This is a genomic window from Pseudarthrobacter sp. NPDC058119 (assembly GCF_042884655.1).
GTDB lineage: Bacteria > Actinomycetota > Actinomycetes > Actinomycetales > Micrococcaceae > Arthrobacter.
On the sequence record NZ_JBHVTN010000004.1, the window covers coordinates 169,288 to 215,948 of the forward strand.

The 46,661-nt window shown below is 64.0% G+C and carries 46 protein-coding genes and 1 pseudogene (1 of these 47 running past the window's edge); 15 read left to right on the forward strand and 32 right to left on the reverse strand.

The features are described 5' to 3' along the window. Positions 1–470 carry the 3' portion of a glycosyltransferase family 4 protein gene (locus ACFVTD_RS10745; RefSeq protein ID WP_387562156.1) on the forward strand. 616 nt of this gene lie to the left of the window's left edge, so the window shows 470 of its 1,086 coding nt (coding positions 617–1,086); the start codon falls outside the window, past its left edge; its stop codon occupies positions 468–470. Between the two features lie 172 nt (positions 471–642). Here the strand turns inward: ACFVTD_RS10745 and ACFVTD_RS10750 are convergent, their stop codons facing one another. The 12 genes from ACFVTD_RS10750 to ACFVTD_RS10805 all read right to left on the reverse strand — a co-directional run bounded on the left by ACFVTD_RS10750 (position 643) and on the right by ACFVTD_RS10805 (position 16,387). Next, the gene (locus ACFVTD_RS10750; protein WP_387562159.1) at positions 643–1,386 is read right to left on the reverse strand and encodes a hypothetical protein; all 744 of its coding nucleotides are present in this window, start codon (positions 1,384–1,386) and stop codon (positions 643–645) included. 99 nt (positions 1,387–1,485) lie between these two features. Continuing rightward, entirely contained in the window at positions 1,486–2,241 is a 756-nt protein-coding gene (locus ACFVTD_RS10755; RefSeq protein ID WP_387562162.1) for a hypothetical protein, read from the reverse strand. Next, positions 2,231–3,229, reverse strand: coding sequence for an O-antigen ligase family protein (locus ACFVTD_RS10760; protein WP_387562165.1), 999 nt, complete (start codon positions 3,227–3,229; stop codon positions 2,231–2,233). Before ACFVTD_RS10760 ends, ACFVTD_RS10755 begins: the two co-directional genes overlap by 11 nt. Before the next feature lie 1,205 nt (positions 3,230–4,434). Beyond that, a complete protein-coding gene (locus tag ACFVTD_RS10765; protein WP_387562168.1) occupies positions 4,435–5,319 on the reverse strand; it encodes a glycosyltransferase in 885 nt (294 codons plus the stop codon). A gap of 104 nt (positions 5,320–5,423) precedes the next feature. Then, positions 5,424–6,827, reverse strand: a complete 1,404-nt coding sequence (locus ACFVTD_RS10770; protein ID WP_387562171.1) for an oligosaccharide flippase family protein — start codon at positions 6,825–6,827, stop codon at positions 5,424–5,426. Between the two features lie 47 nt (positions 6,828–6,874). Continuing rightward, positions 6,875–7,996, reverse strand: coding sequence for a DegT/DnrJ/EryC1/StrS family aminotransferase (locus tag ACFVTD_RS10775; protein ID WP_387562174.1), 1,122 nt, complete (start codon positions 7,994–7,996; stop codon positions 6,875–6,877). Beyond that, entirely contained in the window at positions 7,993–8,652 is a 660-nt protein-coding gene (locus tag ACFVTD_RS10780; protein WP_387562177.1) for an acetyltransferase, read from the reverse strand. Before ACFVTD_RS10780 ends, ACFVTD_RS10775 begins: the two co-directional genes overlap by 4 nt. Then, the gene (locus ACFVTD_RS10785) at positions 8,649–9,815 is read right to left on the reverse strand and encodes a DegT/DnrJ/EryC1/StrS family aminotransferase (protein WP_387562180.1); all 1,167 of its coding nucleotides are present in this window, start codon (positions 9,813–9,815) and stop codon (positions 8,649–8,651) included. Before ACFVTD_RS10785 ends, ACFVTD_RS10780 begins: the two co-directional genes overlap by 4 nt. Continuing rightward, the gene (locus ACFVTD_RS10790; protein ID WP_387562183.1) at positions 9,812–10,807 is read right to left on the reverse strand and encodes an NAD-dependent epimerase/dehydratase family protein; all 996 of its coding nucleotides are present in this window, start codon (positions 10,805–10,807) and stop codon (positions 9,812–9,814) included. The genes ACFVTD_RS10785 and ACFVTD_RS10790 overlap by 4 nt, the downstream gene beginning before the upstream one ends. Further along, the gene (locus tag ACFVTD_RS10795; protein WP_387562186.1) at positions 10,804–11,928 is read right to left on the reverse strand and encodes a Gfo/Idh/MocA family protein; all 1,125 of its coding nucleotides are present in this window, start codon (positions 11,926–11,928) and stop codon (positions 10,804–10,806) included. The genes ACFVTD_RS10790 and ACFVTD_RS10795 overlap by 4 nt, the downstream gene beginning before the upstream one ends. Before the next feature lie 27 nt (positions 11,929–11,955). Further along, entirely contained in the window at positions 11,956–13,551 is a 1,596-nt protein-coding gene (locus tag ACFVTD_RS10800) for a sugar transferase (RefSeq protein ID WP_387562189.1), read from the reverse strand. A gap of 151 nt (positions 13,552–13,702) precedes the next feature. After that, positions 13,703–16,387, reverse strand: a complete 2,685-nt coding sequence (locus ACFVTD_RS10805) for an AAA family ATPase (protein ID WP_387562192.1) — start codon at positions 16,385–16,387, stop codon at positions 13,703–13,705. A 579-nt stretch (positions 16,388–16,966) separates the two neighbouring features. Between ACFVTD_RS10805 and ACFVTD_RS10810 the strand changes: the two genes are divergently transcribed. Next, entirely contained in the window at positions 16,967–17,752 is a 786-nt protein-coding gene (locus tag ACFVTD_RS10810) for a glycosyltransferase family 2 protein (RefSeq protein WP_387562195.1), read from the forward strand. Continuing rightward, positions 17,745–18,743, forward strand: a complete 999-nt coding sequence (locus ACFVTD_RS10815) for a glycosyltransferase family 2 protein (RefSeq protein WP_387562198.1) — start codon at positions 17,745–17,747, stop codon at positions 18,741–18,743. Before ACFVTD_RS10810 ends, ACFVTD_RS10815 begins: the two co-directional genes overlap by 8 nt. Positions 18,744–18,890: 147 nt before the next feature. Here ACFVTD_RS10815 and ACFVTD_RS10820 read toward each other — a convergent pair whose 3' ends face one another. The 8 genes from ACFVTD_RS10820 to ACFVTD_RS10855 all read right to left on the reverse strand — a co-directional run bounded on the left by ACFVTD_RS10820 (position 18,891) and on the right by ACFVTD_RS10855 (position 26,584). After that, positions 18,891–19,952 (reverse strand): hypothetical protein, encoded by a 1,062-nt coding sequence (locus ACFVTD_RS10820; RefSeq protein ID WP_387562201.1) that lies wholly within the window; start codon positions 19,950–19,952, stop codon positions 18,891–18,893. Continuing rightward, positions 19,949–20,155 carry a hypothetical protein gene (locus ACFVTD_RS10825; protein WP_387562204.1) on the reverse strand — a complete coding sequence of 69 codons (207 nt, stop codon included), beginning with the start codon at positions 20,153–20,155 and terminating at the stop codon, positions 19,949–19,951. Before ACFVTD_RS10825 ends, ACFVTD_RS10820 begins: the two co-directional genes overlap by 4 nt. Beyond that, positions 20,152–20,493 (reverse strand): hypothetical protein, encoded by a 342-nt coding sequence (locus ACFVTD_RS10830; protein ID WP_387562207.1) that lies wholly within the window; start codon positions 20,491–20,493, stop codon positions 20,152–20,154. Before ACFVTD_RS10830 ends, ACFVTD_RS10825 begins: the two co-directional genes overlap by 4 nt. Then, positions 20,490–22,271, reverse strand: a complete 1,782-nt coding sequence (locus ACFVTD_RS10835; protein ID WP_387562210.1) for a glycosyltransferase — start codon at positions 22,269–22,271, stop codon at positions 20,490–20,492. Before ACFVTD_RS10835 ends, ACFVTD_RS10830 begins: the two co-directional genes overlap by 4 nt. Then, the gene (locus tag ACFVTD_RS10840; protein ID WP_387562213.1) at positions 22,268–23,557 is read right to left on the reverse strand and encodes a lipopolysaccharide biosynthesis protein; all 1,290 of its coding nucleotides are present in this window, start codon (positions 23,555–23,557) and stop codon (positions 22,268–22,270) included. The genes ACFVTD_RS10835 and ACFVTD_RS10840 overlap by 4 nt, the downstream gene beginning before the upstream one ends. After that, positions 23,547–24,365, reverse strand: a complete 819-nt coding sequence (locus ACFVTD_RS10845; RefSeq protein WP_387562216.1) for a glycosyltransferase — start codon at positions 24,363–24,365, stop codon at positions 23,547–23,549. Before ACFVTD_RS10845 ends, ACFVTD_RS10840 begins: the two co-directional genes overlap by 11 nt. A 13-nt stretch (positions 24,366–24,378) precedes the next feature. Then, positions 24,379–25,470 carry a hypothetical protein gene (locus ACFVTD_RS10850; RefSeq protein WP_387562219.1) on the reverse strand — a complete coding sequence of 364 codons (1,092 nt, stop codon included), beginning with the start codon at positions 25,468–25,470 and terminating at the stop codon, positions 24,379–24,381. 310 nt (positions 25,471–25,780) lie between these two features. Continuing rightward, the gene (locus tag ACFVTD_RS10855; protein ID WP_387562222.1) at positions 25,781–26,584 is read right to left on the reverse strand and encodes a family 16 glycosylhydrolase; all 804 of its coding nucleotides are present in this window, start codon (positions 26,582–26,584) and stop codon (positions 25,781–25,783) included. Positions 26,585–26,855: 271 nt separating this feature from the next. Here ACFVTD_RS10855 and rpsF point away from each other — a divergent pair, with 271 nt between their 5' ends. From rpsF to ACFVTD_RS10885, 6 genes are all read left to right on the forward strand, one after another. Further along, complete coding sequence (rpsF, locus tag ACFVTD_RS10860) at positions 26,856–27,161, forward strand: 30S ribosomal protein S6 (protein ID WP_015939036.1); 306 nt, start codon at positions 26,856–26,858, stop codon at positions 27,159–27,161. 74 nt (positions 27,162–27,235) lie between these two features. Continuing rightward, on the forward strand, positions 27,236–27,811 hold the full coding sequence (locus ACFVTD_RS10865) for a single-stranded DNA-binding protein (RefSeq protein ID WP_141158852.1): 576 nt from the start codon (positions 27,236–27,238) through the stop codon (positions 27,809–27,811). A 124-nt stretch (positions 27,812–27,935) separates the two neighbouring features. Further along, entirely contained in the window at positions 27,936–28,175 is a 240-nt protein-coding gene (gene rpsR, locus ACFVTD_RS10870; protein WP_003800144.1) for a 30S ribosomal protein S18, read from the forward strand. 17 nt (positions 28,176–28,192) lie between these two features. Beyond that, positions 28,193–28,645: a 50S ribosomal protein L9 gene (gene rplI / locus ACFVTD_RS10875; RefSeq protein WP_141158853.1), complete on the forward strand. Its 453-nt coding sequence runs from the start codon at positions 28,193–28,195 to the stop codon at positions 28,643–28,645. Positions 28,646–28,829: 184 nt separating this feature from the next. Further along, entirely contained in the window at positions 28,830–29,456 is a 627-nt protein-coding gene (locus ACFVTD_RS10880; RefSeq protein ID WP_387562226.1) for an FMN reductase, read from the forward strand. Positions 29,457–29,612: 156 nt separating this feature from the next. Further along, positions 29,613–31,868: an Ig-like domain-containing protein gene (locus tag ACFVTD_RS10885; RefSeq protein WP_387562229.1), complete on the forward strand. Its 2,256-nt coding sequence runs from the start codon at positions 29,613–29,615 to the stop codon at positions 31,866–31,868. A 67-nt stretch (positions 31,869–31,935) separates the two neighbouring features. Here the strand turns inward: ACFVTD_RS10885 and ACFVTD_RS10890 are convergent, their stop codons facing one another. Continuing rightward, a complete protein-coding gene (locus ACFVTD_RS10890) occupies positions 31,936–32,502 on the reverse strand; it encodes a hypothetical protein (protein ID WP_387562682.1) in 567 nt (188 codons plus the stop codon). A 2-nt stretch (positions 32,503–32,504) separates the two neighbouring features. Next, on the reverse strand, positions 32,505–32,822 hold the full coding sequence (locus ACFVTD_RS10895; protein WP_387562232.1) for a hypothetical protein: 318 nt from the start codon (positions 32,820–32,822) through the stop codon (positions 32,505–32,507). A gap of 646 nt (positions 32,823–33,468) precedes the next feature. Here ACFVTD_RS10895 and dnaB point away from each other — a divergent pair. After that, positions 33,469–34,851 (forward strand): replicative DNA helicase, encoded by a 1,383-nt coding sequence (dnaB, locus tag ACFVTD_RS10900; protein ID WP_331323972.1) that lies wholly within the window; start codon positions 33,469–33,471, stop codon positions 34,849–34,851. Here the strand turns inward: dnaB and ACFVTD_RS10905 are convergent. Both ACFVTD_RS10905 and ACFVTD_RS10910 read right to left on the reverse strand, forming a co-directional pair. Beyond that, on the reverse strand, positions 34,848–35,864 hold the full coding sequence (locus tag ACFVTD_RS10905) for an acyl-CoA thioesterase (RefSeq protein ID WP_387562235.1): 1,017 nt from the start codon (positions 35,862–35,864) through the stop codon (positions 34,848–34,850). The two genes, dnaB and ACFVTD_RS10905, sit on opposite strands and share 4 nt — an antisense overlap. 126 nt (positions 35,865–35,990) lie before the next feature. Next, on the reverse strand, positions 35,991–36,428 hold the full coding sequence (locus ACFVTD_RS10910; protein WP_387562238.1) for a DoxX family protein: 438 nt from the start codon (positions 36,426–36,428) through the stop codon (positions 35,991–35,993). Positions 36,429–36,537: 109 nt separating this feature from the next. Here ACFVTD_RS10910 and ACFVTD_RS10915 point away from each other — a divergent pair, with 109 nt between their 5' ends. The 3 genes from ACFVTD_RS10915 to ACFVTD_RS10925 all read left to right on the forward strand — a co-directional run bounded on the left by ACFVTD_RS10915 (position 36,538) and on the right by ACFVTD_RS10925 (position 39,006). Next, positions 36,538–37,890 (forward strand): MATE family efflux transporter, encoded by a 1,353-nt coding sequence (locus ACFVTD_RS10915; protein ID WP_387562241.1) that lies wholly within the window; start codon positions 36,538–36,540, stop codon positions 37,888–37,890. A 68-nt stretch (positions 37,891–37,958) separates the two neighbouring features. After that, a complete protein-coding gene (locus ACFVTD_RS10920) occupies positions 37,959–38,549 on the forward strand; it encodes a hypothetical protein (RefSeq protein ID WP_387562244.1) in 591 nt (196 codons plus the stop codon). A 100-nt stretch (positions 38,550–38,649) separates the two neighbouring features. Then, complete coding sequence (locus ACFVTD_RS10925) at positions 38,650–39,006, forward strand: hypothetical protein (RefSeq protein WP_387562247.1); 357 nt, start codon at positions 38,650–38,652, stop codon at positions 39,004–39,006. A 38-nt stretch (positions 39,007–39,044) separates the two neighbouring features. Here ACFVTD_RS10925 and ACFVTD_RS10930 read toward each other — a convergent pair whose 3' ends face one another. Then, entirely contained in the window at positions 39,045–39,590 is a 546-nt protein-coding gene (locus ACFVTD_RS10930) for a CGNR zinc finger domain-containing protein (RefSeq protein ID WP_387562250.1), read from the reverse strand. 71 nt (positions 39,591–39,661) lie between these two features. Here ACFVTD_RS10930 and ACFVTD_RS10935 point away from each other — a divergent pair, with 71 nt between their 5' ends. Next, positions 39,662–40,696, forward strand: coding sequence for a DMT family transporter (locus ACFVTD_RS10935; protein ID WP_387562252.1), 1,035 nt, complete (start codon positions 39,662–39,664; stop codon positions 40,694–40,696). Positions 40,697–40,796: 100 nt separating this feature from the next. Here ACFVTD_RS10935 and ACFVTD_RS10940 read toward each other — a convergent pair whose 3' ends face one another. Continuing rightward, positions 40,797–41,060, reverse strand: a complete 264-nt coding sequence (locus ACFVTD_RS10940; protein ID WP_110545130.1) for a WXG100 family type VII secretion target — start codon at positions 41,058–41,060, stop codon at positions 40,797–40,799. A gap of 211 nt (positions 41,061–41,271) precedes the next feature. Here ACFVTD_RS10940 and ACFVTD_RS10945 point away from each other — a divergent pair, with 211 nt between their 5' ends. Beyond that, positions 41,272–41,544: a DUF2277 domain-containing protein gene (locus ACFVTD_RS10945; RefSeq protein ID WP_387562255.1), complete on the forward strand. Its 273-nt coding sequence runs from the start codon at positions 41,272–41,274 to the stop codon at positions 41,542–41,544. 22 nt (positions 41,545–41,566) lie between these two features. On the opposite strand, the gene ACFVTD_RS10950 is transcribed toward ACFVTD_RS10945, so the two are convergent. The 6 genes and pseudogenes from ACFVTD_RS10950 to ACFVTD_RS10975 form a co-directional block, all read right to left on the reverse strand. Then, on the reverse strand, positions 41,567–43,852 hold the full coding sequence (locus ACFVTD_RS10950; RefSeq protein ID WP_387562258.1) for a heavy metal translocating P-type ATPase: 2,286 nt from the start codon (positions 43,850–43,852) through the stop codon (positions 41,567–41,569). 28 nt (positions 43,853–43,880) lie between these two features. After that, complete coding sequence (locus ACFVTD_RS10955; protein WP_387562261.1) at positions 43,881–44,120, reverse strand: heavy-metal-associated domain-containing protein; 240 nt, start codon at positions 44,118–44,120, stop codon at positions 43,881–43,883. A gap of 51 nt (positions 44,121–44,171) precedes the next feature. After that, entirely contained in the window at positions 44,172–44,531 is a 360-nt protein-coding gene (locus tag ACFVTD_RS10960; protein WP_387562264.1) for a metal-sensitive transcriptional regulator, read from the reverse strand. Between the two features lie 300 nt (positions 44,532–44,831). Continuing rightward, positions 44,832–45,344, reverse strand: coding sequence for a universal stress protein (locus tag ACFVTD_RS10965; RefSeq protein ID WP_387562266.1), 513 nt, complete (start codon positions 45,342–45,344; stop codon positions 44,832–44,834). A gap of 80 nt (positions 45,345–45,424) precedes the next feature. Continuing rightward, positions 45,425–46,189 (reverse strand): class F sortase, encoded by a 765-nt coding sequence (locus ACFVTD_RS10970; RefSeq protein ID WP_387562269.1) that lies wholly within the window; start codon positions 46,187–46,189, stop codon positions 45,425–45,427. Positions 46,190–46,291: 102 nt separating this feature from the next. After that, a pseudogene (locus tag ACFVTD_RS10975) lies at positions 46,292–46,661 on the reverse strand (hypothetical protein); the annotation flags it as partial.

Consider the following 46,661-nt stretch of genomic DNA (forward strand, 5'->3'; position numbering starts at 1 on the left):
TAAAGTGCCATATAGCGGGGGTACTGGATACGAGCCGCCAAGACTGGTGGAATGTTCCTTCCGGCTCTAGCTCTGAAGAGGGCATTCCGACTAACGTCACCTTTTCAACAATGTCTCCTGGCGACCTTCGTAAGCTCTATGCCGCATCGCGCATCGTGGTTGTTCCGCTCAAGTCAACGAACAGTGATAACGGAATTACCTGCATAAATGAAGCGTGGTCGATGGGTAGGCCTGTAATAGTCTCGAAGGTTGATGGCCTGCGCGGTACCTTTGTGGATGGTCGGGAAGGGTTGTGGGTAGAGCCAGGAGACGTTGAGTCACTAAGAACAGCTATTACTATCCTCTGGAACGATCCCGAGAAGGCATCTCAAATGGGCGCCGCTGGGCGCATACTTGTTGAACGAAACAAAGATAACCGCATTTTTGCGGAAGGTATTCAGAAGGTACTTTCTGAAGCTGCTGGCAGGTGAGGTAGGGGATTTCCATCAAAAAATACCACCGCGGCACATGAGCGGTGGGGCCGTGGTCTTGATGACGCCCCGGCGGCCGGCTAATTGAGTTCGAACTTTTCGTCGTCGGCGGTGTTCGTCGGCGCTGGGGTGTACAGTCTCCCCGTGGCGCCGGTCCTTGAAGAGCCAGTATTCAGATCCATAGGTTCCGGGCGACTTTGGACGCCGCGACGCGAGCCCAATACTTTACGGTTCCTCGCCCGCGCGTGTAGGGGCGGCCGTCCCCGCCGCGCAGCCCAACGACGTATGGGACAACACGGAAGCGAGGCACTATCCGGAGGGATGAATCGACTCTGGCTCGATCGACGAGCTCCCTGAACTTTACCTCCGGGGCTGACCCCAAGGTCTCTTCATCGAAGTCCTTGTATATCCCGTGCAGAAACTCGTCATGGCCGCGCGATGACCAGGCAAGAAGGTACATATCCGCCCACGGACTGGGACGGTCACGGAGATTGCAGTAGAGGTCTACTTGATCCGAGTTCTGTTGAGCAAGGATCTTGCCAAGGTTACGCACAATATAGCGACCTGTGACCTTCCATACAATGGCGGTCGACCTGTGTGATTCGACAGTCGTCGAAACAGCCATCAGGTGGTCAACGAGTTTGAATTCGCCGTAACCACGACCTCTGTTCGGTGAGTGGTCAAGGCCTTGGAATGAGATGAACTCAACGCGCAGGCCGTGCCCTCGTCGGACAGCAAGTTCCCGAAGTGCACTGAGATCGGATCCGGAATTCTCGCCCACGACGATTGCATCCACTCCGTGGTCGAGGAGAGAGAGGTAGAAATCCAGCGCCGCAAGATAGTCCTGGAGCCGTTGGGCCGGGTCCGTGCGCGCGAGGTTGGGCACCCCCGCCGGCGGTGTGATGGTTGCTGTCATGAGCAGAATGTTGTGCAATGCTTCCTCCCACTCGCAGGCCGGACCGCCTGCTTCATCTATTTCACGACTTCGGAACTTGAGGTGTGATCTCCGGATGGGTCACACGGGGTACGTTGGTGGCAGGAGAGTTCTTCTGTTGCCCTCCCCACTGGCTCCTGCGGTTTTGCGAGGGGTAACTTCTGACCGACGAACTTCAGCCGCGATTGCGATGCGCTCGGCTAGCATCGGCAGCCCAATTGCAAGTCCGACCGTGAGTATCAGTAGCGCGAATGTTGCGTTTCCGCTCCGGACTGGCACATAAGTCACGGAGGCTTTCTCGGGGGAATCGTCGGTTGTTATTTGAACTGCCTGGGGGATGCCTTCGTTTGTCTGCAAATCCGCAGCAAGATCGGAGATTCTGCCAGCAAGCTGATTCATCGTAGTGAAAACCATTTCTGGTGAATCGGCGACCACTTCTACTGTGATCATGGGCCGGCTGAAGCTCAACTGCCATTGGCCGCCTGAGTTGGGAATGAAGATGGCATGCGTGTTGCGGAGGCCTGTTCCATAAAGGGGAGCCGATGTACTGCGTGGAGCTGAGCTGGGGTACTCGGCGTTGACTTGATGTTCGACGATGGCAGCAAACGAAAGCGTCTGCGCGGGATCCGCTTGCAGTACATTCCCGGCCACTACCGCCGGGGGTGCCAGAAAGAGGACATCCACACGGCTGTAATAAACGCCTTGAGCGTGCGATGCGACGAACACCCAAGGCAGCAGGATGGCCGTAACGGCAAGAGACATGTATCGCTGACGCAATATCGCATTGGCGACGGAGCTGGCGCGCTCCTGAAGGAGGCGCCAAATTCTACGGATCATTGCGGGACATCGATTCTACTTTTGGGGAGTTGATTCCACTAATATTGCAGTAAGATCCACACAATCCTGCAATCATGAATAGCGTCCCACTGGCCTGAGTAAAGGCGAACGCGTCAAAGAATGCAAGAATAAGACTTCCCGCGAGCATGGACGCGAAGAGTGCTGCACCTAAACCCCGCATGGGCTGACTATTCCACGAACGTGAGCTTTTCAGCGGCAGGACCATTGATGTAAAGACTAGGCCGAGAAGAGCCGCCAGTCCGATGAAACCAATCTCGATAGTGCTAAGCAGATACTGGTTATCAATAATACGGTAGCTTGGAAGAAAAGTTCCAAATCCTCGCCCAAATATCGGGCTGATAGAGATGAAAGACACCGCAGTATCGTAACTGTCTGTTCGCGAAGTGACACTTGCATCAGAGTCTATGAACATACTCACTATGGTTCCCGCCATTCCAGGTATAGCTAAGTACATCAAAAGCCCTCCAGCTAAACCCGCCACAGCCATCAACTTACGCACATTTATGGGCCAAGACGGAAGCAGAACTAAGAAAACAACAGCTGTAGCTAACAATGCCGACCGTGTAACAGAAAGAATGGCGGCGGTGCTGATCAACACCACCGGTAGCCAGCGAGATAGCGCGGCCTGCCTTCTATCGTGGACCGCCAATGCTAAGGAGATGGGAAGAATCATAGTTAGAACCAGGGAATACTCCAACGGGTGGACCGCGGTCGATGCGGGGCGCGTGAACCCGCTACGTATTCCAATACCCAGATCCGATGAGACGGTAAGTCCGGGGATTTGCAGTGTGTCGATGAAACTTACACCTGTCGCGAATTGCAGCAGACCCAGTGACGCATAGACGGCCGCCAGCAAGCTTAGACGGCGTGCCAGAAGGAGCAACCGGTCCACAGTTACTATGCCGTCACTTCCAACAAGAAGAATTCCGACGAGGGCCGCGATTCGGATGAGTCCGAGATCAGCCACGCTGGTATCAGTTTCACCCAGGGGGGTCAGAGCGGAAACTGCATAACTGGCTAAGCATGCGCCGAAAAAGGCAACTACGGCTACGCGTTCCCATCGGACCGGAGACCGAAGTGGAGAACGAGGGGCGTTGATCTGGTGCCACCCCCACCAAACCAGAGCCGCCATGGCCAGAAGTGAGGCCAGGGACCCGGCTCCTCCTAAGGATGCGATCCGGCGGTCGGAGGGGACTATATACAGGAGGATGGCATAGGCCGTCAGGACCGTGGTGGCATCAGGTCTTATCTGTCCCAGCGGCTCCGGACCTGGCGCGGATTGAGTCAGTAGGGGAAGCCTAGCTTTTCGCATTACTACTCATTCGACGTCCTAACGTGCAGGTGGTGTTCGACTTGATTAGAGATCACTTCATTGCCGGCATGAGCGGCTTCGGCGCCCTCCTCTCCGCGGGAATCAGTGCTCGCATCGGGCTCGGATTTCCGGCCCGGACTTTTCGCTGGGCGGGTAGGCCTCAGCGAGGATTTAGATCGCCAGCTACGATTTCCTGCTGGTCGTTTCGGGGTCGTCGAAGTCATAATCCTGTCCAACAGTGCCGTCGCCAATACGGTGATTGCGAGTCCAAGGGCCACGACGCCAAGTACCAAACGCAACTGGTCCTTGATCAATCGCACGGGAGTTTCATCCCGAACAATCGTCATTAGTCCTACCCTCGAGTATGTCGGGATCCGCAGTTGGTCCTGGAGCACAATAAGGTTCTCGGGGACTACTCGTGCCACGTCATCTAAAAGTTGCATGGCGCTGTCTTTCGAGTCTCCTTGGGTTGTAATGAGCATGATCGGTCCCGGTGAATTCGGGTCTTTTTCCACGGCATAGCTCAAATTTCCTCGACCGTGGATCAATGGTTCGGCAACCTCTGTTGAACTAAGGCGCACGGTAAGTACTGTTAGGACCTGATCCAAACCGCCCATGAAGAGGTACGGGTTGCCGGTCTCACCGACCAAAGAAGTTGGCGGGAGGAGGACGGCCGTTGAAGTAGCTTGGTATGTGGGAGGTACGGCCGTCCAAGCAAAAATTCCGCAGCTTGCGGTGAGAATTATTCCCGCAAGCACGAAATACCACCGTCTCAATAGCTCACGACCGAGATTACTTAGGAACATTTCCCGCGTTCCTCCTTATCACATGAAAGCTAGCAGAGGTCAAAAACGTGTGTATCATTTGGAAATCCGATCTTGTTTCAGCCTGCTGGATGCCAACGCAGATTTGATGTGGTCAAGGCCGTCTTTTCCCACCAATGCAATAGCCCCTTGTTTTAGCGCTTTACGCGCCAGATCTCGGGTATATCGGATGGGAAGATCGACAAGGAAGTCCTTTGCTATCGTGAGTGGCGCCGGATTATCCACACCGTCCAATAAGGGCCCGAAGTCAGATAGGTAAGGCTCCGCCGACGTCCGCTTTCCATGAACTCGGTTGCTCACATTCGCGTCATGAATTACCTGAAGCCAGGCAGGATCTCCACCAATCCGCGAAACCTTCATTGACTGGCCTAGCAGGTTATGCCAGTCGGACCAGCATGTTTGGGCTGAATCCCATTCTTCTATTACGGAACAAAAAGCATTAGCTCGATCCGTTCGTAGATACAGTTCGCTACCAGAACGAATGAGACCACGTACCATATAGATCGCAGTTCTTTCTCCTTCCCAGGGGACAAGCTGCAACCGGGCTACGAAATCAGATGACAACCCGTCATCGTTGTCGAGATTTGTAGTCAGCAGGCGTTCATTCTTCGAGCCGGTGAGATCCCTTAAATCGCTAAGAAGTTCCTGTCGATTGACTCTGGCCCGGAAGATGGGCGTGAACAGCGATGATCGCGCTAACTCCTTAACTCTTGACTTGAGCCACATCGGTGTTTCGGGGTCAAAGTAGATGATCCACTGGAAGGAATTTACAGTCTGCTTTTCCACTGATGGCAAGCAATAGCGTTCGAATAGATCGACTCGTGAGTGTAGCCAGCCCTCGCGGCGGCGGAAGCTACTTTCCGCACCCTCTGAGGGAAGGTTGAATCGCGTCAACAAGACGTGGTCGATGCCGTTTTGCATTGCACTCCTCGAAGCTGGAGATAGGGGTTTGCTACAAATAATCTGACCCCTCTCCGGGGCTGGCAGCGCCGTGTGATTATCAAGACTCGACGGAGTTTCGATCCTCATGACGACACCTCTACGGGGGATATCCGTCCGATATTTGTGATCCACAGGAGAGAGTCACGTTGGTGGTAGAGGAGTCCGCAGCTGGTTACCAATGCAGCTGATCCACTGATGGCGGCCGTGAGAAAAATATTTGGTTGAGCGGAGCCAATGAACCCTGCGAAGACGCCCGATGCTATCCCGACTAGAACCGGTAGGCGAATTGACTTAATTAGTGCAGAGATACCAACACCGGTCCTCCTGAGCTGCCATCCATAGGCTGGCAAAACCACTGTCAGGGTGACCACCGCTTGAGCTGCCGCAAGTCCTGGCAGTCCAAACAAGAGTGCTCCAACTACTAGCGAGGGAACCAGCACGATCAGGCTTATTGCTTGTATGCAGAACACAGTTCCCGATCTGCCGAGAACCACGAGATAGTCATAGAACAGATCGCAAAGGATTTTCATGAATGCTGCAACTACTAGCCAAGCAAGTACCGGGGCCGCTGGAAGCCAAGAGTCTCCGTAAACCAACTGGATGATCGGTTCTGAGGATGCTGCAATAGCGAGCACTGGGGGTATCGTGGCGCAGCTTAGAACCGACACGACTGCAATCAAGGTTTGACGTGGTGCATTTCTGTCATGATGAAGCGACGAAAACGTTGCTGGAGCCACCCTACGTAATGGTTGGGCAAGCAAACTTATTGGCGAATTGGCGAGGTTAGAGGCCAAAACGTAGTAGCCGAGCGATGTGGTCCCGAGTACGGTGCTGGCTGTGAGCTGATCGCCGTAGCCCACGGCGAAGAAGATGACACTTGTGCCAGCAAGCGGCAAACCGAATCGGAGGAGGGGAATTAGGTTTTCTCGGTCCAATCCGAATCGGTAGGGGAGCGGCGACGCCCGAAGGAACATCACGGCGGCGAGCAGGCTGCCGGCTACACGCCCCAAGGCCAGCGCCATTGCTCCCATACCGGTAAGGGCCAGGACCAGGGAGAGCAGGGCCCCCACCCATACATTGACTTGGTCGATTCCCAACCGTGTCTTCTCGCGGAAATCCCGCTGGAGCAATGCGGCAGGGGACGCCACCACGCCGTTGATGAGTACGCTGAGGATCAGCACCCTGATAACGTCCGTTGCGTGGGGATCTCCCACAGCGGCGGTAAAAGCGGGTGCGGCAACAATGGCCGCACCGCAGAAGACTGTACTTCCCGCCACGGAAATGGTGTTGACGGTGGGCACGATCCGGGCCGGATCTCCCGGCCACCTGACGATGGCCAGGGAAACGCCGAGTTCGTTGAAGCTCAACACCGCCATGAGTGCCACCAGCGCCACCGCGAAGGTGCCGAACGATTCAGGTCCCAGCACACGGGCCAGAACAATGCCGATGCCTAGCGTGCCGAGCCGGGAGAGTACTGTATTCAGCACGCTCCAACCGAACGCACTGGAGGCTCCGGGGCTGGCCGAGGTCGTCTTCATGCCGCGCCCACGGCCGCAGCCAGGACCTCAACAACTCGCTCCTGCTGCTCAACGGTGATGTGCGGGAAAAGCGGCAGCGAAAGGATCTGCCCGGCGGCCTCCTCGGCGACAGGGAAGGCACCGAAGGAAGCCCCGGCGTAGGCCCCACTCATGTGCACTGGCACGGGGTAGTGGATTCCGGCCTGGACTCCCGCCTCGTGCAGGGCCGCGAGAACCCTGTCCCGGTGCTGGACCCGGACCACGTACAGGTGCCAGACGTCCACGTTTCCGGGTGCCTCCACAGGAATTCGAACCCCCGGAATATCCGCAAGCCATGCCGCATAGCGCTCCGCAGCTGCCCGCCTACGCAGGTTCCAGGCCTGAAGCCTGGCAAGTTTTGCTTTAAGAACGACGGCCTGCACAGTATCCAGCCGCGAATTGAACCCGACGACCTCATGCCGGTACTTCTCGGAACTACCGTGCGCGCCCAGGAGCCGGACGGCGGCGTCAACCCCGGGGTCGGACGTCAGCACGGCGCCGGCGTCCCCCGCGGCGCCAAGGTTCTTGCCTGGGTAGAAGCTGGTCCCCCCTGCTGTGCCCAACGTGCCGGCGTTTCGGCCGAAACGGGTAGCGCCCTGCGCCTGGGCGGCATCTTCAATGATCACGGCGCCGCAGGATTGCGCAATCGGAACCAACCGCTCCACAAAAGCGGTCTGGCCAAACAGATGAACCGGCACGACAGCCTGCGTGCGGGAAGTGACCGCAGCCGCTACCGCCTCCGGGTCAATCAGGAGATAGGTGGGGTCCACGTCGACCGGCACTGGAACCGCCCCGATCCTGCTGATCGCCTCCGCCGTGGCGATGAAAGTATTGGCCGGAAAAATAACTTCCCCGCCCGGCCGCACCCCTCCAGCCCGAAGGGCAAGCTCGAGTGCATCGGTTCCGTTGGCAACCCCAACGCAATGCCGCGCACCCACAAAGGATGCATAGGCCGCCTCAAATGCGGCGACAGCGGGCCCACCAATAAAGGACGCCGACGAAAGGACATCGCCCAATTGGGCCATCACTTCTTCGTGGACTTCCTCCTCCTGGGCAACCAGATCCACAAGAGGAACACTGGTCTGCACGCCTGCACTCATGACATCCCCCCAATCCGGAAGCTTTCCCCATCGATCTCGTGTGCCGGCACCCCAACCCACGTCTGCCCGTCGGGGACGTTGCTGAGTACCGCCGCCCCCATGCCCACTGTCGCGTAGGCCCCCACCGACGTCCGTTCGCGCACGCTGGCGTTCATGCCCAGGTACGCAGCCCGGCCAATCCGGACTCCGCCGCCCAGGGACACTCCCGCAGCGAACGTCGCAAAGTCCGCCACGTCGTCGTCGTGCGTAAATGTCACCGATGGCATGGCCACCACGTGCGAGCCGAGGGTGACCGAGGCGGTCAGCGTGACGTTCCGGAGCAGGATGCTGCCCCTGCCCACCCGGCACCCTTCCGGGTACTGGACCGAGGGGTCGATGGCGGTGGCGTAGCGCGCCTCGGTGAGCCCCATCGCCGTCAGCCGCTCCACCACGGATTCACGCGCCCTGCCCGAACCGATGCACACCAGGATGAACGCGTGGGTGTACTTGGCGGCGTCATCGATGGTTCCCAGCACCGGGGCGCCGTCCACGCTGACACCGGCCCTTTCCCTGTCGTCATCCAGCAGGCCGACGACGTCGTACTGGCCGCTGCTGCGCACCATCGCCAGGACTTCGCGGGCCAAGCCACTGGCAGCTATCAGGATCAGCTCACTCATGGGCGCGTCTCCGCTGCCGCAGTCCGGATGGCGCCGATGATCCGATCCAGGCCGTCGTCGTCCAGCTCGTGGTACACCGGCAGAATCAGTGTTCTGTCGTTGAGCCGCTCCGTGTGCTGCAGGAGGCCTCCGCCCGAATCGCGCCACCGGTAGGCGGGCTGGCGGTGCGCCGCCATGATGCCGCGCCGCGCCGAGATCCCGGCCTCCGCCAGCTTTTCCAGCAGCCCGTCCCGCGTGGTTCCGAAGCTGGGCAGCACCTCCACCCAGAATGACTGGAAATTGGTGGTGCCGTAGGGCGGGTCCGACACCAACCGCAGGCCCGGCACCCGGGAGAGGGCAGCCACATACCGTGCGGCGATGTCCCGCCGGCGTTCGAGCACCGCCGCAAGCCGGCCTAATTGGACGATGCCGACGGCGGCCTGCAGGTCCGTCATGCGGTAGTTGAAGCCCACCTCCAGGTAGTCCTCCGCCGGCGCCAGCAGCGATCCGTGCCGGTCCGCCGCGGAGACGCTCATGGAATGTTCCCTTAGCGTCCTGGCCCGGGCAGCCCAGTCTGCCCGGTTGGTGGTGAGCATCCCGCCCTCGCCGGTGGTGAGGATTTTCCGCGGATGGAAGGACCACACCGCCACATCCGCCCCCACACCCACCGGCCGGCCCTTGTAGGTGGACCCCACAGCACAGGCGGCGTCCTCGATCACGGTGATCTCGTGGCGGTTGCACAGCCTGCGGATCGGGTCCATGTCCACGGGCACGCCGCCCTGGTCCACCACAATCACGGCCCGTGTATCCAGGGTGAGTGCGGCGTGGATGGTTTCCGACGTCACGTTCCCGGTCACGGGGTCGACGTCGCAGAATACCGGCCGGGCACCGACGTAGGTGACGGCATTGGCCGTCGCGATGAACGACAGGGAAGGAACCACGACGTCGTCCCCTGGCCCGATCCCCGCCACCACCAAGGCGAGGTGAAGGGCGGTGGTGCAACTGGAGGTGGCCACGCCGTGCCGGACACCCTGGGATTCGGCGAAACGCGACTCGAACTCCTTCACCTTGGGTCCCTGCGCCACCCAGCCTGATGCCACCACGTCGGCCAGGGCGCGGGCTTCCTCGTCCCCCAGCCAGGGCTTCATCACGTTGATCCGGTCCAGGACAGGCTCGGCAGTCATCGGGCACCAACCTTGCGTGCGGCGGCAATCTCTTCGCGCAGCGGCATCCACCAGTTGACCAGCTGCCTGAGTCCTTCTTCGAGTTCCACCTCGGCTTTGAAGCCAAGATCGCGCGCGGCAGCTGATGTGTCCGCCAACCGCCGGACTACCCCGTTAACCTGCCGTGCCGGGCCGTGCTCCACCTCAAGCCCGGAGCCCATGACCCGCAGCAGCGCCTGGGCCATTTCCAGGAGGCTGGTTTCGGTGCCGCTTGCCACGTTGTAGATCCCCTCTGTGACCCCGCTGGCTGCCGCCAGGACGTTTGCCCGGGCCACGTCAGCGGTGTGGACGAAGTCCATGGTCTGGAGTCCGTCGCCGAAAACCAGCGGCGGCCGGCCGTCCATAATCCGCTCCATCCACCGCACCAGGACCTCGGTGTACAGGCCGTGGACGTCCATGCGCGGCCCGTAAACGTTGAAGTAGCGCAGCAGCACGTAGTCCAGCCCGGTCATGGCCCGGAAGCTGCGGGCCATGCCTTCGTTGAAGGACTTGGCAGCACCGTAGAAGGTGTCATTGTTGGCGTGGTGGTGCCGTTCGGGGGTGGGGAACTCCTCGGCCATTCCGTACACGGACGCACTCGAGGCCGCCACGAGCTTGTCCACCCTGTGCTCTGCGGCCGCCTCCAGGACGTTGAATGTTCCGTCCACCAGCACCTCCAGGGCCAGCCGCGGTTCCTCGGCACACTGGGTGATGCGGATGGCGGCCTGGTGGAACACCAGGTCCTTGCCCCTGGTGAGGTCATGCACGAGGTCCCGGTCCTGGATGGTGCCCCGCACCAGTTCCACCTGCCCGGTTGCCAGGGCACCGGACAGATTGTCCAGCCGGCCGCGCACCAGGTTGTCCAGCACGTGGATGCGGCCGGCGCCGGCGTCAAGCAGGGAATCCACCAGCGTCGAGCCGATGGTCCCGGCCCCGCCCGTCACCAGGACACGGGCACCGTCCAGGGCGCTCACCGGGCCCCCTCCATCTCCGTGCCGGTTCCCGCCATGGCCGAGCCGGCTACCGGTGCCGCCTGCCCATCCATCCCCAGGCTTTGGGTGACCGCCTCGAGGACGGACAGCACCCGCAGGCCGGAGTTGCCCCCCGTCCGGGCCTCCTGGCCGCTCCGGATGCAGGACGCCAGTTCCTGTACCACCAGGCCCAGGGCCTCCCGCTCCGGCAGTGCAGGGGACCAGGTATCGCCCAGGCGGTAGGAAACTGCGGTGGATGCCTTCTCTCCCACCGATCTGGGCTGCCGGTCCAGGCTGACGCCGCGGTCGTAGACGCTAAGCCGCTGCTGGGGATTGAGGTCGTCCCACACCAGCGTTCGGAGAGATCCTCCAATAACCATCTGGCGGATTTTGGTGGGGCTCAGCCAGTTCACATGGACGTGGGCGGTGGCGTCGTTGGGAAGCCGGAAGTTCAGGTGCCCCACGCAGTCCCGGCCCGTGCCCAGCGGGTCCGCGCCGAACGCGGAAACTTCTGATGGATTCAGCCCGCCCGGCAGGACAAAGTCAAGGATGGCAAGGTCATGCGGCGCCAGGTCCCAGAAAACGTCCACATCAGGCTGGACGAGGCCCAGGTTGATCCGGGTGGAGTCCACGAACAGGATTTCCCCGAGGGAGCCGGACTGCACCAGTTCCTGCATCTTCAGGACAGCCGGTGTGTAGCAGTAGGTATGGTCCGCCATCAGCACCAGCCCGTTCGCCCTGGCTTCGGCCACCATCTCCAGCCCGTGTTCCCTGCTGTCCGCCAGCGGCTTTTCCACCAGGACATGCTTGCCGGCACGCAGCGCCGTCATGACCGCACCGTGGTGGGTGCGGGCCGGCGTCGCTATGGCCACCGCGTCCACCTCGCAAAAGTCCAGCAACTCATCCATGGACTCCACGCACGGGATATCCCCGAGCGTCGCAGCGAGCTTCCGCGCCCGTTCAACGTCAAGGTCGCAGATTGCCACCAGGTCCCAGTCGGGACTGGCCTGCAGGTTGCGCGCCAGGTTTGGTCCCCAGTAGCCGGCACCGACGACGGCGATACGGAGTTTCCGCGCGGGCCGCGGCTGGGCAGCGGCGTGGGTGTGAGTGGCGAATGCTCTCATGTGATTGTCTTCCCATTTGTGGATGTGCTAGTAGGCGCCGGACGGCCGGACGACGGCCCGGAATGTCCGCCAAAGAATCAGCAGGTCACCTGCCAGGGACCAGTTTTCGACGTAGTAGAGATCCAGCCGGACCGATTCCTCCCAGGAAAGGTCTGAGCGGCCGTTGACCTGCCAGAGGCCGGTGATGCCGGGCTTGATCAGGAGCCTGCGGTGGGTGTGGCGTTCATAGGCACTGACTTCGCGGTCCAGCGGCGGCCGTGGTCCCACCATGCTCATGTCGCCAAGGACCACGTTCCAGAGCTGGGGAAGTTCGTCCAGGGAGTACTTGCGCATCCAGCGTCCGCAATGGGTGACCCTGGGATCATCCTTCATTTTGAAGAGCACCCCCGCCCCCTGGTTCTGCTGGTTCAGGGCAGCCAGCTGCGCCTCGGCGTCGGACACCATGGAGCGAAACTTGAACATTCCGAACACCTGGCCGTCTTTGCCAATCCGGTCCTGCCGGAAAAGGATGGGCCCGGGACTGTCCAGCCGGACCACCGCGGCCAGCACCAGGAGGACCGGTGAGAGCACCAGCAGCGCCGCCAGTGCGCCAATGACGTCCATGATCCGCTTCAGGGCGTGCTTTGCCCCGCTGTACTGCGGAATGTCCACATGCATGAGGGGCAGGCCATCCACCGGACGCCAGTGGATCCGCGGGCCGGCAACGTTGGTCAAGGTGGCCGCCAGGATCAGTTCGGTGGAGGATTCCTCGAGTTTCCAGCCGAGCTCACGGATGAACTTGTTGCCGCCCGGCAGCGGCCCGGCAACGATCACCGAGTCCGCGTCCACCAGGCGGACGGTCCGGGCAATGGCGTCCGTTGAGGATAGGACCGGCACTGTGCAGCCTTCCACCCGCAGGCCGGCTCCCCGCCGGGCACCCGGGAGGCAGGCCCCAAGGATTTCGTACACTGCCCCTGACCTTCGGGACACCTGCTGTATGACGTACCGGACGTCTTCCGGTTCACCAACGACAACTGCCCTCGAGAGGTGCCGGCCGCGGAGTTTTTCTGCCGCGAGCCGCCTGCGGAATACCCAGCGGTTGGCAGTGAGTGCCACCAGTCCCACCGGCAGTGACACCGTGACGAACGCGGTTGCCCCGTGGACGGAAACCACCACGGCAGCGAGGGCCATCAGCCCGAAAATGCGCAGGGTGGCCGATGCCACGCGCTTGTACTCGTCGGCGCCGATGCCGAGCACCTTGGGATCCCTGGTGTGGTACGCCTCCAGTGCCGCCAACCAGGTGACCGTGAGCGCCGCGGCTGCGGCCGCTGCTCCGCCGTCCCGGGGGCCGACAGGCGAGAAACCTGCCTCGGAAAGGAGGAATCCGGAGTACACGGCCCCCGCGACCACAGCCGCGTCAGCGCACCGTAGAAGGTTCACATGCCTGGAGATCCAGGCCGCGGTTGCTTTCCGGGGCCGGGCTTCCCGATCCCCAACGGTTGAGGCTGCCGGCGGCATCGGAAACCGGGTTCCTACGGTGTCCGCTGCAGCCGGCTGCTGGGTTGCCACCCGCTGTGCAGCAGCGGGAGCAACGGGCCAGACAAAGGCAGCCTGCCGGGTTTTGGCTACTGGTATCTCCGCCATCGTGCCCCTTTCCAACGCAGCTGCCGTCTGGCCGTGAAGCAAAACTAGACCCGGACTGTCGCGGATGAGGGTGAACCGGAAAGGCCTTTGTGGGTACCTCTGAGCAAGGATGTGGAAACTGCGGGTACCTGCAAAATGCAGGACTTTCGGCCTATAGGACGGGCAGGACGTACGGCTCGGCGGCGGATGCCTTGCCCGCTGCGAGGGCGGTCAACTGCGCCCTGGACTCAACACCGAGCTTTCGGTAGATGGCCGTGAGGCGCACTTCGACCGTGCGTACGGAGACATAGAGCGTGGCAGCAATTTCCTTGTTGCGCATGCCCCGGGCCACCATCTTGGCCAACGACCGCTCATGGTCCGCCAGCAGCAGCATGGCCGGGTTGCCCTGCGGGCGGACAGGCTCCATGCGTTCATCCAGGAGGAGCGCATCCACATGCTGGGTCCACGCGTCCGCACCTGCTTCGTCGAACATCACCTTGGCCCGCTGCAACGCATCGCGTGCGTCCCGCAGCCTGCCAAAAGCGTGCAACCGCTCCGCATAGCAGGCCAGGGTCCTTGCCCGTTCAAGGGTGTGCCCGTTCCTGCTGTCCAGTGCTTGGGTGAACAGCTGCAGTGACTGCTCGCCGTCCGCGAGCAGGGCGCGGCTCCGGGGGACGGCCATCAACAGCCACGGCGACCGGAGCCCCACCGAGCGGCTCTCGAGGCGCAGAAGTGCCTGGGTCGCCTCGTGGTGCCGGCCGAGCCGAACCAATACTTCCACCAGGTCCGCCTCGCAGCGCAGAAGGGTGGGATTGCCAAACCGCATGCCAATTTCGGCGGCCCGGGACAACTGGGCGACGGACTCCGCCAGGTCGCCGCGGAGCAGCGCGAACTGGCCCTGGCAGGCGGCAAGCTGTGCCGTAATGGCAGGATGGCTGTCCGCCCCCGCATAGCGGAGTGCTTCGGCTGCATACACGCGGGCCTGGGCGTCGTCGCCCAGGGAATGCGCCCGCCACACCCGGAACAGGTGGCGGGTCCCGCGGTGGTACTTCAGTTCGGGCTCGGAAAGTTCCAGTTCGTCAATCAGCCGCACCGCCGCGCGCACGTTGCCGGCACGGATTGCGTTATCCACTGCCATGAACGCTGCGGTCTCCTGCCAATTGACGTGGCCGGGTTCGTCCGAGCTCCTGAGCAGCGCAAAAGTCTCGTGGGCACCTTCGTAGTGCTCGGCGTAGGTGAGGGCCCGGCCATGCATCAAAAGGCCGGCGGCCCGGGCGGTGCCGGTTTGTTCCTGCTTGCGGCCAAGCCCCGCAGTGCCGCCCCCGACCGACTCGATCAGGAGCTCGGCGCGCTCGGCGATGCCCAGGCATTGCGCTGACGCGGACCCGCGGAATGCATTGCCGTGGCGCAGGAGTTCCGAGGCTTCCTGCAGCTCCCACCGCTCGGCGTAGTACAAAGCTCCGACTGCCAGCAGGCTGGCCGCGTAGGCCGGATCATGCGGACCGAATTCCTTCACCAGCCGGAGAACCATGCTGGACCGCACGGCAGCCCCCTGGGCGAACTGGATTTCAAAAGACAGCCCGGTCAGCCGCAGGATCAGTGCCGGGTTGCGGGTTACCCGCTGTGCCCATTCCAGGTATCGGCGCGCATACACAAATTCACCCCGGTTGAACAGCATTTCCGCCACGCTGGTCAGCCGCGCCGCCGTTTCCGCTTCCCAGGGGTTGATGGTGAGGGCCCGTTCGATGTACTCCACGGCAAAACTGACTTCACCGCTGCGGACCAGGTCAACGGCGTGCCGGAGCAACTGGAACGGGGTTTGCCGCTCCAGCGCAGTAAAGCTCAGGTGCCACCTCCGTGCATACGGGTCCGTATCGTTTGCAGCCTCTGCCAGGGCGCGATGGTTGGCCGTGCGCACGGCCGGAGTCATGGCCGCGAAGACATACCCCCGCAGTAACTGGTCACCGATCCCCAGGTGGGGGCCCGTTCGCTTGACCAGGCCGGCAGCCAGCAGTTCGTCCACGCTCGTCCACACGTCGCGGTCGATCTTCTCAATCGTCGAAATGTCGCTGCGGAAGGAAAGGGACAGGAGGTCAAGCACGTTGCGGGCACCGGGGGTCAGCCCACCCACGGCGGAGGCGTACTCCGCATCAAAGCTGCCCCCGGAGGGCAGCGGGACGGGCAGCGCATACTTGCCCGCGGTGTGCCTTTCCAGCAGCCGGGCGTAAAGGTCGACGGCGGCGAGCGGGTTGCCGCCGGCGGCTGCGGCAACTGCGTGGGCAGCCGCCGTCGTGGTCCTTTTGGCGGGCATGCTCTCGAGCATCCGTACGGTGTCACTGTAGGTCAACGGGCCCAGGCGCAGGGCGGTGAGGCCGTTGAAGGGGCTCTCCGGAAGGTCTTCCCGCAGGCCGACGAACAGGACGATGTCCGTGCCCACCAGGCGCCTCGCCACAAACCCGATGACCGCCTGGCTGCTGGGATCAAGCTGGTCGGCGTCATCGAGCACGACGATGGTCCGCGATGACGACCGCTGGTGCAGGCCGTTGAGCAGCATGCTCGAAACTGCCGGCACACTCATGGTCCCGGTGGTGTCGCGCAGCAGTTCGTCAGCGATCCGGTTCAGGACCGGATCGTCCATGTCGTTCAACAGTGCAGTCAGCCCCGACAAGGGCCAGTCCGATTCGGCCGCGGTGGCGGACAGGAAGACGGTGCGGTAATCGGAGAGCGTGGGGATCGCCGACAAAAGGGCAGTTTTCCCAGTGCCCTTCCGGCCAATCACCGCCAGTGCGGTGTCCTTGGGCCCGCGGATAACCGACAGGATGCGGTCCAGTTCTTTGCTTCGGCCGATAAGTGGCATGGAGTCCCCATTCGTCGAAGAAGGAGACCGCATTCTTGCACTGCCGGATCAGGTCACAGCAGTCCGCTCCCCAGTGCGGATTCTGCCGGTACATGCGAATATAGCGCCGCAACCAGCAGCCACACCACAACGTTCCCGCTGGATTCGATCAAGATTGGCGCCTGCACTTGATCAAGGGCGCCCGCAGTGCGCTTGCCCCATTCCGAGCGTCTGACCCCCCCTGCCCGCGGATTTCCGCATCAGGGCAATCCCCTATACCTAACGAAATCCAAAAACCCGGAGCCCCTTACTTGCCTAACAGGGGGTGAACGGTAGGTAAAAAGCGAGTACCTACTACTCGTGATACCTGCATTAGGTAGGGGATAGTCTTCCTGAAACGGCCAGAGGATTGGCGATGGGTTGCTGGGGGACAGCGACCAGACCATGACCGGATTGAGCGTTGGTGCCGCTGCCGGAAGGCTCGGCGGCATTGTCAAGAATCCGAACTGTCATGAAGTGGTGAGGCAATTGTCGATTTCGCCCCAACTTCCAGCTCTGTTTTCCGAGCCGGGACTGTTATCTCCGCAAGCATCGATCAGCGTGATTATTCCTACGTTGAACGAAGAAAAGAACATACCTTGGGTTCTGCGCAGGATGCCATCCTATGTCGATGAGGTGATCATCGTGGACGGCCGCTCGCAGGACAACACAGTTGAAGTGGCGAAGGCAGTACGCGCCGACGTGGTGGTGGTCAACGAAACCCGGAAAGGGAAGGGGGTAGCCCTTCGCTCCGGCTTTGCAGCGGCCACCGGCGACATCATCGTGATGCTGGACGCGGACGGGAGCATGGATCCGCGGGAAATCGGCTGGTTCGTCGCGCCACTCCAGCACGACTTCGATTTCGTCAAGGGCTCCCGCCATGTAACCGGCGGCGGGTCCGAAGACCTCACCCGCTTGCGCAAGGCCGGCAACAAGGCCCTGACCGGACTCGCCAATGCTGTCCTGCACAGCAACTATTCGGACCTCTGCTACGGATACATCGCTTTCCGGCGGGAATGCCTGGAGGTGCTGGAGCTGGAGTCCGACGGATTCGAAATCGAGACCGAACTCATTGTCCGGGCTGCCAAGGCGGGCCTGCGGATTGCGGAAGTTCCCAGCCTGGAGCTGGACCGGATCTCGGGAGCATCGAACCTCCAGACGTTCCGCGACGGCTGGCGGGTCCTGCACACGCTGGCCCGCGAATGCACGGTGTGGGAAGCCCCAACCGCCGGCGCCCGCCCGGAGGCCCTCCGCCGCGTGAAATACACCTACTCAAATGTCCGCTTCCCGCGGCTGCCGGTGGATCCGCACAGCGTCCTCACGCCGGTGGTGAGCCAGCATGCTTGACCGCATCAAGCCCCTGTCCGTGACAGTGGTGATCTGCGCCTACACCTCCGAACGGTGGGGCATGCTGCTGGACGTGATCGAGTCCGTGCGCAACCAGACCCTCACCCCGGACCAGGTGTTGGTTGTCATCGACCACAACCAGGACCTGCACGAAAGGCTCGTCGAGATCGTCGACGACGTCACCATTGTGGAAAGCACCGGCCTGCCCGGCCTGTCAGGTGCCCGCAACACGGGCGTCGGGCTCGCTGAGTCCGACATCGTTGCGTTCCTTGATGACGACGCCGAGGCGGCGCCGGACTGGCTTGAACGCCTGGTGGCGCTGTATGACGATCCCGACGTCCTGGCTGTCGGCGGGAAAGTTGTTCCACTGTGGGAAACCGGCAGGCCGGGCTACTTCGGGGAGGAGCTGGACTGGATCGTGGGCTGCAGCCACCGCGGATTGCCCCGTGTGGCCTCCGAAGTCCGGAACGTCATCGGTGCCAATATGTCGTTCAGGCTTGAGGTGCTGCGCCAAGTGGGTGGGTTCAACCAGGCACTTGGCCGGAAGGGCACCTTGCCGCTCGGCTGCGAGGAGACGGAGATCTGTATCCGGTCAACAATGGGATCGCCTGGCGCCCGCATCGTTTACGAACCCGCGGCCCTCGTCAGGCACCATGTACCGGCTGAAAGAGGCAGCGTGCGCTACATGCTCTCAAGGTCCTGGTCCGAGGGAATTTCCAAAGCGCAGGTTAGCCACATTGTCGGGCAGAAACGGGCCCTTGGGCCCGAACGGCGGTACGTCCGCAGCACGTTGCCGCGCGCAGTGTTCTCCGGAATCCGCGACTGGAGCCGGGGCGCCAACCCCCAGGGGCTGGGCAGGGCAGGATCCGTCCTCGCTGTACTGGCCTTCACCTCCGCCGGCTACATCCGTGGACGCCGGATTGCCCACGGTTCAACCACCCAGCTGGCGGAGCTGGAGCTCCAGGGCGCACCTTGGCGGCAGGTCCAGTGACGCCCGGCCAGGAAAAGTGAGCCGCAAGGGCCTGGGTACGGTGGAGAACCGGACCCGGGCCCTTCGGCTTTGTGCGGCGCCGCCGTTTGTTCCGCCAGGCCGCCGTTTTGTTCCGCAAGGCGCGGGAGGCCAAGCCGGGCAGGGCTCCTAGCCGGCCACCGGATGCCAGTAACGCAGGCCGCCTTCGGTGGACCCGTCGTCGGCAACGTCAATAACGGCGTAAGGGAACGCCTGGCGGTCCGCCTGGTCGGGCCCAAAGCCGCGGACGTCGGAGGACCAGGTCCCGGTGTTGATGTACCGGGTTGGAGAAGCCTCAAGCGTCGATTCGAGCGCACGGTGGGTATGGGCTGAGGCATACCAGGCCACGCCGCAGCCGTACGCTTCAAGGATCCCGGCTACCCTGGCTGCCGCTGCGGGGGGCTGGTCGCCGCCATGGATGTTGCGCCCGGCGGCAGCAAGCACCATGCGGGTGGCCGTCACGGGCAGTGCTGAAACGGTCCGGAAACGGGAGAGGCGCGCAAGTTCCCGCACTGCCGTCCCGTCGAGCGTGAGCCGCAACGATTCGGTCTGCAGCAGTTCGTCGTACGCAGGCCTCCGGACTCGGCGTTCCGCCAGTTCCGAGGCCACGCAGGCCCGCGCCACCGCTCCGGCGCGGCGAAGCCGTGATGCCGTTGGATTCGCATGCCAGGCCGCCAGCGGGGGCAGTTCCAGCTCGTCGGTGCCGTTGACGGCAGTGCGTAGGACCTCTGGTATCCGGTGCAGCGCATGATGGAGGTGGCCGTGTTCAGCCACGAGCACCCCGGGAACGTAAAGGAGCCACGGGTGCACGCTGACCCGTGTGGGATCAGCGGGAGACAGCAGCGCTGACAACCGCGCGGTCACTGCGGGCCGTGCCAGCTCCACGTCATGGTTGCCGCATACGAAATGCAGCCGCACTCCGGCCGCAGCGCATGCCTGCAGCGCCCCCAATGTTTCGGGATGGCGCTTGAAGACGGACTCAAGCCTGGCAAGGCTCTGCTCCTCATCCAGCCTGACGAGCTCAAACGTGTCACCAACGAAGATGACGTGCTGCTCCAGGCCCGGTGATTGTGTTGAGGGCACCTCGCGGCGGAGGAACTCCGGCAGGACTTTCCCTGGGCGCCGGGGGTCGCTGTCCGACGCGTCCAGGTGGAGATCGCTGAGGAGTACCCATCGCGCCGCGTGGTTCACGTCAGCAGCCCCAGGACGCGCGGGAATAGGAGGATGACCAGAAGCAGCCACATCGCGCCGACTGCGATCCTGATGTTCACGGCCCTGCCGAAGAACCGCAGGCTTGCCGCCTGTGCGGAGGCTGACCCGGTATGCCGGACCTCCAGTCCGATAAGGGTAAACAGCAGAACCGCAGCGGCTGCCAACCCGGCGATATCGATCATGACGCGGCCTCCTGCCGTGCGCGGGCAATGCAAGCAAGGATGGTGATCGCGCCCATGGTGACGACACAGGCCTGCCAGGACCAGACGGAGAGGTAGAACATCGCAGTGGATACCGCGGTAAGGCTGGCAAGGCCGAGTGCCAGGACGAGCAGTGCGCCCAGGCCGAGGTCGGTGACCCGCATGAGCCTCGTGAGTGCCTGTCCCGGCAGCAGGACCAGTACAAGGAGTGCGGTGACTGCCTGGATCGGTGTTGGCAGCCCAAGGAGGGACACCACGGACAGGACCACGGCCGTGAGCGCGATCGCCATGGTGGGCCGGCTTACAGTGCGGGCGTTCATGGCGCCACCCGGTACACTCGGGCGTCGCTGTTGCTGAACGCGAGGTCTACGCCGTCTTGTGACTTCAGCCAATTCTCCAGCTCCTCGAAGCTGCGTGGGGTGGTTTGGCCCTGCAGTACAAGGCTCGATTCCGCGGAGGTCATGAGCAGCAAATAGCCGCCGCCGGGATTGTGCTTTGCGTACCGGTAAACCAGCGGGCCGCACGTTGCCGCCGACAGGTCGGAAGGACACAGGTCCTCGATGGTCCGGTAGCGGTGGTCCAGGTAGTCCTGGCTGCGCCAAGGCGTGGGATGGGCTGCCGAGATGATCGCGGAGCCGGGCGGGGCGAGATTGTCCACGGCTTGGACAGCGGCGATCTCATCGTCCGCGAACACGTCGTACTGTGCGTTGCCGAACCTCCCGGTCACGGTCATTACGGCGAGCAGGACACAGACCGGCACCAGCACTAACGCGTTGCGGGACGAAATGCGGACGCCGCCGGTGGTCGGGAGCAGGACCGAACTTGCCTGCATGGCAATGAAGGGCAGTGCAAACAGCGACACGCGGATGAGCATTTCTCCGCCGTAGGCCTGCACGGGAAAGAGCAACAGGGGAGTGACGGCCAGGAGGACCACCCGGACATCAAGGCGTCCCCGGCGCCAGTCGCGGATCGATCCGATCGCGGCGAGAGCCCAGAGGATAAGGGTGAGCGCCATCCGGATCTGGACCACCAGCAAGTGCCCCGCCGAACCCGTGGTGCGGTCGACGACGTTCGCTTCGATGGCGGTCTGCAGTCCGGCGTCCGCTAGAGGTGGGTGGCCGGAAAGGTAGGTGCTGGCAGGATAGACGAGCCACAGCACCAGGAGGACGCCGGTAATGAGCGGCAGCCTCGCGGGCCACACCCGCCCGGTGAGGGTGAGGGCGGTGACGGCGATCAGTACCAGGAACGGGGTCAGTTGATGGCTTGCGCAGATGACGGCAATCAGGAGGAGGGTGACCACGAGGGCGCCGACCCGGTGCCCGGGACGGTCATCGGCCGGCGTCCTCGCCTGCCACCATGCTTTGAGGCCGGCACGCTTGAAGCCAGGGAAAGCCGGAGCCTTGGCGGCAAGGGGGCCCATGAGCAGCACGATGACCACCAGGTACAGGAAGAAACCGAAGGCCTGGGGAGACAGATAGTCCTGGTCCTGCCAGTTGCCGAGGCAAAAGAGCCAAAGCACCAGCCACTGCCGGCGCGGATCCTTTGTCAGGTAGCGGGTCAGCACACCCACGGCGGTGAGCCACAGGCCCATGTTGAACACCGGGGCCCACAGGGCAAGGGTCACCGGATCGATACCGGTTGCCCGGAGAACCGTTGCCAGGAGCGCAAAGAAGCCTGGCCAGTTGAAATACGCGTCGATGTTCGGGTCGACGCCGCCGGAGGTTGAAAGGGCGTCGGCGATGCCAAGGTGCCGGAAAGCAACCTCGCCGCGCGGGACATCCGTGACGAACGCGGCAGCCCCAAAGAGCATCAGCACGAGGACTGCGATGAGCCACAGCATGACCGGCCGGCGCGCGGGCCCGGTGGCATCTCCGCGCAACGCCACGACGAAGGCGACGTTGACAATGAGAACGCCCACCCAGAAGGGGTAGGGGAGCACGCCCACAAGTCCAAGGTCGCTGTTGACAGGAACGGCCACCGTGGCGGCACTTCCCACGGCCAGGGCCAGTGCGACGGCGCCCGCCACGGCGCACCAGATGTCACGGGCATGCCAGGGGTGGGCCCGGGTCCGGCTTGGTTGTTTCAGCGTGCTGGTCATGACGCCTCCTTTTTGGCGCGGCGGAGGATAGCAAGCAGTCGGAGGCCCACCGCGACGGCCCCGATGTAAAGCACCACCATCCACGCAAGGGCCATGGCGCTTGAACCGCTTTCAGCGGCCCACAAAGCCGAGACGCAGAGTGCGGTTCCGAGCACTACGCCGACCACGATGGCTTCTGTGTAGAGTCCCAGGACGCGGCAGACGGAGTTATAGGCCTGCAACACTGCGTACGCCACGAGTCCGGCGGCCAAGAGCCGCAGGGCGACGGTGGACGCGTTTGCGTACCTGTCCCCAAGGAGGTGGAGCAGGGGGTGGGCGAAGACAATCAGTACGACGGCGGCCAGGCTTCCGATGACCAGCGACCATCGGAAACTGGTCCAGGTAGTGGTCGCCAGGCGATCCGGGTCCCGCACTCCCTCGGAGAATTGGACGATGCCAATCAGCATCGGTGCGGTGTAGGCGGCCCAGGCCATCATCCATGCCGGATACCAGTAGGCGGCGACCTCTGGTGACACCAGGTGCGCGAGCAGGAGCGGCAGTACCAGCCCGGGGGCGCGTTCGGTAAGGGTGAGGAGCTGGTTTGGTATTCCCAGCATCAGCAGGGGCCTGTGGCGAGCCGGGTGCAGGGTGGGGCGTGGCCGGTATCCGACCAATTTCCGCAGTTGGATGGCACCGATCATGCATGACACGGCCGACCCCAGGGTCCAGCAGGCCAGCAGGACGTCGGCAGAGGCGCCGTGGGCCTGCCACGCGACCAGGGCTGTGGCCGCGAGGGAAGCCACACCGCCCACCGTGTACCTCATCGTCGCACTGCCGCCGCGCCCCAGCGCTACGAGCGCCTGGTCCAGTACCGTGCACATGGTGCCGGTAACGGCGGCGACGATGAAGGTGAGCCAAAAGAGAATCGATAGTGAGGCCGAGTCAGGGGCCACGAAAGTTTCCAGGACGAGGTAGCCGAGGGCGAGAACAGTGCCGGCTATTCCCACGATGCCAAAGGCCGCGTCCAGCACCCGGGCGGGCGGCTCTCCCCGCCCCACCGAGACGATCACGGCAGAACCAGTGCCCAGCACCGCCAGTTGGGTGCAGATCATCACCGCAGACACGGCAGCCGTGGTGAGCCCGACCTCACGGTCGAAGGTGGCGTGTGCGGCCAGGATCCAGAAGGCGAAACCGGTCCCGGTTTGCGCCCCCTTGGCTATTACCAGGCCGATGGAGCTGCGCAGGGGAGAGTGCCGCCGCACGGCGGATGAGGCCTCCGATGGGGCAATCTCCCGCTCAGCCGTCACGACCTAAACCCCTAGCCATTCCCGCGTAGTTGTACCAGCAGAAGGCGATGTAATAGCGCACCCATTGAGGCTGGCCCGCGGCGAGGCTCAGTACGCTCCCCCGTGCAGCCGCGGCGGCGGGCAGCAGTGCCAGTCGTGCCCCGCGCCAGCCGTGCTTGCGGACCATGCGTCCCAGGCCCGTGCCGTCCATGAGGAACTGGTCGAGCGCGAAGTCGAAGTCGTCCGCAGCGAACCTGTGTTCAACGAGGACCCGTTGTGACACGCCAGTCTTCATTCCCGACTGCCTCATCCGCCACCGCAGTTCGATGTCCTCGCCGGACTTGAACGAATCGTCGAACCCCAGGTTAAGCATCAGGTTCCGGTCCACCAAGGTAGCCACAAGTCCGAACCAGTTGCGGCTGCGTCCTGTGCGGTGGTGATGCGCCAGGGCCTGCCCCCAGTAGCCTGGACCGGCAACGCTTTCGAGTCCTGCCTGGAGTGCGTCGTACCCGTCCTCCACGAACTCAATGAGCAGGTCCGCCACGCCCGTGGCTCCGAACACCACGTCCGCGTCCACGAGAAGGACAAAACGCGTGGTGCTGCTGCGGACCCCGAGAGTTCGAGCCCAGGGAAGGCCCCGGCCTTCGTCACTCAGCACCCGGGCCCCCGCTTCACGGGCGATCTCGACAGTCCGATCGGTGGACAGGCCATCCACCACGATAATCTCGGCAACACCGGACTGGCGCAGGGCTTCCAGGCAGCCCGGGAGTAGATGCTCTGCATTGCGGGCAGGGACAACCGCCGTTACGTCTGCTGTGCTGTGGGCCACCGTCCTACCCCTTTCAAGCCTGCTCGTCGAGGACTGAAGGCAACAGTTCCTCAAGGTGCCGGACAATGTCGTCCGACGCCTGGTCCGCCGAGTATGCGGCCGGAACCTGCAAAAGGTGGCAGGGACGCCCATCCAGCGCCTTGTTCAGCACCAGTCCCTTGGCTGCGAAATGCTCCCGCCACGGGACCACTGACGTGGCCGCCAGGCCCGTCACCACCCGCTGCGAGAAACCGGCCATCTCGATGTGGAAGTTTCCAATCATCCGGTCGACCATCCAGTCACTCGTCCGTTCGAGGATCCTGGACCGTGCGCCGTCGTAGCGTTCGATGTAGATCGAGGCTGCCAGTGGGGCCTTGGTGGTGACTTCCCGCCCCGGGAATGCGGCCTCGGGCGTAACCATCCGGTGTTCGGGCGACCAGCGCCGGGAGAAGTCCGCCAGCCGCGGATAGCGAATAACGAAGGGGTGTACCACCGTGGTCAGCCGGCCGACGGGGCCGGAGAACCTCGAGGGCACGAGGGGTTTCCGGGCGCCTTCGAAAAGGTGCGGGTAGATGGCGCGGTGGTGCGGTTTGATGAACATCGGCTTCGCGTAGCCGAGCAGTGTGGCGTCCTCGGCGAGGAATGCCCAGTCGTCTCCCATGAACGACCATCCCTCGCGCCGCATCAGTTTCGCCGCGGTACTCGTCTTGCCGGTACCTCCTGCAGCGGGAAGGGCGATCGCGTGGCCACGGTACGCCATCGTTGCTGCGTGGATCATTGCCGCTCCGCGGGCCACCATGGCGGCATCCAGGACGGGTACAACCGTGGTCAGGAGTTCACCGGGCCCGTGGATCCGCCAGTGGTCTGCGTCCCGGACCACCTGGACCCGGTCGGCCTGGAACCGGACGCTGTTGTCTGTGTAGGCCAGTTCGTGCTCAACATGGCCGGCATCCGGCATCGGCTCCGGCTGGTCGTCGACGACGATTTCAGCCTGCCGTTCCGTATCTGACGCGAAACAGGCCAACATGCTCTGAAGCTGCTTCGCCGCCGGTGCCTTCGCGTCCACGTTGATCGTGACGCGGCCATGAATGTCGAAGTACAGAGACTTCGCCCGCCTGTTGCTCATGGTCCTCCCCTGTCTGATTGGTGTCAGCCGTGGTTTCCGTACCTGGGTTCAAGCCCGCCAGTGCCCCTACGCGGATTCGAAAACCCCGGCGTGCGACTCCGCCGGCAGAATCGAGCGTAGGGTAGGTCCGCTAGGTAAACACCGGTAGTAGGTACTCGCTTTTGCACCGGGCCCTACGTGGGGAAAATCGCGGTTAGGCGGGCGATAGGGGTGGAGGGACAGCGCACCGGACGCCGTTAGGTACCTTAGGGGTTGGGGTCCGCGGGGTACTGGGTATAGGGGGTACCTATTCCCGGGGACGCGTACGCTCCTACAGGCGAGGACTGCCTGCAGCCGGGTAGACGCGGACCCAGTCAACCCGCATCTCACCAGGGCCATCGGCGGTGACATTGTCAGGGAACCAGTCGAGCTGAAGTGTCTGGTGCATCGAACCAGGAGGCTGGTGCGCGGAATCATGGTCTTCAAACCACTTCACGCCGTCGACGTAGCCCACGATGGCATCGGGGGTCCAGTCGACGGCATAGTTGTGGAACTGGGTCAGGTCCAGGGCCCTGGACACTGACGTCTTCGAGTTCGAGCACCCGTAGTGGTGGAAGAAATTGATCAGGCCCCAGTTACCCGTGGTCTCCATGTAGTCGACTTCGCCATCGCACGGCCAGTTCCCACTGTCCGGCCACAGGATCGCGACCATGTGGTAGGCATCGTCGCCGGAACCGGCCGCCCGCACCTCCCAGCGGCCGTACTTCTGCCGGCCAAACTTGGCACTCATGCCGGCGGAAATACCGTCAGGTGTTCCATTAATAACCATCTGGGAACCATCAACCGTCACCTGCGCGGGGCTGCGGACGCCATTGCCTGCGTGGCCGGAACTATCGTAGACAGACCACTTCGAATCGTCCGGTTGACCGGTGTAGTTGAACTCGTCGCCAGCTATCGGCGCACCCCAGTCCAGCATCGCGGCGGCCGAGTCGGCCACTGGCGTAACCGCGCCCGGCCCGGCTGATGACGGATCCGCGCCCGGGTCCGCCCCGTTGGCTGCCGGCTGCGCAGGAGGGGAGGAGCAGCCGGACAAGAACATTGCCGCCACGCAGATGGCAATCAACTGTCGACGCATATGTCAGATGATAGGGCCCGGGCTCTACGGTGCCTATGCCAGGGGCTTCCACCGTTTTCCACATAGCCGCCATGCCCGGACCCGACCGGCATCCGTACTGTCTAGCCTTGGGTCAAGGGTGAATCGCCTATCGGGTCCAAATGCACTAAGATAGTGAAGTCTGTGCTGCGTCCTGCCCCGTTCCGGTGGCCGGGCATTGCGCGGAATCGCAAATGAACCTCCTGTTACGGAAATGCCGTAACCGCTTAGCCCAAAGGAGGTGGGTTCACATATGCGTCCTTACGAATTGATGGTAATCATCGACCCCGAGGTCGAAGAGCGTACCGTTGAGCCGTCGCTTCAGAAGTTCCTGAACGTCATCACCAACGATGGTGGAACCATCGAGAAGGTTGACATCTGGGGCCGTCGCCGCCTCGCTTACGACATCAAGAAGAAGTCCGAAGGTATCTACGCCGTGGTGAACTTCACCGCCAAGCCGGAAACCGCCAAGGAACTTGACCGCCAGCTGTCTCTTAACGAGACCATCATGCGCACCAAGATCACCCGCCCCGAAGAGCAGAAGGTTGTTGCTGAGTAATTCGGCACCATTCTTCATTCTTTACCCCCGCAGGAAACGCACTCTTCACCCAGGATCGAACAAGGAGGCAGTAGATGGCAGGCGAGACCACCATTACGGTCATCGGTAATCTCACCAATGACCCGGAATTGCGGTTCACACCGTCAGGTTCGGCAGTAGCGAACTTCACCATCGCTTCCACCCCCCGCACCTTTGATCGCCAGTCCAACGAGTGGAAGGACGGGGAAACCCTGTTCCTCCGCGCCGCTGTTTGGCGTGAAGCAGCCGAGAACGTCGCCGAATCCCTGACAAAGGGCATGCGCGTCATCGTTACCGGCCGCCTGAAGAGCCGCTCCTACGAAACAAAAGAAGGCGAAAAGCGCACCGTTATCGAGCTTGAGGTCGACGAAATCGGCCCCAGCCTGCGCTACGCCAATGCCAAGGTAAACCGCACCCAGCGCTCCGGCGGACAGGGTGGTGGCGGCTTCGGCGGCGGCAACAGCGGCGGTGGCTTTGGAGGCGGCAACTCTGGTGGAAACCAGGGCGGCAACTCCGGTGGAGGCTGGGGCGGCGGCAACCAGCAGGCTGCACAGGACGATCCCTGGGCTACGCCCGGTGTGTCCAACGCAGGCGGCTGGGGCAACGGCCCCGATTCCGAACCTCCCTTCTAAAACCTAAACAACGGCCCGGCGCCGGGGCTGCCAAGGTGCGTGATGCACCCGGGCACTGCCGCCGTCGGACCACCACCATCCCGTGGATCAATATCCACGGGCTCCCTAGAATAGGAGCTCCACGATGGCTAAGGCTGAACTCCGTAAGCCCAAACCAAAGTCCAACCCCTTGAAGGCCGCTGACATCACTGTCATCGACTACAAGGACGTAGCATTGCTGCGCAAGTTCATCTCCGACCGCGGCAAGATCCGCGCCCGTCGCGTCACTGGCGTCACGGTGCAGGAACAGCGCAAAATCGCACAGGCAATCAAGAACGCCCGCGAAGTTGCCCTGCTGCCTTACTCCGGCGCTGGCCGCGGCTAAGGAAGGGATTAACTAACATGGCAAAGCTCATTCTGACCCACGAAGTCACCGGTCTCGGTGCTGCTGGCGATGTTGTCGAGGTCAAGGACGGTTACGCACGTAACTACCTGCTGCCCCGCAACTTCGCCCTGACCTGGTCGAAGGGCGGCGAGAAGCAGGTTGAGTCCATCAAGGCTGCCCGTGCCGCCCGCGAGCACGCTTCCCTGGAAGATGCTCAGAAGCAGGCCGCTGCACTGTCCGCCAAGCCGGTCAAGCTGGTCGTCAAGGCCGGCGAGTCCGGCCGCCTGTTCGGCACCGTCAAGCAGGGCGACGTTGCTGACGCTGTTGAGGCCGCAGGCCTTGGCAAGATCGACAAGCGCAAGGTTGAACTGCCCGCCCACATCAAGTCGGTTGGCACCTACCAGGCCAACGTCCGCCTCCACGCTGACGTTGCCGCTGTGATCGAACTGGACGTGGTGGCAGGAAAGTAATTTCCCCACTCCACGTCAAGACCCCCGTTGCCGGATTCCGGCGGCGGGGGTCTTTCGTATTTTCGGCTCCGGTGGATTCCATCTGCCTCCGCGCGTGCCTTCGGGAATACTTCACCGCGACCCAGGGTTCAGGAGTATAGATGCAAACGCATGTATGATGGATTGAACGAACCAGGAGAATGCCATGGAAACCCGCCGCATCACCGTCCTCTCCGCAGGCCTCGGCGTACCTTCGTCGAGCCGGCTGCTGGCTGACCAGCTTTCGGCGGCCGCCACACGGGAGCTTAGGGCAGCCGGTTATGAGGTGGCCGTGGATGTCGTCGAGCTCCGCGACCTCGCCGTAGATATCGCCAACAACTTCGTCACCGGCTATGCAGCGCCGCGGTTGTCGGAGGTCATCGCGGGTGTTGAGGCATCCGATGGAATCATTGCCGTCACCCCCGTATTCAGCGCCTCCTACAGCGGACTCTTCAAGTCCTTTATCGACGTCCTTGATCCCAAGTCGCTTGACGGCAAGGCCGTCCTGGTCGGCGCGACTGGTGGAACCGACCGGCACCAGATGGTCCTGGACTACGCAATGCGGCCGCTGTTCAGCTACCTGCGGGCCCGCTTGGCCGCCACCGGAGTCTTTGCAGGTCCCCAGGACTGGGGAAGCGCAGAGGAAGGTGGAGCATCCCTCGCTGACCGGATCGACCGCGCAGCCGGGGAATTCACGCGCCTGCTTGAGGGGCCGCAGCCGGGCCGGAAGGACCTCCCGCTGGAGTCCCTGCCATTCGAGCAGTTGCTGGCCGGTATTTCCGGCAACGCCTGACACGTCCCGAGTCCGCGCGGAGCCGGGAGTCCATCGGTTAGGGGCTGTTGCTGCTGGGGTTTAGGGGGCACACCGGGGGTTGTTTTTGCTACCGCCACCCCGAACACTGAACAAACTGGGGATTGGCGGAGTTTTCGACACCGGGGAGTGACGTTGATGGACCATCCACTATCCAAATCCGGCCAGCCCGCGCAAAGCCCGGGCACCTTGTGGCCGTACTTCTGGCGGCGGAATACCGGCGCGGGCGGGCAGCGCCCGTCCGCGCCGGGAAAAGCAGGGTTGCAGGCGCTGCTGGCTGCAATGCTCCTCGTTCTTGGGGGCGGCCTTGTGGTACCGGTTGCGGCATCTGCCGCTACGGGTGACGTGGGCGTCGAGGGGCCGTCGCATTCGGGAACCGGGACGCCGACTGGTACCAAGCGACAGTCGAATTCACTGTGGTTCAACGACGGGATCTGGTGGGGAAACCTTTGGGACGCGGGCAGTTCGAGTTTTCGAATTTTCCGGTTCAACCCCGCAACCAACGCCTGGTCCAGCACCGGTGTGGTAACGGAGTCCCGGGCGAACACCCATCACGACGTGCTGTGGGACGGAAAGACGTTGTATGTGGCGAGCTTTAAGTTCGTCAATGACGGGCTGCCGGCCGAGCCAAACTTCCCCACGACGATGCGCCGCTACAGCTACAACGCGAGCACCAAGACGTACACCAGCCAAGGGTCCACGCAGATTAACAACCAGAAGACCGAGACCCTCTCCATCGACAAGGACTCTACCGGCCGGGTGTGGGCCACCTGGCAGCAGGGGAACCGGATCTACCTGAATGTCACCGGGACGGATGGAGCGACGTGGGGGACGCCGTTCCCGCACCCCGCGTCGTTGAGTAACGTGTCCGTGGACGACAACTCGGCTGTAATCGCATTTGGTGGAAACAAGGTCGGCGTGATGTGGAGCCGGCAGGTCGGGGACGCAACGGACGGCATGTACTGGAGTGTTCACGCTGACGGGGACGCGAACTCGTCCTGGACCACCCCTGTAGCGGCCGTGAAGGGGCAGCGCAGCGGCGACGACCACATGAACCTAAAGTGGCTGGATGCCTCCTCTGACCGCGTTTTCGCTGCCATCAAGACATCCTTCACGTCAGCGTCCCAGCCTTTGATCCAGCTGCTGGCCCTTGATACTTCGACGTCGGCCTGGTCCGCGACGACGATCGCAACGGTGGCGGAGTGTCCCAACCGCGTGATCGTCCTGATTGACGAAAGTACGCAGATGCTGCGGACCTTCGCCACGTACCCGAAGCCGAGTGGAACGACGAACGCGGGCGTCTGTACAAGCTCGGGCGGCGCAATCTACGAGAAGTCCACGCCGCTGAACAAGATCAGCTTCACCACCACCAAGACGGCCCGCATCGTTGACGCCGACCAGTACGTCCACAACGTAACGTCCACCAAGCAGAACCTGAACAGTTCCGCACGTGGCACGGCCAACAGCGGTCTCCTTGTCCTCGCCGACGTGAACGCCACCAGCCGGTACTGGCACTTTTACGATGGGAGTGGCGGGAGTGGTGGAACCCCACCTCCAGCTGATACGACCGCACCAACGGTGACGGCCACGTCTCCGGCCTCGGGTAGCACCGGTGTGACGGCCGCGGCCAACGTGACTGCGACCTTTTCCGAAGCGATGAACGCCTCGACGGTGACACCAAGTACTTTCACCCTCCAGGCGGGAACGTCGGCGCCCGTAGCGGCCGCTGTGTCCTACGACAGCGCGACTAACGTGGCAACGCTGAATCCGAATGCGGATCTGGCGGCGGCCACGGTCTACACGGCTACCGTCAAAGGGGGCAGCAGCGGGGTGAAGGACGGCGCGGGCAACGCCCTGGCAGCGGACAGGACGTGGACCTTCACCACTGCCCCTGCCTCTGGGGGCGGAGGAACGGGGCAGACCGTGACGCTCACCGCAACGGCCGACACCTACGTGTCGAGCGGGGCGGCAGGAACGAACTATGGAACGTCCACCATGCTGGGGGTTGATAACAGTCCGGTGGAAGTTGCATACCTGAAGTTCGACCTCACGCCCTACGCCGGCAATACGATCCAAAGTGCCACGTTGCAGTTGGTCAGTGCCGGAAGCGGCTCGACCGGCAAACAGAACGTCAAACTGATAGCGGACGACAACTGGACCGAGACCGGGGTGACCTATAACAGCCGTCCCGCGCTGGGAACCAGCATCGGAACCCTGGGGCCGACCGCGACCAACACCAGCTACAGCGTCCCGCTCACGTCTGCCGGACTGGCCGGTGACCTGGGAAGCCAGCTCTCGCTGGGGCTCGACACCAGCAGCAGTGATGGCCTGGACCTCAATTCCAGGGAGGCCGGCAGCGCGGTGGCGCCTAAGTTGGTCCTCACGCTGGGTTAGCCATCCAGGTAAGAGTCGGGGCCCGGCCGTCCAGGACGGCCGGGCCCCGACGCGCTGGGACTGGCCGCTAGTCGTCCAGCAGCGCGATGAACTCCCGCGCCTGCTTGAGTGAGATATCCGAATGACGCGTCAATGCGGTGGCCGCCGCCTCCGTCTCGCCGCTCCGTGCCAGAGTCCGGATCCTGCCGTAAATCTCGTCGTTAAGCATGTTGCTGCTTACCTCCCGGGTGACATCGCCTTTGCTGGCAATTGCCCGGTAGCGGTACGGGAAGCGCTCTGGCTCGTCGTCGTCCTCCTCCGGGACCTGAACCGGCTCCTGGGCCTGGTAAGGCTGGGGGTGGGCCGCCATGGCGCCGACGGCGTCGCGGGAGGCCCGCAGCCCCTCGCCGGTGGCCTCGTAGTAGAGCTTGATGGCGGCCATGGCCTGGCCCTGGGCGATCAGGGCATAGATCCGCCGGTGCTGGTCCTCAGACAAGCGGCCCGCGGCTGCCCGGGCCAATTCCTGCGATGTGGCAGCGGCCGGGGCCGGGGCTGTGCCGCGCGTTGCCCTGCGCGTGCGGGATGCACGGTAGGCCAGGATGACCCCGGCAACAACCGCGAGCAGGATAAGGACCGGGACCACAAGGGATTCCATTTTCACGTGCCGTTCTCTGTTCTTCCTGGCCTTGGCCAGGTGCGGTCGCTTTGCTGGCTGGCCGCACGGATATATTCCTGCTGCTGGTTGTGCTGCTGGGCGTTCTGGCTCGGGTGGGTAACGGCGGCCAGGCGGTCGCGGGCGGCAGTGGCCGCCTGGACCTGGGCCGCGTAGTGGCGTGCCGACCGCTCGGCAAGCTCGCGCTGGTACTTTGCGGCCTCCGACAGCCCGGGATCGCGCGGCCGCAGCGCGGTGGCGACGCCCCACAGGAGGGCCACCAAAACAATCGCCGGCAACAGCACCAGCAGGAGATCGCCCATACCTAGAGCCTAATCCAGATCAGGTTTATCCACAGCAATATTCACCGCCCCGCATACAGGGCCACGTGGGCGTCCGTCAAACTCCCGGACCGGAATATGAGGAGCGCCACGGAGTCCGGACTTGGGCTCATCCAGGGCCGTTCCGCGCCTCCCATCCCGGCGGATGCCACCCAGTGCCTGTGGATGAAATTCCGTACAAGAAATATTTACTCCACATGCTGACGTGAGTGTTTCCGCAGGTCAAAAGCATGCGATGCGCGAAAAAAAATTTGTATCCACAGGCTTCCCCACAGGCTGTGCACAAGCTATGCCGCATACTGCACAGGTTATCCACAGAGTGCGCGGCTTGCCGGCTTTGCGGCAGACGCCATGCCGGTTAGCGTAGCGGGGTACCTGTTCTCCGGGGCCGAAACAGGATGCCTGTTCCGGCCATTGGGACCCCGTCCACGCCTCCCTCCACAACGCTTTGTGGAAAAGCTGTGGATATTGGGGATAACTCCGGTCAAGGAGCTGATTTCCGGAACTCCGGCACGTGATTGTCAGGGCCTGCGGGTAGACCTGGACGGGTGGCGGCTCCGGATATCGGAGGCCATGAACAGGATGGATCACCGGACTGCACACCCGGTACAAATGGAGGACGGCAGCTTTGTCAATCGCGCATCTGGACCCTGTCGAGGCAACCCGTGGATCGGACGCGAGCCGGAAGCCGCCGCAGGACATCGCGGCCGAGCAGTCGGTCCTGGGCGGAATGATGCTGTCCAAGGATGCCATCGCGGACGTTGTCGAGATCCTCCGCGGCCAGGATTTTTACCGCCCCGCGCACGAGACCATCTATGAGGCCATCATCGACCTCTACGGCCGCGGCGAGCCCGCGGATGCCGTCACGGTATCCGATGAACTGACCAAGCGGGCCGAGATCAACAGGATCGGTGGGCCCGCCTACCTCCACGAACTGATCCAGACCGTCCCTACTGCCGCCAACGCCGGCTACTACGCCGAGATCGTGGCCGAGCGGGCGGTGCTTCGCCGCCTGGTCAACGCCGGCACCAAGATTGTCCAGCTGGGCTACGGTTCCGATGGCGAGGTGGAGGATCTGGTCAACCAGGCCCAGGCCGAGGTCTACGCCGTGGCCGAACGCCGCACCGCGGAGGACTACGTGGTGCTGAAGGACGTCATGGAGTCCACGGTGGACGAGATCGAGGCGTCCGGCCACCGCGGGGAGGGCATGACCGGCGTCCCCACAGGCTTCTACGAACTCGACGAGCTGACCCACGGGCTGCACCCCGGCCAGATGATTGTCATCGCCGCGCGCCCCGCCGTCGGTAAGTCAACCTTCGCCCTGGACTTCGCCCGGTCCGCGGCCATCAAGAACAACCTCTCGACGGTCATGTTCTCCCTCGAAATGGGCCGTAACGAGATCGCCATGCGCCTCTTGTCCGCCGAGGCCACCATCGGGCTCCAGGACCTCCGCAAGGGAACCATCAAGGACGAACAGTGGTCCAAGATCGCCACCACCATGGGCCGCATGAACGATGCCCCCTTGTTCATTGACGACAGCCCCAACATGTCCCTCATGGAAATCCGGGCCAAGTGCCGCCGCCTCAAGCAGCAGCACGACCTCAAGCTGGTCATACTCGACTACCTGCAGCTCATGAGCTCGGGCAAGAAGGTGGAGTCCCGCCAGCAGGAAGTTTCCGAGTTCTCCCGGGCGCTGAAGCTCCTTGCCAAGGAACTCCAGGTCCCCGTTATTGCGCTGTCACAGCTGAACCGTGGCTCGGAACAGCGCCAGGACAAGCGCCCCATGGTGTCTGACCTCCGTGAGTCCGGGTCCATCGAGCAGGATGCCGACATGGTGATCCTGCTCCACCGCGAAGATGTCTATGACAAGGAATCACCCCGTGCCGGCGAGGCGGACATCCTGGTGGCCAAGCACCGTAACGGCCCCACCAAGGACATTGTGGTCGCCTTCCAGGGCCACTACTCCCGCTTTGCCAACATGGCGGGCGACGCAGGCGGTGGAGGCTTCTAGGCGCGTTCGCGCCCAGCGCGGGACCCGGGGCTGCCGTCGGCCCCAGCTGCCGCGAGAAGGTGGTTCGGCAGGCGGTTTCCCGGGGCTGTGCCCCGGATTTCCAGGAGTTCCCGTGCGTGGGCATGCAGCCGCTTGTCTTCATCGCTGACCGGCACCCAGGCGGGCACCGGCACCGAGTTACCTTCGTCGTCGCGCGCCACCATGACGGTGAGGCAGTAGGTGGTGAGGTTCAGCTCCCGGCCCTTGGGGTCCCCGGATCGGACGTGGACGGCGATGTGCATGCCCTTGGTCCCGGTGTAGACCAGGCGTGCTTCCACTTCCACCACGTGCCCGATCAGCAGCGGCCGGTAGAAGCGGACACCGCCGGAGAACACGGCCACTGTATCCCGTCCGCAGTAGCGGGAGGCGCAGACGTAGGCTGCTTCGTCGATCCATTTCATGACGATGCCGCCGTGGACCTTCCCGCCCCAATTCACGTCGGTGGGAGCGGCCATGAACCTCAACGTCACGCGTTCGGCGGTGCCGGCGTCCGTATATTCCTGCCGGTTCATGGCTTCCACAATCTGCTCGCGGACCTTTATACGAGCCAGGGCATGGTCCCGCTGCTCAATCTCGGCGGGGGTGGCGGGTTCGAACTGCTGAACCGGGATCGGCTTGCCGTCCTCGCCGACCGCCACGAAGATCACCATGCACTGGCTCCGCATCGTGGCCGGTCCGCCTTTCGGGTCGCCGGAGGAAACCACGGTGCGGATGTGCATGGAGGAGCGGCCGGTGTAAACGATGGTGGCCTCCACTTCCACCATGTCGCCGCTGTTGACGGGGTCGGCGAAATGGATGTTTCCCACATAGGCCGTCACGCAGTAGGACTTCGCCCAGCCCACCGCCGCGGCGTAGGCGGCCTTATCCACCCACTCGAGCACCGTGCCGGCATCCACTGAGCCACTGTGGCCCACGTCGGTGGGGGCGGCGAGGAAGCGGAGGGTTACGGAGTTGGGGCGGCCGGTCTCAGTCATGCTGCGATCCTACTGGCGGCCCCGGTTACCGGCCGGTTGGCGCTGCAACAATGCGAAGAGCAGCTTAAAGTCCGACGGCGGCAGGCACCTTGGGTGGCCTGCCGCCGTTCGTGGCGCGGGGAGGGGCTAGGCGAGGACTGCCAGCCGGGACTCCGGGCGGCGGCCGAAGAGGGCGCGGTCCACGGACAACCGGCCGGCTCCTGTAAGGGCCAGGGCGAAGGAGGCCGCTGCCAGCAGGAGGACGAGTTCGTAGCCTCCGTTTGCCGCGAAGACGCCGGCGGGGGCATGTACCAGGAACAGTGCGCCCAGCATGTCCACCACAAGGAGGGCGGCCACGACGCGGGTCAGGATTCCCAGGATCAGTGCAATGCCGCCCGCCAGTTCGAGGACGGCAACCGCGGGCGCCATGACGTCGGCCGCCGGAACGCCCATCTTGGCGAAGGAGGCCTGGGTGCCGGCGATGGTCCATTCATTGAACTTCTGCCAGCCATGGGCTGCGAAGAGGAAGCCGAGGATGATGCGGAGGGCGGCGAGGGCAGTGGTGGTCAGTGCTGACTTGTTCATAGTTCCACTGTTCCGGAATTAAAGTTGAAGTGTCAACTAATACTTCATACTTGTGGTCTTTGTCATGCCCGCAGGGGTCCCGGGTACGGCCCCCGGCTAGGCTGGCAACGTGCCCCAACAACCTGCCCTTGCCGCCGTCTCCGGCAGCCGCGGTCCCGCCCGCGAGATTCTCCGCCTCGCCGTCCCCGCATTCGGGGCGCTGGTGGCTGAACCCCTGTTCCTGCTGGCCGACTCCGCGATTGTGGGGCATCTTGGTGTCGCCCAGCTCGCAGGCGTGGGGCTGGCATCTGCGGTGCTTCAGACCGCCGTCGGGCTCATGGTCTTCCTGGCGTACTCGACGACGCCCGCCGTGGCCCGCGCGATCGGGGACGGGCAGCTCGGCAAGGCCCTGGCGGCAGGGCGCGACGGTGTGTGGCTGGCCACGCTCCTGGGCGTGCTGCTCGCCGCCGCCGGCTTCGCCGCGGCCGAACCGCTGATCGACCTGCTGGGCGCGGAGGCCAGCGTTCGCACCTTTGCCATCGACTACTTTCGCTGGTCCATGCCTGGACTGGTGGCTATGTTGCTGATTTTCGCCGGCACCGGTGTCCTGCGCGGACTGCAGGATACCCGGACCCCGCTGGTGGTGGCCACGGCCGGATTCGGCGTCAATATCCTGCTGAACCTATGGCTTGTCTACGGGCTGGGCTTGTCGGTCACCGGTTCGGCGATCGGCACCAGCCTCGCCCAGTGGGCCATGGCTGCGGTCTATGTGGTGATGGTCCGCCGGAACGCCGTGCGGCACGGCGTCAGCCTGCTGCCGAGCTGGCGGGGTATCCGCAGCATGACGCGGGTTGGTTCCTGGCTCATGCTGCGCACGCTCAGCCTCCGGGCGGCCATCCTCGCCACGGTGGTGGTGGCAACGGCCCAGGGCGAGGTCAACCTCGCCTCCCACCAGCTGGCCATGACCATCTTTTCCTTCCTGGCGTTCGCTTTGGACGCCCTAGCCATCGCTGCGCAGGCGCTCATCGGCAAGGAACTCGGTGCCTCCAATGCCGGCAGGGCACGCCTGCTGACCGGAACCATGACCAGGTGGGGCGGCGGGTTCGGCGTCGTAACGGGCCTGCTGCTGGCTTCGGTTGCCCCATGGGTGGGAGCCCTGTTCACGACGGATCCACAGGTGCAGTCAGTCCTCACCGTCGCCCTCTGGGTGCTGGCCGCCGGACAGCCCATCGCCGGCTACGTCTTTGTGCTCGATGGTGTGCTGATCGGTGCCGGGGATGCCCGGTACCTGGCCCTCGCCGGGCTGGTGAACATTGCCATCTACCTGCCGCTGCTGGCCTGGGTGGGACTCTCCGGTGCAACCGGCGCGGCAGGCTTGGGGTGGCTGTGGGCGGCTTTCGGCGTGGGATACATGGCCGCGCGGGCACTCACCCTGGGCGTGCGCGCCCGGTCCGACCGCTGGATGGTTCTGGGCTCCGCCTGAATGGAGTGCAGGACGCTGACCAGCAGGACCCGGTTCGACCTTCCAGCAGCCCCCACTAAACTGGACCGGTGACGATACCTTCCATCCCCGCGGGCGCTGCCCGGGGAACTGCCCCCCGTATCGACCTCTGGAAGCCGGTCCTGCTGCGCTCGGCTGCTGCGCTGGTGTTCGGCGCCGTGACGGTTTTTTGGACTGCGCCTTCGGTCGAGGTCATGGGTTGGGCCGGCGGCCTCTACCTTTTGGCGACCGGCGTGCTGTCCCTCCGGAGTGTCCCGGCAGCGGGTTTCGCCCAGAACTCTGCCCCCGGCAAGCTGCTCTCCGCCGGTGGTGCCGTCCTGGCCGGGGCCGGTTTTGCGGTGGTCCTGCTGCACAGCGACCTGTTATTTGCAGTCATCGCCGCGCTGGGGCTGGGCGTAGCCGGTGTCCTTGAGCTTGCCTGCGGCCTGCGGCACCGGGGGCGCCACGTTCTGGCCCGGGACTGGATTGCGTCGGGCATCATCGGGATCGGCACGGCCATCCTGCTGCCGTTCTTCGTCAATCTCGGGGCGCATGCCCTGCTGGGCGTGGCCGGGGGAGGGGCCATCATTTCCGGCGTCCTGTGGGTCCTGTCCGGCCTGACCCTGCGGCACGATGCCCGCACCGGCGCGGGAAAGCCGTAAACTAGGAAGAGCACCCTTCTACTTTCTGTAGAAAATTCGGGGTGCAACACCGGAATTTGTGAACCAGGCGGCCGTACGCCGCCTGCAGGGAGGAACCACTGTGGCTGACCAGCATCCAGGAAAACCGCGCAAGCTGCGGACCTCGGTGAAGGGGCCGCTGATGTTCTCGGCGTTCTGGGCCGTGGTCGCCTTCGTTGCGGTGCTGATCTTCGCCTCCGGGGGAAGCGCCCGGGCGCCCCGCTTCGACCTCGCCTTCACGGCCGCCGGCATCGCCTTCATCGTGACCCTAGTCATCGCCGCGATGCTGTCCATGAGCTACAAGGAGAATGCCGAACACCTGGGCAAGGGATCGGGCGTCAACCTGAGTTCGGCCCCCAAGGCATCCCCCCACGGAGGGTCCGGCAGCCAGACCCCGCCGGCACCAGGCGACGGCATCGACGGAACGCCCCAGCGCTAGGGCCAAGCAGGCGCACAGCCGAACGCTGCCGGCGCCTCCTAATTCGCTGCCGCCTGCCTGGCCCGGTAGGCGGCCACATGCGCCCGGTTGGCGCAGTTTCCGGTGTCGCAGTACCGCTTGGACCGGTTGCGGCTCAGGTCCAGCACCGCGGCATCGCAGTCCTCTGATTCGCACGTTCGCATCCGGTCCATTTCCTTGCCGCGGATCACGTCGGCAAGGGCCATGGCTGCCTCGGTGCTCATCCGGTCCGCCAGGGGAGCGTCCGGTGCCGTGGCGTGAAGGTGCCAGTCCCAACCGTCGTGCTTCATGAGCTGGGGCAACGCGTTCGCATCCCGCAGCAGCCGGTTGACGGTGTCAACGGCCGCGTCCTCATCCGCTGTCCACACTCCCGCCAGCTCACGGCGCAGCTGCAACACGCTCTCCCGTTCCGCCTCATCCCGGCTGCGGCCTCCCGAAAACCCCTCAGCGGCCAGGAAGGCGTCCAGGTCCTCGATCGTGGCCAGCCCCTCCCTGCCATTCGCGGACGTGTTGATGAGGTTCACCACCGTCCGCAGCGCAACTTCAGTGTCAGGGGCGAAAACCATGTTGACTCCTTACAGTGCCTGGGCGTAGTGTCATGAGCATTACCCCACTTTACTCCTGACAGGAGGCGACGGTGCCTGCCGCCAAAAACCACATTCCCACCACGGAACTGCCCGCTGGGCGCCCCGGCTTCCTGGCATCGGGCCTGGGGATTGCCTTGTTCTCCTCCGCAGTCTTCGGCCTGTCCGGATCCTTTGCCAAGTCATTGCTGGAGACCGGATGGTCGCCGGGAGCTGCCGTCACCGCCCGCCTGACGGGCGCAGCCCTGATCCTTGCACTGCCCGCCGCGTTCGCGCTCAAGGGCCGCTGGCACCAGCTGAGGGACAACTGGCTCACCATCGTGCTGTTCGGGCTCATTGGCGTGGCGGCATGCCAGTTGTTCTACTTCAACGCGGTGGCACGCCTGTCCGTAGGCGTGGCGCTCCTGCTGGAGTACCTGGCCCCGGTAATCATCGTCCTGTGGCTCTGGGCCGCGAGCCGCCGGCGCCCCCGGCTGCTGACCTCCGGCGGAACCCTGCTGTCCCTGGCCGGGCTGGTGCTGGTCCTGGACCTCACGGGCGCCGTCAAGGTGGATCTGGTGGGGGTTCTTTGGGGCATGGCGGCCGCGGTTTGCCTGGCCATCTACTTCTTCATCACCGCAAAGGAAAACGACACCCTTCCTCCCATCGTGCTGGCCTCAGGGGGGCTCATGACGGGCGCTGCCGTGATGTGGCTTGCCGCCGCCACCGGCCTGCTGCCCATGGCCTTCAGCACGGCGGACACCACCCTTGGACCCTGGACCACCCCGTGGTGGGTGTCCCTTGCCGGGCTTGTGGTGCTGGCTACCGTCTTGGCCTATGTTTCCGGCATCATGGCCGCCCGCGCCCTTGGTTCCAAGGTTGCGTCCTTCGTGTCGCTCACCGAAGTCCTGTTTGCCGTCCTGTGGGCATGGCTGCTGCTCGGGGAACTTCCCGGCGCCATCCAGCTCCTCGGCGGAGTCCTGATCGTCGGCGGGGTCGTCCTGGTCCGGCTAGACGAGCTGCGCACCCCGGCGCCCGCCGGCGCAGCGGGCATCCCCGTCCAGGCGTCGCCGCTGGAGCACGCGAACGACGTCGAGCCCGTCCCTTAGGCACGCGCGTAAAGCACGCGCGCCCCGCCGTCGAACCGCAACACCAAAAAGGGCAGGGACACCGCATGGTGTCCCTGCCCCCGCCAGGTGGCGGTAAAGCCTAGTGGGAGGCCTGGCTCTGCTCTTCGGCGTTGCGCTTGGCCTGCGAGCCGGCTTCCTTCAGTGCCTCGGCAACCTTGGTCAGCATCGCGGTGTGGGTTCCGGACCACTCGTTGCGGAACTTGGTGGCGTCCGGACCTTCCCAGTTGGTGCTGCTCAGAACCTTCGTGAGAGTGGACTTCTGCGTCTCGATCTCGGACGCACCTGCCTGAAGCTTGCTGCCGAGCTGGCGAAGCTGCTCAACGTCTGCACCCCAAATAGCCATCAGTTTCTCCTTGTTAGGTGTGTGGATCCGAACCAGATCGGCATCCCCAGCGGCCCCCCGGCTCATCCGGAAGATCCATTGCCTAAAACCTATCCCGGCCCCCAAGCAGTGTCGATGGGCAGCCCTGCCCATGCCGGGCTCCCCATGGACGCCGGGTGAAGACCATGAAAAAGGGTCGATCCCAAGCGTTGGAAGAGCCTAGCATGGCGTTATGTGCCGGAATATCCGAACCCTCCATAACTTCGAGCCGCATGCCACGTCCGAGGAAGTGCACGCGGCCGCGCTGCAGTACGTCCGCAAGATCAGCGGCAGCACCAAGCCGTCAAAGGCCAACCAGGAGGCCTTTGACGACGCCGTCCACGAGATCGCCCACATCACGCAGCACCTGCTGGAATCCCTGGTAACGCAGGCGCCGCCCAAGGACCGGGACGCTGAAGCAGCCAAGGCCAAGGCCCGTGCCGCAGTGCGTTACGGCGCGGCCTGACCCTTGGGGTTAGCCGCCGTTGCTACCTGCCGAAGCTGCGCAGCCGCAGCGAGTTGGCCACCACCAGGACCGAACTGGCGGCCATCGCTGCGCCGGCAATCATCGGATTGAGCAGCCCGAGGGCGGCCACCGGGATGCCCACCGCGTTGTAGAAAAACGCCCAGAACAGGTTGGTCTTGATGGTGCCCAGGGTCTTCCGGGACAGCTCAATGGCCTGCGCCACCTGGGCCAGGTCGTTGCCCATCACCGTCAGGTCCGCGGCCTCGATGGCCACATCCGTGCCCGACCCCATCGCAATTCCCAGGTCGGCCTGCGCCAGGGCCGCGGCGTCGTTGACGCCGTCCCCGGCCATGGCCACCGTGGCACCCCCGGCCTGCAGCCTCCGGACTGCCTCGACCTTTCCTTCGGGCAGGACGCCGGCGTAGACGTCGTCCGGAGCAATCCCGACGGCGGCAGCCACCTGGGATGCGACCGCGGCGTTGTCACCGGTCAGCAGGATGGGCCGCAGGCCCAGAGCCTTCAACCGGCGGACGGCGGCCGCGGAACCTTCCTTGACAGTGTCCCGGAGGCTGATGATTCCGGCGGCCTTCCCATCCACGGCGACGCAAATAGCCGTTGCCCCGCCCTGTTCAGCGGATGCGAGCATGGCCTCCTGGCCGGCGTCCAGGCCGATCCCGTTTTGCTTCAGCCAGCCGCTGCGCCCGGCCATCACGGACCTGCCCTCCACGGTTCCCGACACTCCGCCGCCCGGGGCCGAACTGAACCCCTGCACCGCTGGCAACAAGCCGGCGTCGCCCGTTGCGCGTGTGGACGAGGCTGCGGGAACGGCTGCGGCGGCTGCGATGGCGCGGGCCACTGGGTGCTCCGAGGCGGCCTCGACGGCGCCTGCCAGCCGAAGGATGTCCTTGGCCTGGAAGTCGGGGAACGCTGCCGTGGCATCCACGGCCAGGACGCCGGTGGTGACTGTTCCCGTCTTGTCCAGGAGGATGGTGTCCACGGTGCGGGTGTCCTCAAGGACCTGCGGCCCCTTGATCAGGATGCCAAGCTGGGCGCCGCGGCCGGTGCCCGTCAGCAGGCCCACGGGCGTGGCAAGGCCCAGGGCGCAGGGGCAGGCGATAACCAGGACGGCGACGGCGGCGGTGAACGCTTGGCGCACGTGGTCCCCGTCCGCGGCCGGCCCGGCGAACAGGAGCCAGAGCACGAATGTCAGCACCGCCAGCGCCAGGACCACCGGTACGAAGACGCTGCTGATCCGGTCCGCGAGCCGCGCGATGGGCGCTTTCCCGGTTTGGGCCTGCGACACCAGCCGGGCCATCTGTGCCAGCGTGGTTTCGGTACCCACCCGGGCAGCCCTGACCAGCAGGCGGCCGGACGTGTTGATGGTGGCACCGGTGACACGGCTGTCCGGGCCCACCTCCACCGGGACTGATTCACCCGTGACCAGGGACGCGTCAACGGCTGACGTGCCGTCCACCACCACGCCGTCAGTGGCAATTTTCTCTCCCGGCCGGACCACCAGGAGGTCGCCCACCTGCAGCAGGTCGGCAGAAATTTTCTCCTCAGTGCCGTTGCGCAGGACCGTGGCGTCCTTGGCGCCCAGGTTCAACAGGGCCTTGAGGGCATCCCCGGCCTTTTGCTTGGCATTCGCCTCCAGGTACCGGCCCAGGAGCAGGAAGGTGGTGACAACGGAGGCCACCTCGAAGTACAGGCCGCCCGCCATTCCCTCCATGCCCGGGTGTTCGGTCATTCGTGGGTCCACCAGCAGCTGCCAGGCCGAAAACAGGTAGGCCGCCGCCACGCCAAGCGATACCAGGGTGTCCATGGTGGATGCCAGGTGCCTTGCGTTGATGGCCGCGGCGCGGTGGAAGGGCCACGCCGCCCATGTCACCACTGGAAGCGCCATCGCCGCTGCCACCCAGCCCCAGTTGGGGAACTGGAAGGCCGGGACCATGCTGACCAGGAACACCGGGACGGTGAGGACGGCTGCCAGGATGAGGCGCGGGCGGAGTTCGGCGGCGGGGATGGCGGCAGGTTCCGTGGCCGTACTTTCGCCACCCGTCGGCCGCTGCGGGCGTACTGTCGCCTGGTAGCCGGCCGCGTTGACAGTGTCCACGAGTTGTTCGTCGGTGATGCCTGCCGGGACTGTGACGTACGCGGATTCCAGCGGCAGGTTGACCGTTGCGGCCACGCCGTCGAGTTTGCCGAGCTTCTTTTCCACCCGGTTGACGCAGGAAGCGCAGGTCATCCCCTCGATGTCGAGTTCGACGACGCGGGTACCCGGCGGGTGGAGCAGTTCCTGGTGGCTCATGGTCAGCTTTCCGGTGTTGGGAGGGTAGTCAGGCTTCGTTGGCAACCACCAGGTAGCCGGCCTCGGCTACGGCTTCGCCGATTTCCGCGGGAGACAGTTCCTTGCCCGAGGTGATGGTCACGGTGGAAATGCCGCCTGCATTCAGGTCCACGTTTACTGCTTCAACGCCTTCAAGGGCTTCGAGTTCTTCGCTGACGGCCGAGACGCAGTGCCCGCAGGTCATGCCGGAGACGCTGATGGTCGTGGTGGTGGGGGCGGAAGTGCTCATGGCTTGCTCCTTCGTTGGGCCGGCGGTGGCCGGGGTGTGTTGGTGGTGGCGTCAGCGAAGCAGCCGGCCGATTGCGTCGGCAGCTTCCTTGACTTTGGCATCTATGGCTTCGGCGCGAACGTCCGGATCCGGTTCGGAGGCTGCCCCCACGACGCAGTGGCCGATGTGTTCCTCGACCAGACCAAGGCTGACGGCGTGCAGGGCCTTGGTGACGGCGGCGACCTGGGTCAGGATGTCGATGCAGTACTTGTCCTCATCCACCATCCGGGCTATGCCCCGCACCTGGCCTTCGATGCGCTTCAGGCGGCGGAGGTAGGCATCCTTGTTTCCCGTATATCCGTGCTCGGGGGGAGTGCCATCCTCCGAGGCGGGCCGTCCAGTGGCCGCGACAACGTCTTCGATAGCGTTCATGCAGTCAACATATACCCCTTAGGGGTATATCCACAACTACCCCCTGGGGGTATCTGGAGTGGCAGCGAATTCCTGTCCGCAGGGCACAAAAAAGCTCCGGAGTGCGTTATTGGGGGATACGCACTCCGGAGCAGCTTTTGGGCAATTCCTGCTTCCACCTGGGTGGATCGGCCTTGCTTGATTCAGCTTACTGGCTGGTACGGCACGGCGCCAGCACCCTGAATAACTACTTTCGCTTTACTTAGCCGGCACCCTGAGGGCGGGTTTTTCCCCGCCGCCCGGACGACTCATGGCCGGTCCTCATGGCCGGTCCTCATGGGCGGGCATCCGGTAGGGGACCACCAGTACCGGCCGGCTCTGGTGGTGGCTGAGCCAGGTTGCCACGGAGCCGCTGAGGGCTTCCGAGAGGCGATGGGTGAATCCCCGTTCCGAAGTCCCCACAATGATCAGGGGCGCGTCCATTTCGGCGGCCAGCTGCCCGAGGGCGCGGGCAGGGTCGCCGGTGAGGGTGCGGAAGGACCATTCAGGAGGTCCGCCACCTGCCGGCAGCCCGTCCAGGGTGGACTGGACCTGTGCTTTCAGCTCTTCAGTCAGTGCCAGCATGTCGTCATCCGCATCCTGATGCCGGGACAGTCGGTGGGCGGACCGGGCCGGATCCCACTCCACGAGGTAGCTGGCTTCATCCACGTACGCGCAGACCAGGGTCGCCCCCAGCCGGGCAGCGAGGGTGGCCGCAGTCTGGATGACCTCCGGGTGCTGTTTCGGCACGATGCCCACCAGGAGGGGAGCCCCGTCAAAGTGTTCCCACGTCATGCTGCCCATTGTCCGCCAACCGAAGGCGGTGTGAACAGGTACGTTCGCCCGGGCGCGCCATAGGGGTGCCCTGCCGGGTGCTAGGGGGCAGCGGGGGAAGCGGTGACCACGACGTTCTTGCCCCAGGGGTCCTCGGTAAAGCAGCTGATGAGGACCAGGCGGTTGGGCACCATGTCCCACACGGCGCTGTCCTTGAGGCCGGACTTCACATACGTGGCAACGCTGTCCACGTGGTAGCTGATGGTGCCGGCCGCAGTTTCAACATCAAACCGGTCACCAACGGCCGCTGCCGAGCTCAAGTGGTTGAAGGGGGCGTCCGCCCCTTCCCAGCTGTGTCCTATGACGTAAGTGGTGTTGCCTGATCCCTGGCCCGGAGTGCCAAAAGCCGAAAGCCAATAGCCGTCTTTGGTGGCGGGGGGCTCGATGGTGCGGCTGGCCTGGGCTTCACCGTCCAGGTCAAGCGGATGGAGGGGCACGTCGAAGGCGGCGGCCGGGTAGCGGATGTGGATCGGCTGGGCAGCCGGCGGCAGGACTGGGCCTGCCGGCGCTGGATTCTCCACGGGCTGGAGCTGGGCACCCGCGGTTGCGGTGGCCTGCGGCATGCCGGTCCCCGCCATCGGGGCTCCTGCCCCGGCAGGCGCAGCGGCGGCGCGCATGCCGGGAGCCGAAGCGGAAATGCCGGGGACCGTCAGCAGGGGTGCCTCGTGGAAGAGGGGCGCACCTGCCGTGAAGGACAGGAAGGTAAGGACACCGCAGCAAAGGATCGCTAGATCGCCTTTGTTCCACTGCTGCCAGGTGGTGATGCGTCGCCCGGGCGCTGCGTGCCGGCGTCGGTCCTGTGGCATGGCATGTCCTCAAGGGTGGTCGGTAAAAAGGAAGGAAGGCGCCCTGCCGGGCACTGGCAGGGCGCCTTCCTTGTCTCTAAGCCACCGGAGTGGCGGATCGTACTAGCGGGTGGTGTGCAGTGGACGTGGCCGACGGCGGATACCCACCAGTGCCCCTGCGGCAGCCAGTGCTCCGAAGCCAGCAAGCCAGCCGGGTGTGCTGTCAGCCTCCACCGCTGTCTGGGCGTTGTAGCCTTGGTTGGTTCCCACGCTGACGGGCGCTGCGGCCGGAGCAGCTTTGGGGGCTGCCTTGGGGGCGGCCGCCTGGGTCAAAGTCGCCGGGACATTGGTGTTGCCGCCGCCGGTGTTGTCGGTCCCGCCGCCGGTGTTGGAGCCTCCGTTGTCGGTGCCGCCGCCGGTGTTGGAGCCTCCGTTGTCGGTGCCGCCGCCGGTGTTGGAGCCTCCGTTGTCGGTGCCGCCGCCGGTGTTGGTT

Bases quoted from the DNA above. Each gene is read 5' to 3' on its own strand.
- ACFVTD_RS10750 (WP_387562159.1), bottom strand. From the start codon at position 1,386: ATGACAGCAACCATCACACCGCCGGCGGGGGTGCCCAACCTCGCGCGC.
- ACFVTD_RS10755 (WP_387562162.1), bottom strand. From the start codon at position 2,241: ATGATCCGTAGAATTTGGCGCCTCCTTCAGGAGCGCGCCAGCTCCGTC.
- ACFVTD_RS10765 (WP_387562168.1), bottom strand. From the start codon at position 5,319: ATGCAAAACGGCATCGACCACGTCTTGTTGACGCGATTCAACCTTCCC.
- ACFVTD_RS10775 (WP_387562174.1), bottom strand. From the start codon at position 7,996: ATGAGTGCAGGCGTGCAGACCAGTGTTCCTCTTGTGGATCTGGTTGCC.
- ACFVTD_RS10780 (WP_387562177.1), bottom strand. From the start codon at position 8,652: ATGAGTGAGCTGATCCTGATAGCTGCCAGTGGCTTGGCCCGCGAAGTC.
- ACFVTD_RS10785 (WP_387562180.1), bottom strand. From the start codon at position 9,815: ATGACTGCCGAGCCTGTCCTGGACCGGATCAACGTGATGAAGCCCTGG.
- ACFVTD_RS10795 (WP_387562186.1), bottom strand. From the start codon at position 11,928: ATGAGAGCATTCGCCACTCACACCCACGCCGCTGCCCAGCCGCGGCCC.
- ACFVTD_RS10800 (WP_387562189.1), bottom strand. From the start codon at position 13,551: ATGGCGGAGATACCAGTAGCCAAAACCCGGCAGGCTGCCTTTGTCTGG.
- ACFVTD_RS10805 (WP_387562192.1), bottom strand. From the start codon at position 16,387: ATGCCACTTATCGGCCGAAGCAAAGAACTGGACCGCATCCTGTCGGTT.
- ACFVTD_RS10815 (WP_387562198.1), top strand. From the start codon at position 17,745: ATGCTTGACCGCATCAAGCCCCTGTCCGTGACAGTGGTGATCTGCGCC.
- ACFVTD_RS10825 (WP_387562204.1), bottom strand. From the start codon at position 20,155: ATGATCGATATCGCCGGGTTGGCAGCCGCTGCGGTTCTGCTGTTTACC.
- ACFVTD_RS10830 (WP_387562207.1), bottom strand. From the start codon at position 20,493: ATGAACGCCCGCACTGTAAGCCGGCCCACCATGGCGATCGCGCTCACG.
- ACFVTD_RS10835 (WP_387562210.1), bottom strand. From the start codon at position 22,271: ATGACCAGCACGCTGAAACAACCAAGCCGGACCCGGGCCCACCCCTGG.
- ACFVTD_RS10850 (WP_387562219.1), bottom strand. From the start codon at position 25,470: ATGAGCAACAGGCGGGCGAAGTCTCTGTACTTCGACATTCATGGCCGC.
- ACFVTD_RS10855 (WP_387562222.1), bottom strand. From the start codon at position 26,584: ATGCGTCGACAGTTGATTGCCATCTGCGTGGCGGCAATGTTCTTGTCC.
- rpsF (WP_015939036.1), top strand. From the start codon at position 26,856: ATGCGTCCTTACGAATTGATGGTAATCATCGACCCCGAGGTCGAAGAG.
- ACFVTD_RS10865 (WP_141158852.1), top strand. From the start codon at position 27,236: ATGGCAGGCGAGACCACCATTACGGTCATCGGTAATCTCACCAATGAC.
- rpsR (WP_003800144.1), top strand. From the start codon at position 27,936: ATGGCTAAGGCTGAACTCCGTAAGCCCAAACCAAAGTCCAACCCCTTG.
- rplI (WP_141158853.1), top strand. From the start codon at position 28,193: ATGGCAAAGCTCATTCTGACCCACGAAGTCACCGGTCTCGGTGCTGCT.
- ACFVTD_RS10880 (WP_387562226.1), top strand. From the start codon at position 28,830: ATGGAAACCCGCCGCATCACCGTCCTCTCCGCAGGCCTCGGCGTACCT.
- ACFVTD_RS10885 (WP_387562229.1), top strand. From the start codon at position 29,613: ATGGACCATCCACTATCCAAATCCGGCCAGCCCGCGCAAAGCCCGGGC.
- ACFVTD_RS10890 (WP_387562682.1), bottom strand. From the start codon at position 32,502: ATGGAATCCCTTGTGGTCCCGGTCCTTATCCTGCTCGCGGTTGTTGCC.
- ACFVTD_RS10895 (WP_387562232.1), bottom strand. From the start codon at position 32,822: ATGGGCGATCTCCTGCTGGTGCTGTTGCCGGCGATTGTTTTGGTGGCC.
- ACFVTD_RS10905 (WP_387562235.1), bottom strand. From the start codon at position 35,864: ATGACTGAGACCGGCCGCCCCAACTCCGTAACCCTCCGCTTCCTCGCC.
- ACFVTD_RS10910 (WP_387562238.1), bottom strand. From the start codon at position 36,428: ATGAACAAGTCAGCACTGACCACCACTGCCCTCGCCGCCCTCCGCATC.
- ACFVTD_RS10930 (WP_387562250.1), bottom strand. From the start codon at position 39,590: ATGGTTTTCGCCCCTGACACTGAAGTTGCGCTGCGGACGGTGGTGAAC.
- ACFVTD_RS10940 (WP_110545130.1), bottom strand. From the start codon at position 41,060: ATGGCTATTTGGGGTGCAGACGTTGAGCAGCTTCGCCAGCTCGGCAGC.
- ACFVTD_RS10945 (WP_387562255.1), top strand. From the start codon at position 41,272: ATGTGCCGGAATATCCGAACCCTCCATAACTTCGAGCCGCATGCCACG.
- ACFVTD_RS10950 (WP_387562258.1), bottom strand. From the start codon at position 43,852: ATGAGCCACCAGGAACTGCTCCACCCGCCGGGTACCCGCGTCGTCGAA.
- ACFVTD_RS10955 (WP_387562261.1), bottom strand. From the start codon at position 44,120: ATGAGCACTTCCGCCCCCACCACCACGACCATCAGCGTCTCCGGCATG.
- ACFVTD_RS10960 (WP_387562264.1), bottom strand. From the start codon at position 44,531: ATGAACGCTATCGAAGACGTTGTCGCGGCCACTGGACGGCCCGCCTCG.
- ACFVTD_RS10965 (WP_387562266.1), bottom strand. From the start codon at position 45,344: ATGACGTGGGAACACTTTGACGGGGCTCCCCTCCTGGTGGGCATCGTG.
- ACFVTD_RS10970 (WP_387562269.1), bottom strand. From the start codon at position 46,189: ATGCCACAGGACCGACGCCGGCACGCAGCGCCCGGGCGACGCATCACC.